The sequence below is a fragment of the Prauserella rugosa genome, from assembly GCF_000719975.1.
GTDB classification, from domain to species: domain Bacteria; phylum Actinomycetota; class Actinomycetes; order Mycobacteriales; family Pseudonocardiaceae; genus Prauserella; species Prauserella rugosa.
The window spans coordinates 226,237-283,907 of the sequence record NZ_JOIJ01000001.1 but is presented as its reverse complement, the minus strand read 5'-3'; the positions used below and the strand labels follow the sequence as shown (position 1 = coordinate 283,907).

Here is a 57,671-nt window from a genome sequence, read left to right as displayed (position 1 = left end):
GGCACACCGACGGCCCGCTCGGCAAGGCCATCGACGTCATGGCGATCTTCGCCACGCTGTTCGGGTCCGCGGCTTCGCTCGGCCTCGGTGCGCTCCAGGTCGGCGGTGGTCTCAGCGCGGTCGGCTGGATCGACGAGCCCGGCTCGGGTCTGCTCGTGGGCCTCATCGCGGTCCTGACCGTGTGCTTCATCGCCTCCGCGGTGTCGGGTGTGGCGAAGGGCATCCAGTGGCTGTCCAACATCAACATGGTGCTGGCCGCCGTGCTCGCGGTGTTCATCCTCGTCGTCGGCCCGACCGTGATGATCCTCAACCTGGTGCCGGGCGCCATCGGCGACTACGTCCGTGAACTGCCCGAGATGGCGGGCCGCACCGGTGCCACCGGCGGCCAGGCCATGCAGGATTGGCTCTCGAGCTGGACGATCTTCTACTGGGCCTGGTGGATTTCCTGGACGCCCTTCGTGGGCATGTTCATCGCGCGTATTTCGCGTGGGCGGACAATTCGGCAGTTCATCATCGGCGTCATCGCCGTGCCCAGTGTGGTGAGCCTCATCTGGTTCGCGATCTTCGGCGGCGCGGCCATGGACATGCAGGCCAAGGACGGCATCGACATCGCGGGAACGGGTTCGAGCGAGGCCGCGACGTTCACGATGCTCGAGAATCTGCCGTGGTTCCTGCCCGCCGCGATCATCGTGATGATCCTGGTCTCGATCTTCTTCGTCTCGGGTGCCGACGCGGCGTCGGTGGTGATGGGAACGCTGTCCCAGCGCGGTTCGGTCGAGCCCAAGAAGGGGATCGTGATCTTCTGGGGCGTCGTCATGGGCGCTGTCGCCGCCGTGATGCTCATCGTCGGTGGTGAGGACGCTTTGTCGGGTTTGCAGAATTTGACGATTCTGATAGCAGTACCATTCGTCTTCGTCATGATCGGTTTGTGCGTCGCGGTGTGGATGGATCTGCGGCGTGACCCGCTCATTCTGAAGGAGGACGAGATGCGTCGATCTCTCGAGGAGATCCACGACGAACGGAGTGAGGAGCGGCGTGCACGCAGGCGAGGGCTGAGGGCGCGGCGCCGGTGAATCTGTTCGACTACGTCGCCGATCGGTGGGATCGGCTCGCGTTGCAGTCGTGGTTGCACGTCAGCGAGGTCGTGCAGGCCACGCTGCTGGCGGCGGTGGTCGGCGTGTTGATCGGCATCGCGGTGTACCGCAGCCCGATCGGCTCCGCCGTCGCCACCGCCCTGGCCAGCACCATCCTCACCATCCCGTCCTTCGCGCTGCTCGGCCTGCTGATCCCGGTGTTCGGCCTCGGCCCGACGCCCGCGGTCATCGCGCTCGTCCTGTACGCGCTGCTGCCGATCACGCGGAACACGATCGTCGGCCTCGCCGGAGTCGATCCGGCCGTGACCGACGCGGCCAAGGGCATCGGGATGAACCGGTTCGCCGTGCTGGCCAGGGTCGAACTGCGCCTGGCCTGGCCGGCGATCCTCGCCGGCATGCGGGTGGCGACGCAGATGTTGATGGGGATCGCCGTCATCGCCGCCTACGCCAAGGGGCCCGGCCTCGGCGGCGAGGTGTTCTCCGGTCTGACCAGGGCGGGCAGCGCCAACGCCACCAACCAGGCGCTCGCGGGGACGCTCGGCGTCGTCATCCTCGCTCTGCTGCTCGAGGGCGTGTACTTCCTGATCGCCCGCTTCACCGTTTCGAGAGGTATCCGTGGCTGACACCAACGATCTGACCGACACCACCGGCAACGACGGCGTCTCCGGCGTCGAGATCCAGCTGGAGGGGGTCACCAAGCGTTACCCGGGGTCGGCCGAACCGGCGGTGAAGGACTTCACCATGACGATCCCCGCGGGGAAGATCGTCATCTTCGTGGGTCCGTCGGGCTGCGGGAAGACCACGACGATGCGGATGATCAACCGGCTGATCGAGCCCTCGTCGGGCCGCATCACCATCGGCGGCGAGGACGCGCTGAAGCTCGACGACGTGCAGCTGCGCCGCAAGATCGGCTACGCCATCCAGCAGGCAGGGCTGTTCCCGCACTTCACGGTCGCGCAGAACATCGGCGTCGTGCCGGGCATGCTCGGCTGGAACAAGAAGCGCATCGCCGACCGGGTCGAGGAACTGATGGACCTCGTCGGGCTCGACCCGACGCAGTTCCGCGACCGCTATCCGCGTCAGCTATCCGGTGGTCAGCAGCAGCGGGTCGGGGTCGCGAGGGCGCTGGCCGCCGACCCGCCCGTCCTGCTGATGGACGAGCCGTTCGGCGCCGTCGACCCGATCACCCGCGGCAACCTGCAGGACGAACTGCTGCGCCTGCAGGCCGACCTCGGCAAGACGATCGTGTTCGTCACGCACGACTTCGACGAGGCCGTGAAGCTCGGTGACCGCATCGCCGTGCTCGGCGACCAGTCGTCGATCCAGCAGTACGACACCCCGGAGGCGATCCTGGCGAACCCGGCCAACGACATGGTCGCCGGCTTCGTCGGCGCGGGCGCCTCGCTCAAGCAGCTCACGCTGCTGCGCGTGCGCGACGTCGACTACCCCGACATCGCGTTGACCACGCAGGTGGGCGAATCGCCCGCCGACCTGCGCACCCGCATGGCCGAGGCGGGCAAGACGTACGCGCTGCTCGTCGACGGTCGCCGGAGGCCGCAGCGCTGGATCCACGTGCGGAGCCTGCCGACCGCGACGTCGCTGGCCGGCCTCGGCAGGCCCGTCGGCGACACCGTGAGCACGCAGTCGACCCTGCAGGACGCGCTCGAGGCGATCCTGGCCGAGGGCGGCCACGCCGTCGTCACCGGAACGCGCGGGCAGTACGTCGGCATGATCGACATCACCACGGTCACCGACGTGCTGGCCCAGCTCCGCGAGGAACACGAGGCCGGGGCGGACGCGTCATGAGCAACGTCGACGTCACCGGGTTCTCCACCGAGTCCGGGTCCCGCAAGGCCGACCGGGTACGGCTGCTCGCGCAGCCGCTGACCGTCGTCGTGGTGGTCGGCGCCGTCCTCGTGTGGGCGTTCACCCGGACCAACGACGAGATCGAATCCCAGTCCATCCAGACCGGTGTGCTGCTGACGAAGACCTGGGAACACCTGCTGATCACGGTCGTCGTGACGGCCATCGTGGTCGGCGTCGCCGTGCCGCTGGGCGCGATGCTCACCCGGCGGTGGGCCAAGCCCGTGGCACCGGTGTTCATCGGCATCGCCAACATCGGCCAGGCCGCGCCCGCACTCGGTGTGCTGGTGCTGTTCTTCCTGTGGACAGGGTGGGAAGGGCTGTGGGCCGCGGCGCTGCCGATCGCCTTCTACTCGCTGCTTCCCGTGCTGCGCAACACGATCGTCGGTATCCAGGCGGTCGACCCGGCCCTCGTGGACGCGGCCAAGGGCATCGGCATGTCGCCGCGTGCGGTGCTGATGCGCATCGAGATGCCGTTGGCGCTGCCGCTGATCCTCGCCGGGATGCGCACGTCGCTCGTGCTCGCCGTCGGCACCGCCACGCTGGCGTTCTTCGTCAACGGTGGCGGGCTCGGCGAACTCGTCGACACCGGATACAAGCTGAACCGTCCTTCCGTGCTCGTGGTGGGCGCGGTGCTGGCCGTCGGGCTCGCGCTGCTCGTCGACTGGCTCGGCGCGCTCGCCGAGGAGTACCTGGGACCGAAGGGGCTGTCGTCATGAGGAGCACGAAGCGCTGCGGCGCGAAGCTTCGGTCGGTGCTCGGGGCGGCGGTGCTGATGGCGACGACGTCGGCGTGCGGGCTGACCGTCAACGCCGCTCTGCCCTACGACGTGCAACCCGGGTCGATCAAGCACGTTCCCGCGTTGGAAGGCGTCGAGGTCACGGTGGGGTCGAAGGACTTCACCGAGCAGATCGTGCTCGGCTACATCGCCCAGATCGCGCTGGAAGCCGCGGGGGCGAACACGGTCGACATGACCAACATCGCCGGGTCGAACAGCTCGCGGTACGCGATGGAGGACGGCCAGCTGCAGATGCAGTGGGAGTACACCGGCACCGCCTGGCTCTCCTACCTCGGCCACGACAAGCCCGTGGCCGGTGAGCAGCAGCAGTACGAGGCCGTGCGCAAGGCCGACCTCGAACAGAACGACATCGTGTGGCTGCCGTACTCGCAGGTGAACAACACGTACGCGTTCGCGACCACCGAGAAGTTCGCCCAGCAGCACAACCTGCGCACCACCACCGACATGACGAACTACCTCAAGGAGAACCCGAAGGAAGCGGTGTTCTGCGTGGAGACGGAGTTCGCCAGCAGGCCCGACGGCATGCCGGGGGTCGCGAAGGAGTACGGCTTCCCCGTCACGACGTCGAAGACGTTCGGCACCGGCGCCGTGTACGCGGCGGTCGCCGGTGGGACGTGCAACTTCGGCGAGGTGTTCACCACCGACGGCCGCATCGCGGGTCTGAACCTTCGCGTGCTCGAGGACGACAAGAAGTTCTTCCCCGAGTACAACGCGTCGGTGACCGTGCGGAAGGACTTCTACGAGGAGCACCCCGAGATCCAGCAGGTCCTCGCGCCCGTCGCGAAGGCCCTGAACAACGACGAGATCATCGAGATGAACAAGCAGGTCGACGTCGACGGGCGCGACCCGTCGAAGGTCGCCTACGACTGGATGCGCGAGAAGGGCTTCGTCAGCTGACCCGCACTCGTCGTTGTCATCGACGTCCGTCGTAGGCGCGATGCGAGACGGTTCGCGCACGCGGCGCGGTGCCCGCCCTTCGGCGGGACCGCGCCGCTTCTCTGTCGGCCGTCCTTCGGCCGTTCTCGACGCTGTTGTCGGTCCGTGGGCCCTGTTTCGTTCCGCACGTCACCAACCATTGCCCCGAGCAGGGGTTTGTTCGGGGGCGGGAAGACCCCATAATCGGGTCATGCCTCCTGTGTGGGACCACTCCGGTGTCGTTGCCCTGCTGCTGCGGCGCGGCCGCCTCGGCTCTCCGCCGTGGTCGGGTCGCTGACCCGGTTCGCTGACACACCGAAATCCCAGCAGCGGAGGAATTTTTCTCGATGACGATCGAATTGTCTCCTGGCACGACCCTGCGCTCGGCCCGTACGCCCGCCGACGGAATCCTCGAAGGTCCGCGCACGCTGCGCCGCCTGCCCGAGGGCGTGGAGTCGAAGCCCTACGAACTGTTCACCGTGCATCCGCTCGGCCGGATCATCGGCGCCGAGATCGAGGGCGTGGATCTGTCCCAGCCCCTCACCCCTGAGCTGCGCGACGAACTCAACCGCGCGCTGCTGGAGTGGAAGGTGATCTTCTTCCGCGACCAGGACATCACCCCCGCCCAGCAGCGTGACTTCGCCCGTAACTGGGGTGAGCTGGAGACGAACCCGTTCATCCCCACCGGCGACTCCGACGAGGTCACGCGGTTCGAGCGCACCGCGGCGATGCCGGCGTTCGAGAACATCTGGCACGTGGACGTGACGTTCCGCCCCAATCCCGCGCTCGGGTCGGTGTTGCGGCTCGTCGAGGTTCCGCCCGTCGGCGGCGACACGATGTGGGCCGACATGGCGGCGGCCTACGACAACCTTCCCGAGGAGGTGAAGGAACGCATCGACGGGCTCACCGCGGTGCACGACTACATCCCCGGGTTCGACCGGTTCTCCGACCACGACTACCTCGCACGCTGGCAGGAGACGTTCCCGCCGGTGGAACACCCCGTGGTGCGTACCCACCCGGAGACCGGTCGCAAGACGCTGTTCGTCAACCAGGCGTTCACGACGCACATCGTCGGCATGGACCGCGACGAGAGCGACCGCCTGCTGCACTACCTGTTCACCCAGGCGCACGTGCCCGAATACCAGGTGCGGTTCCGCTGGACGAGGAACACCGTCGCCTTCTGGGACAACCGTGCGACGCAGCACTACGCGGTGAACGACTACTCGCCGCACCCGCGTGTCGCCGAGCGGGTGGCCATCGCCGGCGACCGGCCGTACTGATCCTTCTCACCTGGCCGGCGCGGCGCTGCTGGTCGTCCGGCCGAGCGGTTGAGTCGTTGAACCGTTCGGCCGGCGCCCCCGGCCCGTCACCGCGTCACTTCTGAGCGGCTGCTGCGCCGCCTCGTCGGGCCTTCCCGAGCGGGTTCTTACCGCGCTCGGGCGCCTACTAGGCTCGCCCCCTACGGGCTGGGTCCTTGCCGGGTTCAGGCCACGCCGAGGCGGCGCAGCAGCTCGGACTCCACTCCGTCCAGTTCCGACGACACCGCCTTGTGCGCCGCCTTCCGCCGAGCTGAGGGCATGTGTTCGGCCGCGCGCACCGAGGCTGTGAGCTGCTCGAGCGTGCCCTGCGCGTGCTGCGTGAACGAGAGGTCGTCGTCGGTGGCCTGAGGTGCATGGCGCAGCTCGGCGAGTCCTTCCGCCGCGCCAGAGATCCGGGCCAGCAGGGCTCCGCCGTGCCCGCTGTACTCGGCGAGCTGGTCGACGGGAATGCCCATCTTGCGAGCCTGGTACCGGTCGTACGCATCGCGGACACCGCTGGCCGCGCGCACGGCGAGCGGGATCAGGGCCGGGCCGACAGCAGGGATGACGATCTTCGCGACCCGCACGGCGTTCTTGGCGCGCTTCGGGGTCAGTCCCGACTCGTGCTCCTCGGTGCCCTTCGTCTTCGAGGATTCGGCCAACGTGTCGTCGTGGCCGTTCTTACGAGATTTGCGGGCCATCGCCGTTCCTCGCCTCCGGGTCGTGCTGGTCGTGATCGCGGCTGAACTGACGCAGAACTTACTGGTCATGACTGCCCGGGAGCACGTCGCCTCCGGGAGTGTCGGCGGCTTCTCATAAAGTGACACTATGGCTGACGAGGTGTTACTCGACGCAAATGTGGTGACCCGGTGTCGCCGACGGGTGCACCTCGACAACGATCCGACGATGGCCGGCGCCCCGCTCGCGCCTCCGGATCCTTCGTCCGAACAGCGCATCGCCGACGCGGAGGCGCACCGCGCCGAGGTTCGTGACCGCCTGCAGGCCGCCACAACCGCCGTCGACGACGACGGCATCGTTCCGGATGCCTCGAGTGCGTCATGGGTCGTGGTCCCCGCCGACCTCCCGCCCGCCGAACGTGCCGGCCTCACCCTGACCGCGCTGGAGGAAGGCGTCGCCTACATCTGGGGCGCATTGCTTCCCCGGGATCGTGAATCCGGCCGCCGCGGTGGTATCCAGCTGCTCGTCCGCACCTCGGACGGCTACGTGCCCGTACTGGTCGTTCGGCACCGCATCACCGACTACGGGGAGGGTGCGCGCACCACCGAAGTAGCGGATCTCGACCCGGCAAACGCCGCGCCGGATCCTGCCAGGAAGGTGCGTTCTCACCCGCGGGACCAGCTGAGGCTCGCGCACACTTACCGACTGCTCCAGGCCGCCGGCTTCGCCGAGCCGGACCGGGCGGTCGGGGGCGTCATCGGCCTGGACGTCGACGTGGTGCTCTGGCACGACCTCGAAGCCGGCACGTGGCCCGGAGGCAAGACCGCGCTCGAGGAGTACGACAACCGGTTCGCCGATCGGCTTGCCGTGGCGCGCGCGGCGGCATCGGGTGCCGAACCGTTGGCCGAGCCGTCGAGGATTCTCGAATGCAAGGGCTGTCCGTGGTGGCCGACGTGCGAGGCCGAGCTGACCCGCATCCGCGATGTGAGCCTCGTCGTGCGCGGCGAGGACGCGATGGAGCTGCGCCGGGCCGGCATTGCGACCGTCGACAAACTCGCCGCACTCGATGTCCACGACGAGCCGCCTATTCAGTGGACCGGTGTGACGTTCCAGGACGCGGTGTCGCTCGCTCGCGCGTGGCTGGCCGATCTCACGATGGTTCGGCGTGTCCGTGAGGTGCAGGTGCCGCGTGGCGACGTCGAGGTCGACATCGACATGGAGAGCTTCGGTGATTCCGGGGCCTACCTCTGGGGCTGCCTGATCAGCGGTGCCGATATCGGTGTGGAGCACGGCTATCACGCTTTCGCCACGTGGGATCCGTTGCCGACCGAGGACGAGGCGCGGTCGTTCGCGGAGTTCTGGGCGTGGTTGTCGGATGTCCGGGCGCGCACCGCCGAACGGGGCTTGTCGTTCCGCGCTTACTGCTACAACGCGTTGGCCGAGAACCGCTGGTTGTTCGCTTCGGCGGAGCGTTTCGCGGGCTTTCCGGGGGTGCCGTCGTCGGCGGACGTGCGTGCGTTCGTCGACTCCGACGAGTGGGTCGATCTGTTCCGCAGTGTGTCGGATCAGTTCCTGTGTTCGCATGGAAAGGGCCTCAAGGTTGTCGCCCCGGTGGCCGGGTTCGCGTGGCGGGACGCGGAAGCGGGCGGAGAGGCGTCGATGCGGTGGTACCGCGATGCGGTGGGCATGGACGGTGCCGAACCCGTGCTGCCGCAGCGCACCCGTCTGTTGACATACAACGAGGACGATGTGCTCGCCACGAAGGCGTTGCGGGAATGGATCAGCGAGCGGGCCATGAGCGAGGTTCCCTTCACTGATGATCTGTAGTGGATGTCGGGCCGTGCGGATCGTGTCCATGACCGTCGTCGCGTTTGCGCGTTGAGCGTTTGCGCTTGCGGCGTCGCTTGGCGGCACGGATTTTCTCGGGCAGTGTTTCGAGGGTGTCGTCGTGTGGGGGTTTTCCGGTGTAGGCGACCCCGCTCGGAGTGCGGATGCGGAGGGTGCCGTCGGGGTCGAGGGTGAACATCCAGCCTTCGGTGTGTTTGACCAGATGGTGCCGCCTGCACAGCCCGATCAGATTCGCCGCGCAGGTCTCGCCGTCGCAGCTGTACGGCTGGACGTGGTCGAGATCGGAGAACTCGGCCGGGCGGTGACAACCGGGGAAGCGGCACTCGGAGTCGCGGACCCGCACGTAGTCGGCGACGGCAGCCGGCGGCCGGTAACGGGTGCTGCTCACTTCCACGGGCGTGCCGTTGGACGCATCGGTGAGTACGCGCCGCCACGTCGATGTCGGGTTGTGGGCGATCTGCCGCGCGATCTCCGCGGGCACGGGGCCGTGGCCGGACAGCCGCGCGGGTCGGTCGCGAAGCGTCGCGAGTGTCTCGAAGTCGATGTGGACGTAGATGTCGGCCTTGGGCGAGGCGTCCACTGCCGTCGAGCTTTCGTCGATCAACCAGTCGGCCAGCACGTCCGCGCGCAGTTGGTCGAGTGTGCGCGTGTCGTTCTTGTCCTGCAACGCGCGAGCGGCGCGATCGATTCGGGCATAGGCCGCGGACGCCTTCTCCGCGGGGAGGTATGCCGACATCGACGCCATGGCGTCGTCGTGATGGGTCAGCGTGACCTTGCGGTCGGCGCGTCGCTGCCGGGCGCGTGTCGCGGCCCCGGCGGGATCCACTCGCTGCACCGCGCGATATGCCGTGCGGCGGATCCCCTCGGCATCCCTGTGGCGCAGTTTGTCGGCGATGACCCGGTCGACCTCCTTGGCCATTTCATCCTGGAGAACGTTTGTCTGGTTGGCGACTTTCGATGCCTTGTGCAGGTCGATGACGCCTTCTGAGAGTGCGTTCATCGTCATCGGTAGTCGCGTGGTCAGTTGCCAAGCCCAGTCGAGTTCTCGTTTCACGGTGTGCTCGGACTCGCTCAATAGCACGGCCAATTCAGCGGTGCTGTGGGCCGATTCCGGGTTCTGCTCGGCGAATGCCGCCAGTGCTCTGAGGTAGTCGGCTTGTGCGTGGCTGATCGCGCGCTTGGCGCGTACGAGATCATCGATCGTCATGATTCCCCCTCGGTTCGCCATTTCAACGTAGCGACGACACAAAGCATCGTCAAACCCATGTTCGAGGAATGACGCGAACTATCCCGTTCGCTGCGTTGTTGCAGTACTGGAACCGACTTGCATGTTCGGAGGATTCTCGACAATTTTCGTCGCCGGAAAGAAGGACGCCCCCGAAACGAAGAGAACGTTTCGGGGGCGGTGACGCTACGGACCGTCAGCGTGGCGCCATGCGAAGTGAGCCATCGAGGCGAATGACATCACCGTTGAGGTAGTCGTGTTCCACGATGTCGACCGCGAGCTGTGCATACTCGTCCGGGCGGCCGAGGCGCTTCGGGAACGGGACACCGGCCGCAAGACCAGCGCGGAACTCCTCGCTGACGGTGGCCAGCATCGGAGTGTCGATGATGCCGGGAGCGATGGTCATCACGCGGATGCCGTGCGAGGCGAGGTCACGCGCGGCGGGAACGGTCATCCCGACGACGCCGCCCTTCGACGCCGAGTACGCGATCTGCCCGATCTGGCCTTCGATCGCGGCCACCGACGCGGTGTTGATCACGACGCCACGCTGGTCGTCCTCGAGCGGTTCGGTCTGGGCCATCGCCTCGGCGGCGAGCGTCATGACGTTGAACGTGCCGGCGAGGTTGATGTTCACGACCTTGTGGAACAGGTCGAGATCGTGCGTGCCCTTCTTGGACAGGATGCGCGAGGACGGCCCGATCCCGGCACAGTTGACGACGATCCGCAGCGGCATGCCACTCGAGGAGGCCTGCTCGACGGCCGGCCGGAGCGCAGCGCCGTCGGTGACGTCCGCTTCCACGTAGGTGACGCCGTCGACCTGTTCGGCCTTCTCGATGGATGCCGCGAGGTCGAACGCGAACACGTGAGCGCCCTTGGCCGCGAGTGCCTTCGCGGTGGCACCGCCCAACCCGGAGGCTCCGCCCGTCACGATGGCCGCGGTGTCGTTGATCTGCATTCTCGTCCCTTCTCGCACGTCTTCGAGCAGAGCGAGCGTACGTGGTCACGCGGTCGATTCGTCGACGAATGTCCGCCTGCTGGTTCCCTTCACGTTCGCTCGCAGGTCACCGACGGCTGTGACCGTGCCACCATGAACGCTGCGCGGATCGTCGTGGTCGGCACCGGATACGTCGGCCTCACCACGGGAGCCTGCCTGGCCAGCCTCGGGCACACGGTGACCTGTGTGGACGTGGACACGGTCAAGGTCGCACGGCTGTCAGCGGGACGGGTCGACATCCTCGAGCCGGGTCTTGCCGAGCTTGTGGCGCGGGGACTCACGGGCGGCACGTTGTCGTTCGTGGTGGGCGCTGCCGAGGCGGTTCGTGACGCGGATGCCGTGTTCCTCTGTGTGCCGACGCCCATGGGCGCCGGCGGGGCGGCCGACCTGCGGGCCGTGGAGGACGTCGTCACCGAGATCGCCGACCATCTGCCGCCGGACTGCGCGGTGGTCACCAAATCGACCGTGCCGGTGGGGACGACCCGCCGGATCAGTGCGCTGCTGGGGCGGTCCGATATCGCCGTGGTGTCGAACCCGGAGTTTCTCCGCGAGGGCACGGCGGTCGACGACTTCCTCGGGCCCGACCGGATCGTCGTCGGCTCGGACACGCCGGGTGCCGCGCAGTGGATCGCGGACCTGTACGCCTCGCTGGGTGCGCCGTCGGTGGTGACCGACGCCGCGAGTGCCGAGCTCGTGAAGTACGCGGCGAACTGCTTCCTCGCCATGAAACTGTCGTACGTCAACTCGATCGCCGAGCTGTGTGAACGATTCGGCGCGGACATCGAATCGGTCACGGAAGGCATGGGGCACGATCGCCGTATCGGGCGCTCGTTCCTCAAGCCGGGGCCCGGATGGGGTGGTTCGTGTCTGCCGAAGGACACCAGTGCTCTGCTGCGGATGTCAGAGTCGACCGGGTTCGGGTTCGAGCTGTTGGACGCCGCGATCGCGGAGAACCTGGCGCAGCGCGAGCGGATCATCGCGAAGATCGCCAGGGCGGTCGGCGGCAACCTCGCCGACGCGCGAATCGGCCTGCTGGGCCTGGCGTTCAAGGCAGGCACGAACGACCTGCGGGACTCGCCGGCCCTCGGTGTCGCGTCCGTGCTGTGTGCGCACGGTGCCGAGGTCACCGCATACGACCCGGCGGTGGCCGAGGAACAGCCCGGCATTCTCGTCGTTGACAGTGCCTACCGGGCCGCGAAGGGCGCCGACGCGGTTGTCGTTCTGACCGAGTGGCCGGAGTTCCGGCGGCTCGACTGGCACTACATGGCCGAGTCGATGCACGGCGACACCGTGCTCGACACCCGTAACCTGCTCGACCCGGACACGGTGCTGGACGCCGGATTGAGCTGGCAGGGCATCGGTCGCCCGCGGGCTGTCGAGCGGGTCACGCCGATCGTTAGTTGAGGTAACGACATAACGGCCCGTAGGGTCATGGTGTGTCTGTAGTGAAGTCCTCCGCGTTCACCACCAGGCCGGAACTGGCCGGCACCCACGGCATGGTCGCCTCGACGCACTGGCTCGCCTCGTCCGCCGGTATGGCGGTGCTGGAAAACGGCGGCAACGCGTTCGACGCTGCGGTTGCGGCGGGTTTCGTGCTGCAGGTTGCCGAGCCGCACCTGAACGGACCTGGCGGGCAGGTTCCCGCGATCTTCGCGCCGGCGGGCGAGAGGCCCCAGGTGTTGTGCGGCCAGGGCGTGGCACCGGCTTCGGCGACCATCGGTCACTTCGACGACCTCGGTCTGGACCTCATCCCGGGCAGTGGTCTGTTGGCGGCGACGGTTCCGGGAGCGTGGGACGCGTGGCTGTTGCTGTTGCGCGACTACGGCACCAAGTCGCTGCGCGATGTCCTCGGGTACGCAATTTCGTACGCGTGGAACGGGATCCCCGTACTGGACCGGATCACCAGCACCATCGACGCGGTATCGGAACTGTTCGCGACTCACTGGCCGTCGTCGGCACAGCTGTGGCTGCCCGGCGGATACGCACCCACGTCCGGTTCGTTGCACTCCAACAGGGTTCTGGCGCGGACGTGGCAGCGTCTGCTCGCGGAGGCTGAATCCGTCACCGGGCGGGAGGAGCAGATCGACGCGGCGCGGCGAGCGTGGTCGCACGGATTCGTCGCCGAGGCTATCGACGCCTTCTGCACGCAGGCTTTTCGCGACGATTCCGGTCGTGACCACGCAGGACTGCTGACCGGCGACGACATCGCCGCGTGGCAGGCGTCCTACGAGGAACCGGTGATCACCGACTTCGGCGAATGGGGCCTGGTCAAGTGCGGGGCCTGGACGCAGGGACCGGTGTTGGCGCAGCAGCTGCGCATCCTCGAGGACGCGGATTTGTCGTATGTGGACGGTGTGCCGACGGCGCGAACCATCCACCTCGCGACGGAGGCAGCCAAACTGGCGTTCGCCGACCGCGAAGCGTGGTACGGCGACACGAGCGACGTGCCCCTCGAATGGTTGTTGTCTCGTGAGTACGCAGCCGAGCGCCGGGCGTTGATCGGCGACGAGGCCAGTGACCTTTTGCGGCCGGGCGGAGCGGACGCTCGAATCCCCGGCATGATCGAACGTACCCGTGGCATGTCCGCCGGTTCCGGAGCGATCGGGGAACCGACCGTGGACCGGCGGGGCGCGACACGGGGCGACACCGTGCACATCGACGTCGTGGACGCCGAGGGCAACATGGTGTCGGCGACGCCGTCCGGAGGGTGGTTGCAGTCCTCACCCACCATCCCGGAGCTCGGCTTCTGCCTCGACTCCCGTGCGCAGATGTTCTGGCTGGAGGACGGGCTGCCCAACTCCCTCGCGCCCGGAAAACGGCCCCGCATCACGTTGTCGCCGTCGATGGCGCTGCGCGACGGCGAGCCGACGGTCGCGTTCGGCACGCCCGGCGGCGACCAGCAGGACCAGTGGCAGCTCTGCTTCTGGCTGGCCCACGTCCGCGCGGGTCTGAATCTCCAGGAATCCATCGATGCGCCGGCATGGCACACGACCGCGTTCCCGAGCTCGTTCTATCCGCGTTCGTGGACCCCGAAGGAACTCGTCGTCGAATCGCGAGTCGGGGAGGACACCCGAGCAGCGTTGGCCGAACGTGGACACGACGTCGTCGATGCCGGGCCATGGGCACTCGGACGGTTGTCGGCCGTGTCACGCGAGTGCGGCAGCGGGATGTTGCATGCCGCTGCCAACGCACGCGGCATGCAGGGCTACGCCGTCGGCCGGTGACTCGCGCGAGCGTGACCGCACTGCCGGTGACCACGTGCGGCCGGTCACCTCGCGTGTCCCGGGGCCGCAACGTCCGTGAGCTTGGCAGTCCGTCTGGTGAGCTTGGGAGTCGGTGTCCGTGAGCCATGGCGCGACGGCAAGAGCGCACCATGCTCACGGGGTCTCGGCGATCACCCAGTACTCGACGAACCGGTCGCCGTCACGACGCAGGATGTCGTGTCCGTGAAAGGACGCCGGCGTGCCTTCGTAGTGACCGCGGCCCAGCCACCGTGCTGTGACGAGGTCTCCTTCCGAGACCGGTCCGATCGCCACCTCGAACGTGAGGTCGTCGAACATCTCGCGGCCCTGGCGGATCACTGCCGCCAACTCGTCGGGCCCCGTGACGAATTTCGGTCGTCCCGGCCAGTGCCCGACGAAATCGTCGGTGACAACCCGTCGGGCGATCGACTCCAAATCGGTCAACGGCCCGTTCCAGAGCTCTCCGAGCCAGCGCCGGTACAGATCCACAGCGATCTCCCTCCTCGGTTTCGCACCTACGTCACAGCTGCGCGAGCCAGAATTCGACGCCTTGGTCGTCCACACAGTCGGCGACGCGGCCGTACGGTTCGTCGGTCACCGACCGCACGGTGCCGCCCGCGGTGCGCACGCGTGTGACAGCCGAGTCCAGGTCGTCGACCGCGTACATCAGCTTCCATCCGGCGTAGTCCTGCTCGCCGGCGAGGCCCGCGTCGGGAAGTCCACTGCCGATCACGCCCCACGTTCGGGGACGTCCGCCGCCGGCGAACTGCCAGCCCAACACGGCACCGTAGAAAGCGGTGGCCGCCTCGTCGTCCGGGACGGTGAACGTGAAGTACGCGGCCTCGCCGTGCCGCGGCCGCGGCCGGCCTGCAGACGACCGGTGCGGTGCCTGCTGCACGAGCCACCGTTGTCCGAACGGGTCGCGGATTCGTCCGGTGCGGCCGTGACCGTCGTCGGCGACCTCGCCGAATGCCTCACCGCCGAGTTCCACGGTCCGCGCCACGGCGGTATCGACGTCGGCGACCTCCACGCGGACGGCAGGCCCACCGGAGCTCACCGCGACGTGGTCGATCTCCGGGAACTCCTCGGCCAGCATGAGCACAGAGTCACCGATGGCGACCTCGGCGTGACCCACGCGGCCGTCGTCCATCACGATCGGTTCGCCGCGTCGGGACGCGCCGAACACCGCAACATAGAACTCGATCGCCCGCCGGGCATCCGACACCACCAGGTACGGAGTCAGCGCGTGCGGTTCGGCCGGGGTAGCGCCGCCGGCCTCGGGTGAGTTGCTCATAGTCCCTCCTCCGGACTCTGTGGTGGTGGAACCCTCGCGGGCGACGACGTGCCACAGCCGCTGCCGCAGCGTCGCGGCGAACTCCGGCGGCGGTGCGAGGGGTTCGTAGTCGGTTCGGAGGGCCTCGAATGCATCGGGTGTATCGGATGCGTCGGTCATCGTCCCTCCTCCCCGGTGTGGAGCTGGTACTGCTTGCGGAACGCGGTGCGTGCCCGAACGAGTAGGGCCTCGGTGGCGTGGACGGTGCGTTCCAGGAGCTGAGCCACCTCGGGAACGCTCAACCCGTCCAGGTACCGCAGCGTCAACGCGGCCCGATGGTGCGTGGCCAGTTCGGCGAGGACGTCGCGGGCGACGAGCTTGTCCAACTCGACATCCCAGGGATCGTCGTGTTCACCGTGTGGATCGTGGACCGCGCGCAGCGTGCGTTCCCGTCGTTGTTGTCCACGCCAGTGGTCGGCCAGCTTGTGGCGGGCGATGCCGATCAGCCACCCGACGCTTACCTCAGGCGCGCCCGACTTGCGGCAGGCCGAGACGGCACCGAGGAACGTCTCGGAGGTCAACTCCTCGGCCAACGCCCGGTCGCCGCAGCGCGACAGCAGGTACCCGTACACCTGCGGGAGCGCGTCGTCGTACAGCCCGAGCAGCGCCAACGCCGGATCAGGCTGGATCCGTGGGCTCGTCACATCCCCATCGTCGTTCCGAGGGCTGGGTCTCCGACGGGTGAAGGCCGATTTTCGTCCCGACGGGGTCAGCGCGAGTGCCGTGGTCCCGTGTTCGGCGGGTCGTTACGGGGCGGACGTGGGCGGGCAGGCGGCGGCACGCTCCCGGGCGCGGGGCCTCGCGCAGCGCCGTCAGGATGCGGTGCCCGGCCGGTGTCGGGACGGGCAGCTGGACTGGATTCGGAACGACGTTCGGGACCCGGGCGACGCTGCGGTCGGTTCTCGGGCCGCCGTTCCGGTCGGTTCTCGGGGTGGCGTTCCGGTCGCGGTTCGGCCGGGGTGCGGCGCGGGGGAGGTGCCGGTTGTGACCGCGGCGGCCGGGGTTCGGACCGGAAGGTCGCCCCGGGTGCGTGCCGGGTGTGCTCGGCGTCGACCGTGGGGATGCGGACCGTCGTCTCGGTTTCGGTCTCCACTCCGCTGCCGTCGGGCAGGGCTGGTTCGCCCGAATGCGGTGGTTCGTCGGGGGTCGCGTTTTCGGCCGCCGGCAAGTTCGCCGCCGACAGGTTCGACGGTGGCCCGCCGGTAGCGGACGGACGTCGACCACCGACACGTCGCGAGAGGTTCCGTGCCCACTCGTGGCTCGGGCGTTCGACGCAGCGGTAGCTGATCTCCACCAACGCGGCCGTCACGAGCAACGAGATCGGCAGCGCGATGGCGAACGGCACGGTCGGGCGGAGCAGGCCGAGGGTGACGAAGATGCCGAGGCCATGCAGCAGGTAGATCGAATAGGACCGCTCCGACAGCGCCGTCCAGAAGCGGAACTGGCGCAGTTTCGGTTCGGCGAAGTAGCCCATGAGGAAGAACATCACGGCGATCGACATCGCGAGGTTGTACGAGGTGTCGATCCGTCCGACGTCGATGATGTCGGCGTAGACGTACAGCATCCATGCGAGAGCGCCGAACACACCGCCCGCCCAGAGGGGGATCTTCTTCGCGGTGGTCGCCCAGACGATCTGACCGATGAGCAGGATCGGCAGGTACGAGACGTTGACCGCGAACAGCGACCACGACTCGTTCAGTTCGCTGCGGCTCACGAGCACGACGAACACGAACGTCAGCTCGATGCCGATCGCGAGCCACACGGCACGTCGCAACACCGGCAACAGTGCCAGGAGGATGAGGTAGAACAGGACCTCGATGATCATCGTCCACGCCACGGGCATGAGGACGACCTGCGGATACAGGACGTAGTTCACCAGGGTCCAGTTGGTGAACATCGTCCAGGGAGTCAGCTCCTGCGACTGTCCCGTGGACTGCGGTTCCAGGCCGGCCCACAGGGCCGCCGACGTCAACAGCAGGACGAACAGCAGCGGTGCGTACACGCGGATGAAGCGGTTCACCGCGAACTTGCGGTGGCCCTGGCGGATGGCGATCGGCGTGACGATGAACCCGCTCACCAGGAAGAAGAACGGAACGGCGACCTGGCCGATGCCCTGTGTCGCCATGTGCATGGGTTCGCTGGTGAACGTTTCCACGAACCCGATGACGGGTGCGTCCTCGCCCTTCTCCTGTACCCACGGATGGGCGACGTGGGAGTAGACCACGAGCAACGCGGCGATGGCCCGGCCCATGTCGACGAACGAGATGCGCGTTTTGTCCGTACCTTCGAGTGGCTGAGAACGCCACGATGCGACCAGCGTTCTCACCCCCTCCAGGCACCTCGGTCACGGTCACGAAATGCGCCGACGCTCTTCAGACGGCCGTCACGGACCGTGCGTGTGTTGGTTCACTCCATCGGAGAACCGGGCAAACGGCAGCGTATCGGCAGTTAGCATGGCCGCGGAATCCCTGTCCGACCCGATGATCTGTGGCGTTGCGCATGACCGAAACGACCGCCGGTGACCTGCCGGCGGCCTATGAACCGCTACGCCGTCGGATGTGGCGCAGTCTGCAGCCCGTCCTGCCCGCGCTCGTCGCGTTCTACGCGATCCAGCTCGTGTCGTTCATCGTCGTCGGTCTGGTCGCTCACAGCGCGGGCACGTCGCTGCCCGAGCTGCTGGGTCAGTACGACGTCAACTGGTACGCGGAAATCGCCGAGTACGGCTACCGGCAGGACGTCGAGGTCGATGCGAACGGCAACCCCGTGCCGGTCAGTCTCGCGTTCTTTCCCCTGCTCCCGGCGTTGGCGTCGATTTTCGTCCTCGTCGGAATTCCGGCCCATGCGGGGCTGCTGCTCGTGTCGCTCATCGCGGGTGGAGCGGCCGCGTGGGGTTTGCACGTGTTCGGCACGCGCCTCGGGGGACCGCGCGTCGGTACCCTGATGGCCGTCCTGTGGGCGGTAGCGCCGGGCGCGATCGTGCTGCGGATGGGCTACTCGGAGTCGGTGTTCGTCGCGCTCGCGGTCTGGACGCTCGTGGCCCTCGAACGACGACAATGGCTCGCCGCGGGCGGATTGACGCTGGTGGCAGGCCTGTCTCGCAGTACGGCCGTGGCGCTGGTCGCCGCGGTCGGAATCGCGGCCCTGATCGCGGTCGTCCGCAGAAGGGACGGATGGCGTCCGTGGGTCGCCGCCGCAATCGCACCGCTCGGACTGGCGGCGTTCCTGCTGTACGTCGGCTGGAAGGGCGGTCGTATCGACACGTGGTTCTGGATTCAGAACCACGCCTGGCACATGGGTTTCGACGGCGGTGAGCTCACCTGGGACACGCTGGTGCGGGCGTTCACCGGCGAGGAACCCATGTGGTCGGTGATCCTCGCGGTCGTCGTCGTGGCGAGCGTCGGACTGCTGGTCGCGTCGTGGTTCATCCGCTCGATCCCGCTGCCTGCGCACGTCTACACGGCCGTGATGATGGCGTCGGCGTTGGGGACCGGCGCATTCTGGAACTGCCGTGCCCGCTTCCTGCTGCCCGCGATCACGATCGCCGTGCCTGTCGCGTTCCTCCTCGCACGGGCACCACGGTGGGTCTCGGCGGTCGTGCTGTCGGCCGCCACCGTCGCGGGCGCGTGGTGGGGTGCCTACCTCATGGCGTTCGCCGAGCTGAACCCCTGACCGCCCGCCGCCGAGACGGGCCGGCTGCGGCTCAGCTGCGGGCCGGCGGGTCAGCTGCGGCGGGTCGGCTGGTCGGCTGCGGGTCAGCTGCGGCGGGTCGGCACGGTCACTGAGGGCGGAGCCAGAGCGTGGTGAAGCCGCGCTGGTCGGTGCGCGCGTGGTGGATCAGCGACTCGTCGGGCTCGTCCTCGGCGAGTGTGCCGTCCGGAGCCAGTTCGACGGGCTGGTAGCCCCACTTGCGGTAGGCGGTCAGCACGGCGTGCGGATCGTCGCCGAACTCCTCGATGGCCTCGGGGGAGAACTCGCACAGCACGTCCGGCCGGTCCCGTTCGAGGGTTTCCTGCAACCCGGCCAGAGCCCGGTGGTCCCTGCCCTGCAGATCGGTCTTGACCAGGCTCACGGGCTGGCGCAGCACGTCCGTGTTTCCGTCCAGGCGCACGGCCGGCACCATCAGCCCGGCCATGCCGTCCGGTTCGCGGACCCGATGGTCCCCGCTGTTGCGTTCGTCCGGATGGGCGAGCACCAGGTTGCCGTCGGTGTCCCATGCTGCGGCTTCCAGCACGCTGACCAGCCCCGACCGGTCCTTCGGCAGGTTCACGGCCAAGTTTCGGCGCAGGAACTCGGCGTTCGTCGGATCGGCCTCGACGGCGACGACGTTGGTGACCGTCGACGAGGAGCGCAACAGGCTCAGCGTGTGGTAGCCGACGTGGGCGCCGACGTCGAGGAACGCACCGGGGCGGCGGGCCGCGAGCTGGGTCATCAGCTGTGCCTCGTCCCGTTCCCACGATCGGTGGTGGCGGATCCACGGCAGCATCACGTCGTCGGACGGCAGCAGCAGCACGCCCGCGTCGCAGACGACGACGTCGCCGGACTCCGGGATGGGGGCGTGGACGAGCCGCGCCGCTTCGAGGACCGCTTCGAGGTCACGGCCGAGCCGCTGGATGGCGTGCTCGTCGTTGTCGAACCGCTGGTCGCGGGCCTGGATGAGGTCGTGGACCGTTTCCTGACCGCGCTCGACGTCGCTCGACAGCTTGGCCACCCGGTCGGCGATCTTCCGGACGTCGGCCTTGTTGCTCCGGAACTCCTCGGCGCTCACCCCGCCCGCGCGGCGGAGCTCGTCGACGGACTTGCGCAACGCCTCGGCACGGGTGTCCTGCCTGCGTGCGACCTGTTCGGCCTGGGCGGCTGCGCGCGCGTTCTCCTCGACGGCCCGTTCCAGCGACTCGATCCGCTCGAGTAGTCGCTGCATGGTCGTCTCGGAACCCTCGTGCAGGGCTCCGAGCACCTTGCGCTGGTGCACGTCGTAGTGGTCGAGCAGCCGCAGGACCGCCTTGCGCAGCGCGGGCGCGATCGGCGTACGCGAAGCCGCACCCGGCTCGGGCCGCCAGCGCAGCGCTTCACGTGCGGTGCGCATCGGGGTCAGCGGGTGTTCCGGCGGCGGACCGGCGTCCTGAGCTGCGCGGCGGCGTTCGAGCCACGTGCGGTGCGCGCGTTCCAGTTCGGTGCGCAGCCACGTCGATGCCGCGTCCATCGACCGGGTCCGCAGGATGTGTTCCCGTGCGGCACGTCCGCGACGCGCCGCCTCGGCGGGGACGTCGGCGATCTGGCGCATCGCGTCGGCCGCGGCGTCGACGTCGGGTTCGGCCCACAGCGCGTCCGGGTGGTAGGGCTCGCAACCCTCACCGACGGGGACGAGCCGGTAGGGGATCGGCCACCCCGTGTTCGCGTCGAGGAACTCGGTGGTGCTCGAGTAGGCCGTGCTGATCACCGGCATGCCGCGCGCCATCGCCTCGGCGACGGTCAGGCCGAATCCCTCGCTGCGATGCAGGGACACGTAGCAGTCCGCCGTCGCATACAGCTCGGCCAGCTCGGCGGCGCTGAGATAGCCCTCGATCAGTTCGATACGCGCGTCGTCGGCGACCATCGTGCGCAGCCGTTCGGCGGCCTGCGGATGCAGGTGGCCGTTGATGGTTTTCAGTACGAGCCGCACGTCGGTCCGGCCGTCGAACGCCAGCCGGAACGCCTCGACCGCGCCCCACGGATTCTTGCGCTGTCCGACGCTGTTGAAGTCGAACGCGAACAGGAAGCGGGTCGGATCGCCGGCCTTGCGGGTGCGCGCGGTGTAGCCGGGGTCGCGAACCGGGACGGGAATCGTCTTCACCGGCACGGGCGAGTGGGCGGCGAACGCGTCGCGGCAGAAGTCGCTGACGGTCCACACCTCGTCGACCATCCCGAACGCCTCGTGCTGCCACTCGGGGAAGTCCTCGAGCTCCCACGCCCACAGGCCGATGCGGTACCGGTCGTGCATCACGTCCGGGTGCGTCGACACGGCCAGGCGGGTCTGGTCGGCGTTGACCGCGATGACGCTCACCGGGAAACGCGGGTCGCCGGCGGTCTCGGGACGTTCGACGCCCGTGCGGTTCGACACCGCCCTTTCCTCGACCACGGACGCCACCTCGATGTCGGCGGCGACCATCGCGTCGTGGATCACGCGGCCCATCTCGCCGAGCCCCAGTTCGGCCGTGAGATAGCCGAGCAAGTTGACGCCGAAGTCCTCGGACGGCTCGCTCGGTTGCGGCCGCTGCTCGGGCAGCGCCCACTCGGGCAGGACCTTCTCCGACACCCCGGACGTGCGGCACCACTCGCGGAAACCGTCCGCGTCGGAGCCGGTCGGGTGCGGAAACGCCAACTGCAGGTCCGTCCGCGTCCGCCACACCGACATCGCCAGGCGGTTCAGCCCGGCTGCCGCCTGCGCGTGGTCGGCAGGAGCCGACAACCATGCCCGCAGCGCCTCGCCGCCGTCCTCGCCGTAGGCGTGCGGGGGCATCGGTTCGGTGCGTCCGGAGCTGTCCGGATTTTCGGCCGCGATCCAGCCGTCGCGGAACAGGCGCCGGCAACCGGAAGGCAGCGGGGTGCCGTCCCCGAAGGTCGCGAATCCGTACGGGACCGCGTCGAGCGTCTCGGCGTAGCCGGACGCCTTGAGTGCCGCGCCGTAGGCGTCGCACAGTTCGCGGAGTTCGGGGTTGTCCGACAGCAGTACGCGCGGATTACGGGCGCAGTGGAACGTCAGCAGCCACGGCTTCTCGGGCCGGTAGCCGGAGAAGTGGAAGAACCGCACGGGACGGCCACCCGCGGTGATCGCGCCGGTCTCGTCCCTGTCGACGGGGCGTTCGTGCAGGTTCCAGTACGCGACGTTGAACCCGGGGTCGGTCAGTACGACGTGCCGGAACAGCGCGGGCACCTGGTCGACCCAGCGCTGGTCGGTGAACAGCTGCTCCTCGGGCGCGACGATCGCGTCCTGCCTGAGCCGGCCTGCCCAGAACTCGAGGAACTCCTCGGAGCCGGGACCGACGCCCACGAAACCGAGGTTGAAGATGCCGGTGCCCATGATCACCGCGTCGTCGGGCTCCTTGCCGTCGCGCGGCAGCGGAGCCGTGAAGTGCGGGGTGAGCACGATGCTGTGTTCGAGGGCCAACTCGGCGACCTCGGGCATCGGCGCGAACACCTGGATGTCCGGGTCGAGGTAGATGACGACCGACGAGCTCGAGCGCAGGCTGCGCAGCAGGTACGGCTTGACCGCCGTGGCCAGTTCGGTGACCGAGTAGGCCGTGGCCATCCGCAGGTACGTCTCCGGGTCGATGCCGAACGCCGAAGGGCCGACGATGCGCATCCCGTCGACGACGGTCTCGGCCTCGGCACCTCCGTCGGAGACGCGGTCGCTGTCGATGACGCCGACGACGAACTGGTGCCCCGGGTGGTGTTTGAGGTACGACGCGGCGAGCACACGTGCCGCGGGCAGATAGTTGCGGGCGACGATCGTGCACGCGGTGACCACGGTCAGGTCACCGCTGGCCTGCGTCGGCTCACTCATCGGCAGGCAGGTTCTCGAGCTGGGTCTTCAGCGCGCCCTCGAACTTGTCGCGGACGTCGTCCAGCTTGCCCTCCTGGGACACGCCCTCGACCCGGACGAGCACGTCGCCGGACAGGTAATGCGCCCGCATGGTCGCAGGCTGGTCCTTCTTCTTCTCGACCTCGGTCACCTGCACCGAACTCGGCACGCCGTTGACGGACGTCGACTTCTGGCCGTTCTTGAGCTGGATGTCGCGCAGCTCGCCGACCGCGCGGGAGGCGGCCTTCTGGTCGGCCACCTTGATCATCAGGACGAGCGTGGTGTTGTCGTCGCCGTGGCCGTACACGCCGTACTTGGCCTCGCCGGGCGCGGCGCCCTGGTAGGCCTTCAGCTCGTCGTCGTTGAGCAGGTTGATGTCGGGGATCTTGTCCCAGGAGTCCAGCTCGGTGCCGCTTTCCTGCGTACCTTCCTGGCCTTCGAGCGGCATGTCCTCCTCGGGTGCCGGCTCGGCGCTCTGCCCGCCGTCACCACCGTTGCCGCCGCCCTGCTGCTGGGTGTTGCCCTTGTCGTCGGCCTGCGGCTGGTCGTCGGACCCGAACAGGAAGAACGCGCCGGTCGCGATCCCGGCCAACAGGACGACCGCGGCCACGATCGCGATGATCTTGCCCTTGCCGCCCTTGGATTCGCTGTCGAAGGCGTCGTCGGGGCCCTGGCCCCATTCGGCCGCGTTGCCCGGCGAGACGGGCGGGAACTCGCCGCCCCACGGCGGGCTCTGGTCGGCTTCGGGGGCGTTCCACGGCTGCTGAGGCTGGGCGAAGCCGGCTGCGGGGGAGGCGTGGGGCTGCTGGAATCCGCCCGCGGGGGAGGCATGTGGCTGCTGGTACGGCGGCTGCGGCGCGACCGGCTGCACCGCCTGCGTGGCTTCCGCGTCGGCGGGCTGCACGGCCTGCGTGCGTTCGGGGTCGTTTGCCTGACCACCCTGCGGCTGCTGCGCCGGCTGGCCGGGCGGCGGGGTCACCGGGGCGATGACCTGCGTGGAGTTGGCGTCGCCGCCCTGGTTCGGCTGCTGCGGTGCGGGCGGTTGCTGCTGGGGCTGCTGGCCGGGCTGCTGCGCGGCGCCCTGCTGGGGCTGTTGCTGGGCCTGCTGGGGCTGTTGCTGGGAGCCGGCGTCGTCGCCGTGTGTGACGGCCGACGACAGCACCTGGTCGCGGCGGACGCGGTAGTCGTCCGCGGAGAGTCTGCCCGCAGCAAGCTCCTCGTCCAGCTTGCGCAACTCTTCCTGCCAGGACACCGTGCGACCCCCTGCTCGATCAGCGCCGCCGAGTGCCGGCGGCCGCTCCTGCGTGTGTTCGAACCCTGCTCATTCTGCACGGTGTGCAGGCTGTGAGGTGGTGTGGGTCATTTTGTGACCTCGCCGATTCTCGCCGGTCATCTAGTTGGCGGGCAGCACGTCGTCGAGCGAGAGCAGGGTCTTCTCGAGGCGTTCCGACAGCTCCGATTCGTTGCCGTTCTTCGGCTGGGACACGCCGATGCCGACGGTCGCATTTCCGGACGAGTACCAGACGATGCTCACGCGGCCTGCTTCTTGTTCGCCGGTGAAGGCGATGAACCGGGGGTCGTCGAGCAGCCGGTCATTGGAGAACCCCTCCTTGACCAGCGACGTGTTGAGTGCCTCGCCGAGGGCTCCCGCCTTCTGGGGGCTGGTGGTGCGGGCGACGACCAGGCTGTAGCCGTCGGTGCCGTCCGCGGATGCGCGGTAGATGAGGTCGGAGACGCCGAACCGGCGCATGGAGTCGGCGTCGTTCGACGTGATGAAACCGAGGTCGAGTCCGCGGCTTACGGACATCGTCGAGTCGTCCGGGCTCGGCGTGCCGGGCAGGGCAGGTAGGCGTTCCTCGAGGGTCGAGTCGTCGGTGTCGGTGCCGCCCAAGCCGCCTTCGGGGCCATTGGTCACTGTTTCGGACGGTGCCGGATCGGCCGACGAGTCACCACCCTGGCCGAGCCACCACGCACCCCCGATGACGGCGCCGAGCGCGACGAGTACGGCGAGAGCCACGGCCAGCCAGGTTCCCTTGCGGCCGCGTTTCGGAGGAGGCGAGAAATCGGGGTAGTCCGCGCTCTGCTGGTCGTTCGGCTGCTCGAAGCCCTGCTGCGGGGCGGAGGGGGCGAACGTCGGGGTCTGCGCGGCGCCGGGACGACCCGCCGACGCGGGCGTCTGGGGGACGAAAAGCGGCGCAGGCTGGCGAGGCGCGGTCGACGGGGCGTAGCTGAGCGGTGTCGCGGCCGGTTTGGTGGACGGCGGGGCAGGCTGCGGCGGGGTGGACTGCGGCGCGGATGGGGACTGGTGTCCGGAAGGCGACACGGACGGGGACGGCGACTGCGACTGCGACTGCGGAGCCGACGAGTCGTTGCCCTCGGACAGTTGGGCGGCGGCGGCCGGGTTCGCGGCCTCCCACCTGGGGCCGTTGTCGGCGGAGACTTCGCCCGTCGGTCTTTTGTCCCCGGAGCCAGCGTCCTTGCTGCTGTCCTTGCTGCTGTCCTTGGTGGTGGAGTAGTCCCTCGAACCGGTGTCCGTGGAGGTGGCCTCCTCACCGGAGCCGTCACCGGAGGCTTCGGCGAGGATCTCGTCACGTCGGCGGGTGTGCTGGTCCCGGGTGATGACACCGGCCGCGAGCTGGGCGTCGAGACGTCTCAACTCTTCCTGCCATGACATGTGCGGACTCCCTGCGAAGCTCGTACGGCCGTGACACGCGGAGGTCACGGTTACGCATGCACAGTACTGGGCCGCCGGGTCGCGCTCTCACCAGTTCGAAGGACATTGTGTCGCCTACCATTGACGTATGTCGCTTTTCGGTCGAGACAAGACGCGCTTCGTGTCCGCCGAGGAGGCCCTGCCGGGCCGCCCCGACCCACTCGTGACGCCTGAACTGCACGCCGTCCACCCGGACCGCCGTATCAAACCGCCGTTTCCCGAGGGCATGCGAACGGCGGTGTTCGGGCTGGGCTGTTTCTGGGGTGCCGAGCGACTGTTCTGGATGACCGACGGCGTGTATTCGACCGCCGTCGGATACGCGGGCGGGCACACGCCCAACCCGACGTACGAAGAGGTGTGCACGGGACTGACCGGCCACACCGAGGCGGTGCTCGTGGTCTACGACCCGGCGCGGGTCAGCTACGAGCAGCTGCTCAAGGTCTTCTGGGAAGGTCACGACCCGACGCAGGGCATGCGCCAGGGCAACGACGTCGGCACGCAGTACCGTTCGGCGATCTACTACGACGGTGAGCAGCAGAAGGCCGAGGCGGAGGCGTCGCGGGAGTCGTTCCAGCAGGCGTTGCGCGCGGCCGGCCACGGCGAGATCACGACGGAACTCGCCCCGCTCGGCACGTTCTACTACGCCGAGGACTACCACCAGCAGTATCTTTCGGACAATAAAAACCCCAATGGCTACTGCGGGCTGGGTGGCACCGGGGTGTCGTGTCCGGTGGGGTTGGGTGTGGAGAAGTAGGCAGGTTTATCCGCTGATGACGGCGTTGATCGCTCCGTATACGAGTGCGTTGACGATGATGTAGACGAGAATGCCGACGCCGATGCCGGCCATGGGCGCGTAGTCGGAGCGGCTGCTGAAGGCGAAGCCGGTGAGTGCGCAGGCGATGGCGAGGACCAGGGCGATCCAGGGCAGCCAGAACGCGAGTTGCTGGCCGGGTGCTTCGCAGATCCAGCCGGTGGTTCCTCCTGTACAGGCGTCGCTGGACATGGTGAAGGCGAAGCTGAGTGCGTACGACACGACGAGGCCGACCACGACCAGCACGCCGAACAGTAGGCATGACCCGAGATGGTGGGCGCCTTTGTCCTGACTGTCGCCGGAGTCCGGCGACGGGTTCGTTTGGGCGCTCTTGTCGGTCATTGTGGTTGCCCCCTGACGGCCATGCTGTGCTCACTGCATGGTGGCTGGTTGGAGTGGAGTCGGCTGATTACTGGCGTGGTTGGCCCATCTCGGGTGGCAGGAATGCGACTTCGGCGGCCAGGTCTCGGAGTCAGTCGAGGTCGTCGAGGTGCGCTGAGGTGCCACCGTGTGTCGGGGCGGAGCGGAGGGGGTGTGGTCGTACCAGAGCTGCAGGCTGATCGCGAGGATCGCGGCTTCGCGGGCTGCGTCATCGCCTGCGTGGGTCACTGCGGCTGGTGGTTCCAGTCGGTATCCGTCGAGGACACGGAGTGCGTCGCGGATCTCCATCAGTCGTCGTTCGAAGCGATCGTTTGCCTCGGCGCGCATCACGGTGACGGTGTGGCGCGCTGCGATGACGGGTAGCAGGAAGTTCCACAGCGGCCGAAGCGCACGGTGATCTCGGCGTTGTCGCAGCCAGCGCGCCGGCCGGTTCCGGCTGCGGTCGGGGTCAGAGCCCATTTCCACAGTCTGCCTGGCCGCCAGCGGGTCGAGCTTCGATGACCTACCATCTGGCACCGGCTGTGAGGCAGGTGAATGTGCCTACGACTACCACCAGCAGTACCTCTACAAGGTGCCGAACGGCTACTGCGGACTGGGCGAGACCGGGGTGTCCTGCCCGATCGGGCTCGGCGTCGGCGAGTAGTCGCGTCGTCGTGACCGGCGGCTGGGGTGATTACGCGCTGGTCGAGGTGGCGGACGCGCGTGCGGTGGCGGCGGGTCCTGGCCCGGTCACGCTCCAGCACGACGGGCGTGAGTATCTGCGGGTTGGCGACACCGGCTGGTACATGACCGTGTGTTGGTGTGCAGGTCCCGGCCATGTGGTGCGGGTGTGGGACGAACCGCAGTGGCACACCGTGCGCACTCGGGTGTGGCGTGGCGACGCGGTCGGCAGTGGGCGGGCGTGGCGTACCGAGGCCGATCAGGATCTGATAGACGACGGCGTGAACGGTTTCCTCGCCGAGGCGGGCCTTCCGCCTCGGCCGCGTGGATATGTCTGGTTCCTTGCTGCGCCCCAGACCGGTTCGTGGACGAGCCTGTGGCGCCTGATCGCGGAGAACGAACGAGCGATTCCGTCTCGTGCCCCTACCGCCGGTGAGGCGGCTGCGGCCATCGACTCGGCCGTACGCCGGCTGTACACCGTGGGCTGAGCTGCGCTCGAGCGGTCACCAACCCTGGGCATGCGGTGGCGCTGCCGATGCCCTCGCCGCCGCCGTCAACGGTCGGGCTGGGCGTCGGCGAGTAGTCGGGTAAGGGCGTTTCCTCTGTTCCGCGGGTTCGGTCACGAGATGCGGTCGATTGCTACCGGCACCCGCCACCGGCGTCGCAGTGTGTGGACGCTTCGTTGTTGTTCCGTCACCTGCTGACGAGATCGTTGATCAGGGCGATCACCGCGACAATGAGACTGAGGCCCGCGAAGGCCATCATCACCCAGTCGTAGCTGGGCCGCTTCGCCGCCGTGTTGCCTGCCGCCTTCTGACCGCGTTCGGGCTGGCGTTCCGGCCTGGCTCTCGCGAAGTCGTCGCGTGGCCACATGAAGGTCGGCAGCCCGAGGAAACCGTCGCCGCGCACCAACGTGGGGAGCCCGCGCTTGTAGCCGACGTGATAGGTGCATGTGCCGAGTACTCCGCGCACGAGCCATTTGCACGGCCGGTGATCCTGAGTCTCCACACGACACCGGTTCAGCCGCACAACGGCCAGGTAGAAGGCGAGCGCTCCGAGACAGAGCACCATCTCCGGCCACAACTTCTGCGTTGCGAGTAGCACCGAGATGAGCGTGAGCGTGAGACCCCACGCGCGGAACGGCGTCGCTTAGAACCTGGCCCGTCGGCGTTGCCGTGTTCTCCCCATGTCGTGACCCCCTCGGCCAAGGATGGAGCCCTGCGCCGACGGGCGGCGACCGCTGGTGGAGGGATCAGGTGTAGTCATTCGTGCGCGGAGAGCTAAGGCGTCGACGCTGGTTGGGACTGCTCGAAACGTCGGGGAAAACGGGGACGGATGTGGGCGACCGGCGATGTCGCTCGCGCCTATGACGTATCGCGTGAGCGCGTAGGCGGCGGATGTCTCGACTCGCCTGCGGGCGGAGGGCATGCTCGGGCGCATGGTGGCGCGTGAGACGGAGTCGGACTCGCGGTTGACGGTGCCCGGGGTGTTGACACTCCTGGACGCGGTCGTCGCAGAGTCCGATGATCCGGATGTTTCGGCTTTCCTGGGTGCGGAGCTGTCTGCCGAGGAGAGGGCCGTACTGGAGGGTCGTGTCCGCGACGTACGTGCTTCGCTGGCCCGGTGGCGCCGCCGGGGTCAGGAGCTGTCGGCCCTGTTCTCGAGTGCTCACGAGCTCGCCGAGCTGCGCGACACCGACGCGCTCCTGGATCGTCTGGTGGAGCGGGCTCACGACCTGTTGGGCACCGACGTCACGTATCTGTCGGAGTTCGACGAGGGCAGGGACGAGTTGCTCGTCCGTTCGACGTCGGGCGCGATCGACCCGTTGTTCCGAGGTCTCCGCGTTCCGCCGGGAATGGGGTTGGCCAGCAGGGTCGTCCACACCCGAAGTCCGCAATGGACGTCGACCTATCTGCAGAACGACGAGATCCCGCACGAGCCGGGGATCGACGCGGCCGTCCGGGCGGAGGGACTCGTCTCGTTGTTGGGCGTGCCGATGATCGCGGGCGACCGAGTTCTCGGCGTGCTGTTCGCGGCGAACCGCAGTGGACACAACTTCGCGCCCGACGAGGTGGCTCTGCTGAGCGCCTTCGCCAATCACGCCGCCGTCGTGCTGCAGACGACGTCCCTGCTGGAACAGGCGAGACTCGCGGCCGACGAGGCGGATCGCGCCAGGGCGGTGCTGGCGGAGAACGTCACCGCGATGGAACGGGCCAGCGCCGTGCACGAGGACCTGACCGCGGTCGTCCTGAAAGGCGGCAGCGCCGAGGGGCTGGCGGACACGCTGAGCGAGGCACTCAACAGGTCGGTGGCCATCCTCGACCGTGATTACCTCCCCGTGGCGCAGGCAGGTTGCGAGGCCGATCCGTTCCGTACGGGCGGAGAGGACCTGTCCGCCCGGGTACGGCAGGCCATCGAGGGGAGCAGGCCGTCGGGTCGGTGCGTGTTCGTCGACGGTGCCGCTGCGGATCCGGAGGTGGTCGTCGCGGTGGTGGCCGGTGACGTCTTCCTGGGTGCCGTGCTCGTCGGGCACGGCGAGTTGGATCTCGGGGCGGTCGAACAGCGGACCATCGAACGCACGGCCCAGATCGCGGCACTCGTTGCGGTGCAGCAGGACGCGGTGGCCGAGGTCGAGGACCGCGTCCGGGGAGAACTCGTGGCCGACATCCTGCGCGGAGACGCTCTGCAGTGGCGCGAGCTCGCCCGGCGCGCGCGAGCACGGGACGTCCGTCTCGACGACCTGCGCTCGGTCGTCGTCGTGGCGGTGCCAGCCGAGTCCCGGCGCGCGGTGGCCGTGGCGGTGCGGAGGGCCTGTGCCGGTGCTCTCGCCGGCGAGCGGGACGGGGTGCTCGCGGTCCTGTCGCCGGGATCGGATCCGCACGACGTCGCACGCGAGGTATGGACCGCGGCCCGCCGAGCGGCGGACGCGCCGGTGCTGGCCGTCGCGGGCCCGGTCGCGGAGTCGCCGACCGAACTGGGTGATGCGTTCGAGACGGCGCGCCGTTGCGCACATCTGTTGCAGAACCAGGACGTTCCGGACGGTGCCGTGGACGCGCAGGCGTACGAGCCGTATCTGGCTGTGTTCGGATCGGGGTCGCGGGATCTGTCGCGGTTCATCGACGCGGTCATCGGCCCTGTCCTGCGGTGGGACAGTGAGCGCGGTACCGACCTGTTCGCCACGCTCTCGGCGTTCGCCGACTCCCATGCCAGCCCGACCCGCACGGCACGCGCGCTCCACGTGCACATCAACACCGTCACCCAGCGACTCGACCGCATCACCGCGCTGTTGGGAGACGACTGGCGTGAACCCGAACCGTTGTTCCGGATATCGCTGGCGACGCGGATGCACGCGCTCCTCGCCCGTGACGCGGCTGGTCGGTCCGTGGGCGTCCGGTGAACGCACGCGGCCGCGAGGCGTGTCCTGCGCGTCGTGACGGGTCGGAGGCGTGGCCGGGCCGGTGTCGTGGTGGGCCGAGCGAGGTGGGCGAAACACACGTCGTCGCCGTAGCGAATATGGGTTCTCTGCCCGTATGGATGCCGCACCTCGCGGCTTAGCCTTCCTGATCAACCGGTACCGGCAGCGCGGCCGACCTCTCCGTCCCGCCTGCCTCCGGGGTGAACCGGTCGTCGTGAGTACGCGGCGACGCAACTGCGGCGTGGGAGGTCCGAGTGTCCGTGAACAGCAGGTTGCCCGGTTTTCGAGACGAGTCGCCGTCCGCGCGGCGGGCTCTGCTCGCCGAACGGTCCGGTCGCACCCTGGACGAGTTCCGTGCACTCGATCCGTTCGAAGGGCTCACCGCCGAACAGGCCGACCACATGATCGAGAACGTCGTGGGGGTACTCGGCGTGCCGCTCGGTGTCGCCACCAACTTCACGGTCAACGGCGACGACGTCCTGGTCCCCATGGCCACCGAGGAACCGTCGGTGGTGGCCGCCGCCAGTAACGCCGCCCGGATCGCGCGGGTCCGCGGCGGGTTCCGCACCTCGAGTTCGCGGCCGGTCATTCAGGCGCAGGTCCAGATCCTCGACGTCGCCGACCCCGAAGGTGCCCGGCTGCGTCTGCTCGACGCGCGGGACGAGCTGATGCGGACGGCCGACGAGCAGGACCCGCAGCTCGTCGAGCTCGGCGGCGGGGTCCGAGACCTTTCCGTCCGAGTGGTCGAGTCCAGGGCCGGCCGATACGTGGTGCTCCACCTGCTGGTGGACGTCCGGGATGCGATGGGTGCGAACGCCGTCAACTCGATGGCCGAAGCCGTCGCCGTGCGGGTCGGGGAGATCGCTCGTGGTCGCGTACTGCTGCGGATCCTCACCAACAAGGCCGACACGCGCCTGGCCCGTGCGAGCGCCGTGTTCGATGCCGAGACGCTCGGAGGGGCGGACGTCGTGCGCGACATCGTGCACGCGGGCGCACTCGCCGAGGCAGATCCGTACCGGGCCGCGACCCACAACAAGGGCATCATGAACGGGATCACGGCCGTCGTACTCGCCACGGGCAACGACACTCGTGCCGTCGAGGCAGGGGCGCATTCACACGCTGTCGGCGCGGACGGTCGCTACACCTCGCTCTCGCGCTTCGAAACCGACACCGACGGCAATCTGGTCGGCACGCTCGAACTGCCGATGCCGGTCGGGCTGGTCGGTGGCGCGACCAAGGTTCACCCCGCCGCTCGGTCGGCGGTCAGCCTCCTCGGCGCCGGCACGGCGCAACAACTGGCCGAGGTGATCACGGCGGTCGGCCTGGCACAGAATCTCGCCGCCTTGCGCGCGTTGGCCACCGAGGGCATCCAGCGCGGGCACATGGCGTTGCACGCGCGCAACGTGGCGGTCGCCGCGGGAGCCACGACGGACGAGCTTCCCCACGTCGTGTCCCGGCTCGTCGCCGACCGGGCCGTCCGTGCCGATCACGCCGACCAGGTCCTCGCCGAACTCAGGTCCGGGCAGTGAACGGTCTCGAGCGGCGGCGCCCGCACAGTCCACCTGCGACACGGGAGTGAGCGATGAGTGGCAACGAAGGCACGGATCCAGGGAAAGCGGCTTCGGAGGCCGGTGAGTGCTCGCCGGACAGCGGTGACGTCGAGCCCCGCCCCTATCTCGTGCTGTGGGGCGATGCGGTCGCACCGCGAGAACTGGGCCGATCGCTGTTGCTGGCGGTTCCGGTGGCGTTGGGTGCGTTTCTCCTGGCGCAGCAGGTCCTGTCCGGTTCGGGGGACGAGCAGGTCGTCGACGGTTACGCACTCCTGGTCGGACTGGCGGCATGCGTGGTGACCGGTGCGGTGTGCGCCAAGCTCTTCGCCCCGAAACGTGTGTTCGTCGACAGTGGATCCGATTCGGCACGCCCCGATCTGCCTCCTGAGTTCTCCTCGCCGGAAGCCGTGGCCGACCTGCCCGAGCAGTACGTCGCGGAGATGCGCGAGATCGGGCTGTACGACCCCGACGGCCCGTCGTCCGACGCCGCAGTACGGCCGGGCGAGCCGGTGCGAAGGGAGACGCAGCGATGATCGTGGATCTGCTGTGGGCGCTCGGAATGGGACTGACCGGCGCTGTCGTGTTCGGCGCCATCGGGTTGGTCTCGGGTACCGACGAGACCGCCACGCTCGGCCCGCTGACCCTGATCGTCGTGCTCGCGGGCGTACCACCGGTCGGCGTGTTCACGTTCTTCATCGCCGCGGCGGTGTCGAAACACATGACCCATGCGATTCCGACCACCCTGCTGGGTATCCCCGGGGACACGATGGCCGTCCCGCTCATGGAGGACGCGGACGGAATGCGGCGTCTCGGTGCGCCGCACATCGCGTTGCGCAAAGCACTCGCAGGTGCCCTGCTGTCGGCCGTCATCGCAGTACCCGTCGCGGTGGGGATCGCGACCGCGTTGGCTCCGTTGTCCGAGGCGGTCGAGGCGGTGGCGCCGTGGCTGTTCGCGGTCGCCGCGATCTTCGTGGGTTACTTCTCGCCGGGTCGCTGGGCGAGCATCGTCGGCATCGTCCCCTTCACCCTCGCGATCGCCGCGCTGCACGGATTCACCGAACGGCACCTGGGCGACTCACTGAGCATCTCCTTCTTCCTCGGCATCGCGATCGGCCCGCTCCTCGCCGACCTGGTGAGGTCGACGTCTCGGCAAGGACGCATGGGCATGGAGCGCAGCGGCACCCGGGAGTTCCGGCTCGCCCCGGATCTCTCGGACGGCAGGGGTTTCTTCCCGAACCCGCTTCGGGTGCTGACGCGTCAGCAGATCGGTTACACCGCGGGGTCGGCGGTCGTCAGTTCGTCCACCTTCATGTTCAGTCCCGTGGCCACGACCGTCATCGTGGGTGAAGCCGTGGGGTCGCGACTGAAGCACCCGTACCAGCGACTGAGTTCGCTCATGGCGGTCAAGAACGGGACGACGGAATCGACCTACCTGGCTGAGACCATCATTCCGCTGGTGGCCTTCGGGCTGCCGTTGAGCCCGGTCGCGGCAGGTCCGGCGGCCGCGTTGTTCAACGCACCGCCCGTCTACTCGGTGGAGTCGGGACAGAACCTGCATTCGATGCTCTCGTCGTGGCAGTTCCTGCTGTGCGGACTGCTCGGCGTGCTCGTGGCAGCCGTGGTCGTGTATCCGGTCGCGATGAAGTACGCGCGAGTGGCCAGCGCCTGGGTGATCACGCGGATCAGCCACGAGGCACTCATCGCCGCGTTCGCCGGGCTCATCGTCGTCGTGTCCTGGTACGAGGGAGGCCTGCTCGGCCTGTTCACGTCGTTGACGGTCGGCTTGCTCGGCGGGCTGTGCACCCGGGCGTTCGGCATGAACGCCGGCGTTCAGTTCATGTGCTACTACACCGCGACGATGTTCGTTCCGCTCCTTCTGGCCTCGTGAACCGGGCCCTGGGGTTGCCGGTGGCGCTGATGTCCTCACCGCCAGCCGTGGTGACGCGGATGTCGATCGGCTATTGCTGCCGTGCGGTACGACCGATGCCCATGATGTGGGCGCTTGCGCCGACCAGCTCGGGGAAGCTCTCCACGCGACGGATTGCCTGCAGGGCAGCTTCGCGCCGTGCCGGGTCGTCGAGTTGGTCGTCGGCGATCCCGAACGCTCCGACGCCTTCGACCGGCAGGATCTGGATGTCGCCGAAGCCTGCAACGTCGAGCTCGTCGTGGAGCTCGTCGGGACGGTGGAAATAGGCGTCGGTGAACCACTCGGGGTGAGATTGCGGCTCTGGGTTGCGGTGGACACCGGTACGCACGTCGTTTTCCACGACGGCGGCGAAGGTGGGGTCGGCGATCGCTCCGCTGCGCAGGCCGTCGAAGGTCGAGGCGAACCGAGAGATTCCCGCGGCGAGTAGGACACCCCCTGGGCGCAGCACGCGATGTGCTTCAGACAGTGCGAGTGCGCGCTGGTCACGTTCGACCAGGTGGTACAGCGGGCCGAGCAGGAGGACGGCGTCAGCGCTGTGATCGTCGAAGGGGAGACCGCGGGCGTCGCCGAGAGTGACGGAGCCCAGTGGCGCCGCGGTTTGAGTTTCCGAAGCCGCGGCTGCCGCGTCGACGTGCGGTTCCCACGGATCGACGAGGTGAACGTCGTATCCGGCACGGGCGAGCGGCAGCGCGTAAGCGCCCCGAGCGCCGCCCACATCGTGGACGACGGCGGGCGGAGACGGCAGGAAGCGGTCGAGCAACTCCTGCGTCCGCAGCCGCTCCAGCTGCGCCCAGGTCTCGAGCCGTCGCGTTCGGGATTATGGCTGTAGTGCGCCGCGATCGACGCACCGAAGTCAGCGGTCATGCACCGACGTTAGCGACCGATCCCACGACGCTGAACTGCATTTTCTGCGCGAGCAGTGTGGTCCCGGATGCGCCCCCGAAGTGGCAGGGGTGAGCTGCCCGGCCGGTCTCGGGGCCGGCGAGTAGCGTCTTGCGGTCTTGCCAGGAGTAGCGCTGCGTCGGGGAGCGCGAATGGCGTTCCCCGAACGTACAGACGCCGTCATGGCATGCGGCCGAGCCGGCGCAGCAGCCGTCAGCCGGCTGCCGCGGTCCGGTTTACGACGTTGAGTGGTTCCTGTCCGTTCACGACGTCGGTGAGAGTGGCGAAGAGCTGCTCGCGCAGCTTGTGATAAGCCTCCCGCGTCACACCCGCCGCGTGGGGATTGAGCAGGACGTCGGAGCGGCCGCGTAGCGGCGATACCTCGGGCAACGGCTCCTCGGTGAACACGTCGAGTGCGGCACCGGCGACCTGTCCGCTGTCCAGTGCTCGCGCCAGTGCTGCCTCGTCGATCACGCCACCACGACCGGCGTTCACGACGTAACCGCCACGCGGGAGTGTGGCAAGCAGCTCCTCGTCGAGGAGCCCGCGCGTCGTGGGGTTGAGCGGCAGATGCAGGGTCAGGATGTCCGAGGTGGCAACGGTTTCCCGCAGCGACAGGTATTCACGTCCTGGTTCGGACGGTGCGGGATCGTGGACGACGACGCGAGCACCGAACCCGTCGATCCTGCGCGCCACCGCACGGCCGATATTGCCGAAGCCGAGAATGCCGACCCTCATGGCCGACAGGTCACGCCCGCGCAGCCCTTCCGGTCCCCAGCCGCCGTCGTTGACCTTGCGATGCCCCGCCGCATAGTGCCGCAATAGGTAGAGCATGGCACCGACCGTCCAGTCAGCTACGGCGTCGGCATTGAACCCGGGCAGGTTCGCGACCGGAATGCCACGTTCGGCGGCCGCCACGTGGTCGACGCCGTCGAAGCCGACCGCGACCGATTGAATCAGCCGGCATCGCGGCATGGCGTCCAGCAGTTCCGTCCCGATCCGCCGTTCCTTTTCCAGTGGCGCCAACACGATCGTCGCCGTGGACAGTTCGTTCAGGTAATCCTGCGGGTCCTCTGTGTCGCCGATCTCCGTGATCCGCAGGTCGGGCAGTTCGGGAAGGTGCTTGCGCAGTTCCGCCTCGGTGATGTCGTTGAGGTGGTAGAAGCTGACGATGTGTTCGGCCATCCGGCCTGGTTCCTCTCCGTGTGTCGTACCCACCGCCGAGCGGTGGAATGAGTGGTCTCGGCGTCAGGACACCGAGTTGGCCCAGATCCGTTGTAGGGCCGAGAGCATGCGCTTCTCGGAACCCTCGAGGTGGCTTGTCAGCAGCGCTGTCGCCTCGGCGTTGTCACCGGCGACGATCGCGTCGCGGAGCTTCTCGTGCGCGGTGACCACCGGCGAGAGGTCCTCGTCCTCGCTGTTGGTCACGGCGAGCATGCTGGCGAACAACGGCTCGATCTGCAGCCACATCGTCAACAACCTGCGATTACCGCTGGCCTCGTAGATGCCGCGGTGAAACAGCAGGTCGTACTCGGCGAACTTTGCGGCATGAGTAGGCGTGGCGGTGTCGGCCATCCCCCGCAACGCCTGCGCCATTCCCGCACCGGACCTGTGCTCGCCCAAGCCGATCGCCGTGGTCACTGCCAGGCCCTCGATGGCCTGACGGATCGCGTACAGCTCGCGGACGTCCGTCGTGCTGAGCCCGACCACGTGCACGCCCCGTCGCTGCGGCTCGACGAGGTTCTCCAGTCGCAACATCCTGAGGGCGTCGCGCACAGGGCCCCTGCTGACGTCGAAGCTCTCCGCCACCGTGTCCTCGACGAGGTGCGTGCCCGGGGTGATCTCCCCGCGGACGATCCGGTCGCGCAGCGTGCGGGCGAGCCGGTCGCCCAGGGAATCGGCGCGGACGAGCGAGTCGGACAATTCACCCTCCATCGTTCACATCGTCAACGGTCAACGATAGCGGTGTCCGCGGGCGGCGAGGGCGTGTCGGCGCTACCGACGACGCAGACTCTGCCCGCCTGGTCAGCCATGTTCGGAGACCACGCGCTCGAGTTGGGCGCGTGTGGCTTCGTCGACGGGGTCGAGCGCCATGCGGCTCGTCCCGGCGTCGACACCCTGCAACGCCAGTCCGGCCTTGATCCGCGCGGGATCGCCGAGCACGGTGTCGACGGCGTCGTCGACGGCCGGCTGCAGTCGTGCGAGCGCATCGTCGTCGCTTCGCTCGACCGAGTCTGCGACAGCGACGAAGGGTGCCGGTAGTACCGACGCGACACCGGAGACCACGCCGTCGATCCCGTGGGCGCGAACGCGTGCGATGTCCCGGTCTCCGCCCGTGAAGAGCTGAAATCCGGCCGGGACGGCAGCGCGGTAGGACGACACCTTTTCGAGGGACTCACCGCTGATCTTGGCCCCCACGATGTGCGGGAGAGTGGCGATTTTCCCCAGTAGATCGGGGGAAACGGCATTTCCGGTGCGGCCTGTGAACAAATAGGCGTACACGTCGAGTCCGCCCGCCTCGGCGGCAATCGAGCGGTAGAAATCGAAGACCGCGTCATCACTCGCGGGTAGGTAGTACGGCGTGAGCACCCCCACCGAGGTTGCACCGAGGTCACGGGCATCTGCCAACAACGCCCGTACCTGGAAGGCGCTGGGAGCACCGACGTGCACGACGACACGCTTGCCCCGCAGGACGTCGAGGCTGAGTTTCGTGAGCTCGTGTCGTTCCTGCTGCGTCAGGCTGGGAAACTCGCCGGTCGTGCCGAGTACGAAGGCGCCGTCGGTGCCGGACGAGGCGATGAATTCGAGGATGCGCCGTGAGGCCCCGAGATCGAGTGAGCCGTCCCTGGAAAAGCCGACGGGCGCTGCGGTGAGGATGATCGGCCGGTTCGGCGCGGTCATGGTGTTCCCTTCGGAGGTTGTGACGGGCTTGTGATCACGGCTCGAGAGGCCGCAATCGCGGAAGGAAGAACGCGTAGTTCAGTGCACCGATGATGGCCACGCAGCCTGCGATGAGCATCGGGACGGCGAACGACGACGTCATTCCGGTGATGACACCGATCAGCACGGGCGACACGATGCCGGCGCAATTGCTCGCCGCGTTCTGGATGCCACCGAGTGATCCCACGTGTGCTGCTGTCGGCGCGACGTCGGCCGGAAGGCACCACACCGATGCGGCAGCGAACGTGCTGGAGAAATACGAGACCGACAACGCAACCAGCGCCGTGGTGACGCTGGGTGAGACAACTGCGAGTGCGATCACGGACGTGCCGAGCAGGCCGCCGACCAGGCAGATCTTGCGGGCCTTCGTCAAATCCGTTCCGCGCCGGACCAGCCAGTCCGAGACGAGTCCACCCGTCCAGCCACCGAGCATCGACGCGATGCCCGGGATCATCCCAATGAACCCGAACTTCAGCAAGGTCAGGTTGTAGGTGTTGACCAGGTAGGTCGGGAACCATGTGATGAAGAAGTAGGCGACGAAGTTGACGCAGAAGAAACCGATCATCATCGCCCACACCGTTCGATGCCGGAACAGTGATCCCCACGGCACGGCGACCGGTTCATCGCCTGCGTTGGCACGCGTTTCTTGGTCGGACTCGATGTGTGCGAGCTCACCGGGGCTGAGTCGTTGGGATTCACGGGGAGACCGGTAGAACAGCCACCATGCTGCTGCGTAGACGACGGCGATCCCGCCTGCCACAAAAAAAGCAGGTCGCCAGCCCAAGCTTGTCACCAGCAGAGCAACGAGCGGAATGCAGAGTGTTGAGCCGATCGGGTTGCCGTTATTGAACGTGCCGGAGGCGAAGCTCCGCTCACGGCGCGGAAACCACTCGGATACCACCTGGGCCGCCGCGGGATATGCGGGCGACTCTCCGAGGCCCAGTAGTAGTCGCAACACGACCAGCGAGACGATGCCCCACGCGAGTCCCGTCAGCATCGTGACGAGTCCGAACACCAGCGCCGACAACGTGACCAGTTTCCGCGGGCCCAACTTGCCTGCGAGGAATCCGGCCGGAAGCTGTCCACCCGCATATGTCCAGAAGAACGCGGCCAGCACCATGCCTGCCACGGCTTCGGAGAAGCCCAGGTCTGCCTGCATATCCGGCAACGCGACGCTGATTGTGGCCCGGTCGAGATAGTTGATCGCGATACCGAGTGTGACCATCGCCAACACGACGTAGCGATACTTTCCGGTCCGTGTTGTGGGCACCAACGTCTGCCCACTGAGCGTCGTCGACTCAGGCTTCATGAACGGCTCTCCTTTGAACCCGGCGGGCGACCCGGTCGTCGTTTCGTTAACGGTAAACCGTTAACGAAACGACGGCAAGGCCCACGAAATCCGCGAAACACTCGGCCGACTGGATACTGAGCACGGGAGCCGCATCGGTCTGCAGCACACGCCGGAAGTCGGTGTCGTCGGCGCGCCCGGCCTGTTCGAGTGCGGTGGTCATCCGCTCGGACGCGGCCGTGACGAGATGCCACCAGTCGTCGAGTGTGTCGGCCATGCCGCCGATCGTGACCCAGCCCTGTCCCTGACGCGCTGCGAGCGTCACCGACCGCACGCCGTTTGCTGCGACGAGAAACGGCAACCGCGGTCGTCGTCGGCAGCCCGGCGCATGACGTGCATCCAGTGCCGTGTAGTACTCGCCGGTGTAGGAGACGCGGTCCTCGGTGAGCAGGCGGTCGAGGAACTCGACGAACTCGCGGAATCGGCGCATTCTGCTGCGCGGCGGCGGCGCATCGGCGGCATCGACGTCGTAGCCGGTGGCCGCTCCCGCGCCGACGCCGAGCGTGAGCCGCCCGTCGCTGAGCTCGTCGAGACCGATCAGCTCGCGGGCGAAGGCCACCGGTCCGCGCACATTCGGATTCCCCACCAGTGGGCCGATCTCGAGCCGGGTGGTCGACAACGCTGCCAGCGACAAGGTCGATACTGCGCCGTACCAGGGCTCATCGAGCAGCCCTTCCCAGCCGATGTGGTCGAACGTCCACCCGTGGTCGAAACCGGCCTCCTCGACCTGTGCCCAGATGTCGCGCGCGGCCGCTTTCGGGTGTTCCGGCAGTATCGTCAGTCCGATTCGCACGGAAGGCGCCTTCGTTCGAGAACCTGGCGGTGTCGGGCCGAACGTACTGTTCTCGGCGCAGGCCCGCGACTCGATTTCCCGGTGACTCGGCGAACGCCGCCGGTCACTCACGACGTCGGTGCGGGGGCCTGCGGGATCTCCTGTCGACACTCCTCACCTCGGCAGCCCTGGAGTTCGTCGAGGTGCCGGTCGAGGAAGCGGCGCGTGGCGGCGTAGCGGGGGTCGTCGTGGCGCGAGGTCAGCTCGTGCGGGTCCGTGCGCAGGTCGTAGAGCTCCCGATCTCCCTTGGCGTAGCGGATGTAGAGGTAGCGGTCGGTGCGGATCGCCTCGTAGGACGCCGAGATGACCTCCCCCTTCTCCTTCGGGTCGGGCTTGACCCTGGACCACGCCGCGCCTTCCTGATCCAGGTTTCCGCCCGCCGCCGCTCGGCCGGACGCGCCGTCGAGCCCACGTTCGTCCTCGGCCTTCAGCGCATCGGGACGCGCACCGGTCGCGGCCTCGTGCAGCATCGGTCGCGTGGTGCGCCGATCCGGGTTCTGGGCGTACGGCAGAAGGGACCGCCCGTCGAGCGCGTGTCCGGGCTCGGCGCCGGCGATCTCGGCGATCGTCGCGGTCAGATCGACGTTGTTGGTCAGCTCCCTGGAGTGCAGGCCGGCAGGCAGACCGGGGCCGCGGATCAGCATCGGCACGTGGGACGACGCCTCGTGCGGCAGGTACTTGCCGGTGTGCACGCGGTGTTGGCCGAAGAAGAACCCGTTGTCCGATGTGAACAGTACGTACGTGTTGTCCAGTTGACCGGTGGATCGGAGCGTGTCGATGAGCTTCTGCACGGCCTCGTCCACGGCCTGCAGCGATGCCAGCCGACCGCGGTAGCTCTCGGTGATCCTCGCCCGGTCGGCCGTGTCGAGTCGTGGTCTGCGTTGCAGGAACGTGGGCTTGTCGCTCAGGTCGCGCTCGTCGAAACCGGGGCCGGTGGGCAGGGATTCGCCTGCGAACGCGCCCTCGTGCCGTGGCGCGGGCCGCGGTGCGGGTCCGACCCCCGTGTTCTCCGAGTGGGGCGCCAGGAACGCCATACTCAGGAAGAACGGCTTACGTGTCTTCGCGTGCCGCCTGATGAAGTCCGCGCCTTTGTCCCGGTACACGTCGGTCTGGTACAGATTCGGGTCCTCGATGTGCGAGGCGCCGTAGCTGTGGAGTCTCCCGTTCTCGTTCAGCCGGTATCCCCACATGCGGTACGTGGTGGGGTCGACCGAGCCGCGCCATTCGTCCCAGCCCGGCGGCACCTCGGTCTCGTCCCGGTAGCCGTAGCCGTTCGGGTACTTGCCGATGTGTGATGTGGTGTAGCCCGCCCGCTGCATCCACACGGGCAGGGTGTCCTGCTCGTCGAGGTTGAGATAGCCGCCCTGCGGCGGATAGTTGTGCCGAACCCCGTTGTTGTGCGCGAACTGTCCACTGAGGAACGTCGACCGGGAAGGGCAGCACAGGGGGAACGAGGCGTAGTGCCGGTCGAACGTCACGCCCGCGTCGCCGATGAGGCGCTGCGTCCGTGGCATGACCCGCATGGACTCGAGCCACTGGTCGTCGGTCATCACGACGACCACGTTGGGCTTGCGCTTCGGATCCGGCTCCTGCGTCTGCGCCGGTGCGCTGCACCCGGTCAGCGCGACCACGCCCAGCAGCACCGTCGCCAGCACCGTCGCTGGCACTGTCGCCGGCCATGCCGTCAGAGCCCGCGTGCGTACCCCACTCCCACCGTCGAACCCCGCAGCCATGCGAACCATGATCGCGACGGGATGTGTGAGCAGCGTCAGGACGAACATTAGTGCCTGTGGCCGCAGCCAGAAATGCTTAGGTCGTCACTATTCGCACGTACCGCCGCTGACCGGGCAACAGAGCGGATCGTAAGGCTGCTCGAGCCTGGTGATCAGGTCCTCGTGGTCGGGCCAGTCGGCCCGCAGCCACCGTGCGACGCAGAGCACGGTCACCGTCGAGGCACCTGCAGCCTTCAGGGTCAGCGCCGCCGACTGTCCCTTGTCTCCCGAAACCCAGGTGTCGTCCACGACCAGGACGTGCCGTCCCGACACGGCACCCTCGAACGTGTCGGAGAGTCGGAATCGGTCCCGTCGCGGTGCGCGGTACGGCGGTTCGTCGTAGCCAGGTCCTGGTTCGAGAAGTACCCGCGTAGGTGTCTTGTCGGGCGGAGTGACCACCTGGCGGGCAAGGTTCACCACCGGGTGCGAGGGCCCGGGGTGGCTCCTGGATGGCACAAAGGTCAGGACATCCCACCATCCGGTCACGCGAGCGATACAGGGGCCGTGCACGGCGGTGGCAGCGGCCATCATGAGCTTGAGGTCCTGCACGCATCTCGGCGCAGGCGGAGACCTTTTGTACATGTACATGTGGTGTTCAGACTGGTGGCGTGGGTTCCTCCTGCCCTGTGCATAGGCCAGTGGGACGACGAGGTCTGCCAGGTGGCCTCTGTGATTCGTGTGCGCGCTGCGGCACTGAGGGCAGAGACCGGAGGTGGCTGGTCCGGTGCACGCCGGGCAGACGCCGGCGGTTCCGCGCAGCGTATTGCTGAAGAATCCGCCGACTTGCGTCCGGACTCGCCGGACAAGCCGTGTCGTAAGTCCGGAATCGGTCACTGTGCGGCTGTGAGCGCGATCAGCTCGTCGATGTCGCGATCCGCCGCTGCGATTTCCTCGGCCTTCGACATCACGTCCGCCGTCCCCCTGGCGACATGTACGCCGGGTCGGTGCACGAGATCGCGGGCCCAGGCATTGGACTCGACGACACGGTCGGTGAGGATCACGGTGCGGCCGTGGGCGACAGCCTGCCGTGCCTGGATGCGGGCGCCGCTGTATTCGCCGGCCTCCACGATGATCGTGGCCCGTCCGTAGCCGGACATGACCGCGTTGCGCATCGGGAAGCTGTGTCTCGTGGGAGCGGCGTCGGGCCAGAACTGCGACAGGACCAGCCCCTGTGCGGCGATCCGCTGCTGGAGCGGTGCGTTGTCGGCGGGGTAACTGCGGCGAAGGCCGGTTCCGATGATCGCGACCGTCCTCCCACCGTCTTCCAGCGCCTGCGTGTGAGCTGCGGTGTCGATGCCGTGCGCCAGTCCCGAGATGACGGTGATGTCTCGTTCCACGAGTCCTTGAGCAATCGTGCGGGCGATGTCCAGACCCCGCTGCGAAGCCTTGCGGGACCCGACCACCGACATGCCGACGTCGTCAGGAACGAGCCTTCCTCGATGGAACAGTACGGGCGGAACCTCGTGGATTTCCCGTAGCTGCGCCGGGAAGTCACAGTCCAGAAACGTCATGAAGCCGAGGCCTTCGGCTCGCCACGCGGCGATATCACGTGCGGCGGCCGACAGCTGCTCGGAAGGTCCCTGGGGCGTGGGGAACAGCTCGGCGGGGCAGCGCTCGTTCCACACTGCCAGTGCACTCGAGCGCGTCGCGACATCCTCGGTCAGACTGCGCCAGTTCTCGCCACCCGGGCGTGTGCGCAGCAGTGCAACCAGCGCTGCACGCTCGGCGTCGTCCCCGGTTTCCTGCACGTGGCCAAGCCTACGACTCAGGCCGTGTGCTGCGCCGGGACCGCCCCACGACTCGCCGTATCCGAACATACGTTCAAGTGTGCCACAGTGGGCTCGAGTCGTCGCGTCCCTGTGAGGTGAGCCTGCCGCCTTCCGCAGGCAGCGTGCCCTGTGGGTATCTCGGACGGGTCGGCCGATGAGGCCAGACGAGGAGGCACTCGGACCAAGCCGGGACCGTGCATGCCGGTGGTGCCTGTGGCCACCACCCGGTGACGCGACCGAGTGCATGTCGGGTGACAGCTGCTCACCGCGCGACTGCTCACAGGGTGACGGTTTCGCGGGCCAGCAGCACGGCGCCGTCGAGTTCGGCGTCGGTCAGCGAGCTCGCCACCACGCTGCAGGAGGACTGCGACAGCGAGGAGTGCCGAACGGCCTGTTCCAGCGGGCGCCACAGCACGTCGCCTGCGCCGGCGACCGCGCCGCCGAGGACGACGAGGTCGGGATTGAGCACGTTGAGGAGGTAGCCGATCGCGCGGCCCATCCCGGTTCCCGCACGCTCCACCGCAGCCACCGCCGCGGCGTCGCCGAGCGCTGCGGCCGTCAGCACGTCGTCGATGTCGCAGCTGGATGCGAGGTCGGTGGCCGCTTCTTCGGCGGCCTCGCGGGCCGACTGCAGGATCGCGGGCTGGGAGGCGACGCTCTCGAGACATCCGATGTTGCCGCAGGCGCACGGCCTGCCGTCGTCCTCGACCCGGCAGTGGCCGATCTCTCCGCCGATTCCGGCCGCTCCGGAGAACAGCCGGGAGTCGAGCACGACGCCGGCACCGATGCCCGCGCTGACCATGATCCGTACGAAGTTGGCAACCCCGTTGCCGCAGCCGAAGCGCTGTTCCGCCAGCGCACCGGCATGGGCTTCGTTGTAGATCACGGCGGGGACGCCGAACAGTTCCTCGACCCACTCCCTCAGCGGGACGTCGTGCCAGTCCAGGTTCGGCGCGAGCAGGCAGTGCCCGGTGCGGTGGTCGACGAGGCCGGCGACCGAGACCCCCACCGAGGCGATGCGCTCGACGGGCACACCCGCCTGCTCGGCCGTCTCGCGGACCAGCGGCCCCAGCTGACGCACGCCGGCCGCGGGGTCGCCGACCGCGCTGGGCACGGTCGCCTGGGCCAGGGTTCGGCCGAGCGCGTCGGCCACCGCGACCGAGCTGCGGTGCACGCCCAGGTGCACGCCGACGTAGGCGCGCGCGTCCGGATTGAAGACCACGAGGTTCGGCCTACGGCCCCCGACGACGCCTGCTTCGCCCACGCCGGCTGGGACCAGCAGCTTCTCCTCCAACAGGCCGTCGACGATCGATGCCACCGAGGGTTTGGTCAGGCCGGTGGCGCGGGCGACCGCCGCACGCGAGCGCGGGCGCCCGTCGCTGAACAGTTCGAGCAGGTGCTGCCGGTTCATCTGCCGGACTGTCCGGGGATCGGCCATGCTGCGAAACCTCCTCGTGCGGCCTGCGCGGCTGCGACCGGCCGCGAGCACCACGGTTCATGGTGATCTCCGCCCATCGGCTCGGTAACAGGCGGTTCCCATCTTGACAGTGGTTGGTAAGGATACGATCCTTACCAACCACTTCGGAGTGACCTATCACCACTGCAATGGAGCATTGATGTCCGTCCCTTCCACCGCTGAACCCTCGGGGTCCGGCCGCGGCGCACACTCGTTACGCACAGCGCACTTCGCCGTGGTGGCCGCGCTCGGCGGTTTCCTCTTCGGTTACGACACCGCCGTGATCAACGGGGCCGTCACCGCCATTCAGAACGAGTTCCAGATCGGCGCCGTGGTCACCGGACTGGCCGTGGCGACGGCCCTGATCGGTTCGGCGCTCGGTGCCTGGAGTGCCGGAACGCTCGCCGATCGGTACGGCCGCCTGATCACGATGCGCACCGCGGCCGTGCTGTTCCTGCTCAGTGCGATCGGTTCCGCCCTGCCGTTCACGGTCTGGGACTTCACGTTCTGGCGATTCGTCGGTGGTGTCGCGGTCGGCATGGCATCGGTGATCGCACCCGCCTACATCGCCGAGATCTCACCCGCCGCCAACCGGGGACGTCTCGGCTCGCTGCAGCAGCTGGCCATCGTGCTGGGAATCGCGATCTCCCAGGTGGTCAACTGGGTCATCGCCGACTACGCGGGTGGTGCCGGCGAATCGGTGCTGGGACTCGACGCGTGGCAGTGGATGCTGGCGGTCGAGGCCTTCCCGGCGGTCCTCTACGGCCTGCTCGCCTTCACGATCCCCGAATCGCCGCGCTATCTGGTCGCCCGCGGACGCGTCGACAGTGCTCGCGAGGTCCTCAGCACCACCGAAGGTGGCGACGTCGATGGACGGCTCGCCGAGATCCAGCACTCCGTGGCCAACGACCACCGGCCGCGCGTGCGCGACCTGCGCACCAGGCGCACCGGCCTGCTCCCGATCGTCTGGGTCGGCATCGTCCTGTCGGCGCTGCAGCAGTTCGTCGGGATCAACGTCATCTTCTACTACTCGTCGGCGCTGTGGCAGTCGGTCGGGATCGACGAGTCCGACTCGCTGTTGCTGAGCCTGTCCACGCAGATCTTCAACATCGTCGGGACCGTCCTCGCGCTGATCCTGCTGGATCGGGTCGGACGTCGGCCCCTGCTGATGATCGGCTCGGCCGGCATGGCGGTCATGCTGGCCGTCGCCACCTACGCCTTCAGCCATGCGGGCACGGTGAACGGCGAGCCGAACCTGGCCGATCCGTACGGGCCGATGGCACTGATCGCCGCGCACGTGTTCGTGTTCTTCTTCGCCATCTCGTGGGGCCCGGTCGTCTGGGTGCTGCTGGGCGAGATGTTCCCGAACCGGTTCCGTGCTCCGGCGTTGGCGGTGGCCGCCGCCGCCCAGTGGCTGGGCAACTTCGCCATCACCGCGTCGTTCCCGCCGCTTTCCGAGATCAACCTGTCGATGACCTACCTCGGCTACACCGCATTCGCGGCCGTGTCGGTGTGGTTCGTCTTCAAGTGGGTGCCCGAGACCAAGGGCCGCACGCTCGAGGACATGGACCGCACCACGCTGACGCGGGCGAGCTGAGTATCCGACCGTGTTCCCCTTCCCAACCCGAGACGAGGAGACATCATGGATCTGACCCCCACGCCCCAGGACCGCTTCGCCTTCGGCCTGTGGACGATCGGCTGGCGGGCCGACGACCCGTTCGGCGCCCCGACCCGCGAACGCCTCGACCCCGTGGAGGCGGTGAACGGACTGGCCGAGATCGGCGCGTACGGGATCACGTTCCACGACGACGACCTGATCCCGTTCGGCACGCCGGCTGCCGAACGCACCGCGATCATCGAGCGGTTCCGCAAAGCGCTCGACGAGACGGGGCTGGTCGTGCCGACCGCGACGACCAACCTGTTCGGGCACCCGGTGTTCAAGGACGGCGCGCTGACCGCCAAGGACCGGGACGTGCGGCGCTTCGCCCTGCGCAAGGTGGCGCGCAACATCGACCTGGCCGCCGAACTGGGCGCGCAGACCTACGTGTTCTGGGGCGGCCGCGAGGGCTCGGAGGCCGAAGCCGCCTACGATCCGACCGCGGCGCTGGAGCGCTACCGCGAGGGCCTCAACGCGCTGACGCACTACGTCAAGGAGCAGGGCTACCAGCTGCGGTTCGCCGTGGAACCCAAGCCGAACGAGCCGCGCGGCGACATCCTGCTGCCGACCATCGGGCACGCACTGGCCTTCATTCAGACGCTGGACCACCCCGAAATGGTCGGGGTCAATCCCGAGGTCGGCCACGAGCAGATGGCCGGGCTCAACGCCGTGCACGGCTACGCCCAGGCGCTGTGGCAGGGCAAGCTGTTCCACATCGACCTCAACGGCCAGCACGGTCCGCGCTACGACCAGGACCTCGTGTTCGGGCACGGCGACCTGATCAACGCGTTCTTCCTCGTCGACCTGCTGGAGAACGGCGGTTATGACGGTCCCCGCCACTTCGACTACAAGCCGCTGCGCACCGAGGACAAGGCGGGCGTGTGGGAGAGCGCGCGTGCCAACATGCGCACCTACCTGATCCTGCGCGAGCGGGCGCGGCAGTTCCGTGCCGACCCTGAGGTGGCCGAGGCGCGCAAGGCCGCCCGCCTTGACCAGCTGTCGGTGCCCACTTTGGACGAGGGGGAGACGGTCAGCGGCGTCCTGTCCGAGGAACTCGACGTGGAGGAGGCGGCCCAGCGCGGAGCAGCCAACGCCCGCCTGCAGCAGCTCGCCGTGGAGCACCTCATGGGAGCGCGCTGACCATGCCCCTCGTCGCGGGTGTCGATTCGTCGACGCAATCCTGCAAGGTGCTCGTGCGGGACGCCGAGACCGGTGCGCCGGTGCGTGCGGGGCACGCCGAGCATCCCGCGGGAACCCAGGTGGACCCCCGGCACTGGTGGACGGCGTTTCGCACCGCCGTCGACCGGGCCGGGGGCCTCGACGACGTCGCCGCCGTGTCGGTGGCAGGCCAGCAACACGGGCTGGTCTGCCTCGACGAGGACGGCGAGGTCGTGCGCCCGGCCTCGCTGTGGAACGACCTCGCTCCCGCCTCGGCGGCCGAGGAGCTCGTCACCGAGCTCGGTCCGCAGCAGTGGGCCGAGGCGGTCGGGAGCGTGCCGCGAGCCTCGTTCACCGTGGCCAAACTGCGGTGGCTGGCCGAGTCGGAGCCCGATTCGGCCGCCCGCACCGCGGCGGTGTGCCTGCCGCACGACTACCTGACGTGGCGGTTGGCCGGCAGCGGCGATCCCGCCCGGGTCACCACCGACCGGGGCGATGCGTCCGGAACCGGGTACTGGTCACCCCGCTCGAGCCGTTACCGCGAGGACCTGGTCGAGCGCGCGTTCGGGTCGGTGCCGCTGCTGCCCCGTGTGTGCGGACCGGCCGAACCGGTGGCCACCACGGCAGGTGGTCTCGTGTTGGGGCCGGGTACCGGCGACAACATGGGCGCGGCCCTGGGGCTGGGTATCGGACCGGGCGACGTGGCGGTCTCGCTCGGCACCTCCGGCACGGTTTTCGCCGTCGGACAACAACCCGTGGCCGACCCGACCGGGGACATCGCCGGCTTCTGCGATGCCACCGACCGGTTCCTGCCGTTGGTGTGCACGCTCAACGCAGCACGCGTACTCAGCAGCACCGCGGAGATGCTCGGTACCGATCTCGACGGGCTCAACCGGCTCGCCGAACAGGCCGAGCCCGGTGCAGGTGGGCTGACGCTGCTGCCGTACCTCGAGGGCGAGCGCACCCCGAACCTCCCGGACGCCGCGGGGACGATCACCGGGCTGCGCATCACCAACATGACGCAGGCCAACCTGGCTCGGGCCGCGGTCGAGGGCATGCTCTGCGGGCTGGCCGACGGTCTGGACCGGCTGCGCGAACACGGCGTGACGATCAACCGTGTCCTGCTGACCGGAGGTGCTGCCCGCTCGTCCGCGGTGCAGCACGCGGCCCCGGCGCTGTTCGATGCCGACGTGGAAGTCCCGGTGTCGGACGAATACGTCGCCATCGGCGCCGCACGCCAAGCAGCCTGGACCCTGTCCGGCACGCAGGAGCCTCCGCCCTGGGAGGTCGATCGCACCCGGCTGCCAGCAGGCGATCCGGCGACGGCGCGACCGGCGCGCGAGGCCTACCGCGAGGCACGCGAACGGATGCACTCGGTCTGACCCGGCGGTGCTCGGACCGGCGGTGGGCGGTTGGCGGCTGCACACCGCTGGTGGGCGGTGGACCGCGCGTTCGGTTCACCGAGTCCTGCGGCGGCCTCGCCACGTGGTCGGCGACGTGCTCAGGGCGGGGTCCAGTCCAGGGTGGCGTCGAACGCGCGCAGGACCATCGCGCCGGGCACGACGCTGACCAGCGCGTTCCGGGCCGCGGTCGTCGCGCGGCCGCGCAGACTCGCCGCGAGTCCCGCGCTGCGCGAGCGGCGTGCCAGCCCGTGCACGCGGCGAAGCCGCCGGCGCTCGTAGAACCGCAACCCCTCGGCGAGGTCGTGATCGGCTCCGCCGTGGAGGGCAGCTCCGGGATCGGGGGAGCCTGCGGGATCGCGGGCAGCGGAGGAATCGGGGGCTGCGGCGGGATCGACGGCAGCGGTGGCATCGAGGGCGGCTGCGAGTTCGACGGCGTCCTCGAGGGCCTGGCACGCGCCCTGGCCGAGGTTGGGCGTCATGGCGTGGGCCGCGTCGCCGACCAGCGCGACCCTTCCGCGGACCAGGGTGCTCAGCGGCGCGAGGTCGAAGAGCTCGTGGACCAGCAGTTGCGCCGGTTCGATGTCGGCGAGCAGTTCGGGCAGCGGCGCATGCCACGAGGCGAACCGGTGGCGGAACCACGTCAGCGCCTCACCGCGGTCCGCCGGCACGTCTGCGGAGACGGGGACGGCCAGGTACGCGTAGAACCGCCCGTCGGGCAACGGTGCGATGCCGGCGTAGTCACCGCGTCCCCAGGACTCGCCGCCCTGCACGCCGCCGGGGTCGGAAACGCGGCCGATCAGCCGCGCGGCGACCGTGCCCGTCGAGCGGACCCTGGCCCGGGGCCAGAGCGACCCCCGCACGGTGCTCCACAGTCCGTCGGCACCGATCACCACATCGCCCCGGATCGACTCGCCCCGGATCGACTCGCCCAGAATTGACCCGCCCTGGTGCGGCTCGCCGCCGAGCCGCACCACCGCTTCCGAGTTCGCGTCGACACTGCCGGGTTCGACGGTACGAATTTCGGCCGAGGTGCGAATCCGCAGGTCACGGCAGGCCTCCAGCAGTGCGGCGAGCAGTTGGCCGCGTTCGAGGATCACCATGCCGTCGCCGAACCGGGCGGCCAGTGCGTCCGAATCGGTGCGGGCCAGCCAACGGCCCCGACTGTCCCGAATTCCGCCCGAACCCTGTACGAGGCCGAGGCGGCGGACGCGGTCGCCGAGATCGAGGGCGTCGAGCGCCCGCAGCGCATTGGGCCACAGCGTGATGCCCGCCCCGATCTCGGAGATCGACGGCTTCCGCTCCAGCACGGTGACCTGCCACGACCGGCGCTGCAGGGCGACCGCCGTCGCAAGCCCGGCGATCCCGCCGCCCACCACGACCGCGTGTTTCGGCATGGGCGCCATGATGCCCGCGTCCGCATCCGGGCGACACTCCGCTCACCGCCGCCGCCCGGCCACGCGCCGCCGCACCGCCACTGTCCGGCCACGGTACGAACGGACGCGCTCCGCGCGGCTGCCTAGGGCCCTCCCGTCTCCCGCCGCCGCCCAAACGGACGCGCTTCGCGCGGCTGCCTACGCCCGCCCGTCTCCCACCGCCGCCCAAACGGACGCGCTTCGCGCGGCTGCCTAGGATTCAGGCATGCCGGATACGCAGTATGAGAACTTGCTTCAGCACGTGCTGGACACCGGTACCCGCAAGGCGGACCGCACCGGCACGGGCACGCGGTCGATTTTCGGACACCAGCTGCGCTACCGGCTGTCCGACGGATTTCCGCTGGTCACGACGAAGAAGGTGCACTTCCGGTCGATCGCCTACGAACTGCTGTGGTTCCTGCGCGGCGACGCCAACGTGAACTGGCTGCGCGAGAACGGCGTCACGATCTGGGACGAGTGGGCGGCGCCGGACGGCGACCTCGGCCCGATCTACGGCGTGCAGTGGCGGTCGTGGCCCACGCCCGACGGCGGGCACATCGACCAGATCAGCGAGGTGCTGCGCACCCTGCGCGAGAACCCCGACTCCCGGCGGATCATCGTGTCCGCGTGGAACGTCGCCGACATTTCGCAGATGGCGCTGCCGCCGTGCCACGCGTTCTTCCAGTTCTACGTCGCCGACGGGCAGCTGTCCTGTCAGCTGTACCAGCGCAGCGCGGACCTGTTCCTGGGCGTGCCGTTCAACATCGCGAGCTACGCCCTGCTGACCCACATGATCGCCGACCAGGTCGGACTGGAGGTCGGCGACTTCGTCTGGACCGGCGGCGACTGCCACATCTACGACAACCACCTCGAGCAGGTGCGCACACAGCTGTCCCGTGAGGCGCGTCCGTTCCCGACGTTGACCCTGAAGCCGGCCGACAGCCTGTTCGACTACACCTACGAGCACTTCGAGATCAACGGCTACGACCCGCATCCCGGCATCAAGGCTCCGGTGGCCGTGTGATCGGCCTCGTCTGGGCGCAGTCGGCGAACGGCGTCATCGGCCGCGACGGCACCATGCCGTGGCACCTGCCCGAGGACCTCAAGCACTTCCGAACGCTGACCGCGGGCGCAACGGTGCTCATGGGAAGGCGCACGTGGGAGTCGCTGCCTCCGCGGTTCCGGCCGCTGCCGGGACGGCGAAACCTCGTGCTCTCGCGCACCCCGCAGGACGGGGCCGAGACGTTCGCCGACCTGGAGCAGGCGCTCGACGCGGCGTCGGGCGACGTGTGGGTCATGGGCGGTGCGGCCGTCTACCGGGCGGCGTTGCCGATCGCCGACCGCATCGTGGTCACCGAGATCCGCGAGCACTTCGACGGCGACACGACCGCGCCCGACGCCGGCAGGCCGCCGGACACCACCGGCCCGTGGCAGGAGTCGTCCACGGGTCTGCACTACCGGATCCTCGAATGGGCACGTCGAGACCGGCCGGGTGGTCGGGGCGACGTCCCGGCAGAGTGAGGACCGAACGACGGATCGCCTGCGACGCAGGGCGGCCGAAGGGCACCGGACAAGGACCGCGCAGTCGTTCAGCGTTCGTGGCCGTGGTCGGGGTTGTCGACCGCGAGGGCGATCAACATGGCGAGGCGGGTGCGGGGTTCGTCGAGTCGTAGGTCGGTGACCTCGGACATCTTGCGCAGGCGGTTGCGGACCGTGTTCGGGTGGACTTCGAGTCGTTCGGCTGCGGTGTTGAGGTCCCCTTGTGCTTCGAGCCAGGCCCGCAGCGTGGGCACCAGCACGGTGCCGTGCGTGTCGTCGTGGTGGGCGAGATGGTTGATCGGACCTCGGGACGGCACGCGGCCCGCCGCGGCCGCGGTACGGAGCCGTTGCAGCAGGATCTCGTCCCAGGCCTCGTCGTAACAGACCGGTTCGGTGCCGGGACGCCTCGCGTGCAGGGCCAGGCTCTCGTCGGCCTCCTGCTTGCTCGCCGGGATCTCCCCGGGCTCGGCGGGTGCGCCGACGCCCGCCGCCACGCGGGCGTGCCCTGGCAGGCCGCGCGACAGTTCGCGTAGCCAGCCGAGCGTGGGCGCGGGGTCGTCGTCGCACGGCAACAGCGTGTAGACGGTGTTGCCGAACAACGTCGTGCGCCCGGGACGCGACCAGCCGAATCCCGTTGTCGCCCGTTCGAACGCCAGCAGGATCGCCGCGTTGCGTTCGGCAGCCGTGTGCGCCTGCAGCGCGATGACCCGGTGCCGCCGTGGGGGAAGGCCGAGTTTGCCCAGCACGGCAGCTGCGTCCGGCGTGCCCTCCAGCAGCTGGATCACCAGTTCCGATTCGACCTGCCGCTCCAGGTCGGCGCTCACCCGGGACCGCAGCAGGTGCAGGGCCACCGTGTGGGCGCCGTCGGCCAGCGCTCGGCTGCGCGCCGTGTCGAGTGGTCCGTCGCAGGTGATCCACAGCGACCCCAGCAGCTCGCGTCCTGCGCGCACGGCGACAACGGTGCGGTCCTGGAGTCCGTGTTCCGGGGCGCCGACGACGTACAGCGGCTCGTCGGAGACGGCCAGGTGGGTGAACACGCCGCGCTCGTCGAACAGCTGCCGCACCCCTTCGGGCACCCGCCTGCCCAGGATCGTGTCGAGCCGCGCCGGGTCGGTGTCGCCCTGCACGCTCGAGTAGGCCATGACCCGCGAGAGCTGGTCCTCGATGGTCACCGGTTCGCCGACGGTCGTGGCGATGCTGTCGGCGAGGGTGAACAGGTCGCTCGGTCCTCGTCCGGACTCGGTCTCCCTGCCTTCCAGCACCAGCCCGTAGACGACGCCGGCGACCTGGCTCCACGAGATCTCCGCCGGCACCAGCAGTACGCAGGACTCGGCGGCGCGCGCGGCGGCGAGTGCGTCGGGGTCGGGTTCCGCACCGGTCCTGACCAGCACGGCACCGGCCTGCGCGGCGCGCGCCAACTCCAGTGCGCCCGCGATGTCCGGGACGCCGACCGCCAGCAGCGCGTCCCCGGTCACGGGACTGCCGGCCGTCGGATCGTGCATCGCGACGCTGTGCAGTTCCGCATCGCGTCCGCGGGGCTGTCCCACCACCCGTACGCCGTAACCGCCGAGCACGTTGATGAGGCGATCGAGCTTGACCATGCACGCCCTGCCCTGCGCGATCCGCCGGGTCGGCGCCCGGATCCGCCGATCGTACGCTGGCCGATCACGACAATGGTGCTACCGAGGATTGTCGCTTTTCGACAACCCGATCGTGTCCACAGTCCTCCATGCTCGGCGGAGACGGATCGACACGGGGAAGGTGCGCATGCTCAACGTTGCCGGAGGCTCCGACCAGCCACGCACGGCTGTCGTCGTCGGCGCGGGGGTCGTCGGACTGTCCACCGCGTGGTTCCTGCAGGAGCGTGGTGTCGACGTCACCGTGGTCGACAGGGCCGGGGTGGCGGCAGGGGCGTCGTGGGGCAACGCGGGCTGGGTCTCGCCGGGGCTGGCGTTGCCGCTCAACGACCCCGGTGTGCTGCGGTACGGGCTGCGGTCGTTTTTCGACCCCGCCGCTCCACTGCACGTGCCGGCGCGGATCGACCCGGCGCTGTGGCGGTTCCTGCTGCGCTTCGCCGCGCGCTGCACCGAACAGGGGTGGGACCGCGTGGCACGCGCCAACGCCACCCTGAACGTCGAGAGCCTCGCCGCCTACGACGACCTCGCCGCCGGAGGCGTGGCCACGCACGCGATGCAGGCCCCGGTGACCGCCGTGTTCGAGACCCACCGGCAGGCCGACGCCCTGGTCGACGAATTCGACCGATTGGCAGCCGCAGGTCAGGACGTCTCGTTCCACCACCTGCCTGCCGACGAGCTGCGTGACTGGTTGCCGCAGGCATCGGACCGGCTCGGGGAGGGTGTCCGCATCGACGGCCAGCGTCACGTCGACCCCGGTGCGTTCGTCGGCGCCCTCGCCGAGGCGGTACGCGCCCGCGGAGGGGAGATCCGCAGCGGGTTCGACGTGGTCGACGTGCGGTCGCACGGCCGTGCCGTGACCGTGCGCTCCGCGACCTCGACCACGGTGTCCGCCCACGCGGTCGTCCTCGCCCACGGAGCGTGGTTCACGCGGCTCGGTCGCCGGTTCGGTGTGCGCGTCCCGGTGCGGGCCGGCCGCGGCTACTCGTTCACGGTCCCCACCGACGAACCGGTTCCCGGACCCGTCTACCTGCCGGGGATCCGCGTGGCGTGCACTCCGTACCAGGGCGCGCTGCGCGTCGCGGGGACGATGGAGTTCCGCCGGCCCGACGAGGAACTCGACCCGGCGCGCATCCGGGCCATCGTGGACTCCGCGCGTCCGCTGCTCACCGGGGTGCGGTGGGAGGACCGGCGTGACGAGTGGGTCGGTGCGCGCCCCGTCACCCACGACGGCAAACCGCTGATCGGTGCGACCAACGCACCCGGCGTGTACGTCGCGGCGGGGCACGGCATGTGGGGCCTGACGCAGGGGCCGCTCACCGGACGCCTGCTGGCCGAGCACATCGTCACCGGCAAACGGCCGGATGCGCTCGCCGACTTCGACCCGCTGCGCTGACCGGACGGGCGGACAGCCATGGCCGACGAGACCGGCCCGCATCCGCGGCGGCGGCCGGACGACGCCCGGCACGTCCCGATCACCGCGGACGAACGTGCCGAACTGGAGTGGTTGCGCGTCGAGAACCACCTCTTGCGGACCCAGCGTGACGTGCTCGAACGCATCGCCGCCGGCTTCGCCGACGACCTGGACGACGAACTCGCGCGGCGCCGCGGAACGGCCGGATCCACGACGGGGTCGTTTTCCGTACCCCCGCCACAGACACCCCACAGCCCGAGCTCACGAGCCACGACACCGCCGGCTTCGACACGGCCGGCCACGACACCGCCGGCCACGACACCGCCGGCCACGACACCGCCGGCCACGACACCGCCGGCTTCGATACCGAGCGACTCACGAGGGACGACCATGACCGACAGCGACACCGTATGGCTCACCGCCGAGGCCTTCGACCGGCTCCGGCACGAACTCGCCGAGCTGCGCAGGCAGGGCGACTGCGGATCCGGCGCGGAGGCGTTCGACGGGGACGACCGTGCGCTCCACACGAGCCGGGTGCGGTCCCGCGTCCGGGAGCTCGAGGCGTTGCTGCACCGTGCGGTCGTGGGTGAGGCGCCGCCTGACGACGGGGTCGCCGAGCCGGGCATGGTGCTGACCGTGCGGTTCGACGACGACGAAGCGACCGAGACCTTCCTGCTGGGCGTACGGGACGGTGCCGGCGGCGACGGCTTGGAGACGTACTCGCCGGACTCGCCCCTCGGCAGGGCGCTGACCGGTGCGGTCCAGGGCGAGGAGCGGACCTACACCGTGCCCAGCGGACGTACGGTGCGCGTGCGCCTCGTACGCGCCGTGCCCTACGCAGGCAGGTGACGGCCGAGGGGTGTCCGATCGTCAGCGGGGCGGTTCGCGCAGGTCCGGCCCGGTGTAGTCGGCGAGGACCGGCCGCGGCACCGGGCCCTTGATGCGGGTTCCGCTCTGTCGTTCCTCCCAGGCGTGGGCCAGGATGCCGACCGAGCGGGACAGCACGAACAGTCCACGTGCCAGTTCCGGCGTGAACCCGAGTTCGCCGTAGATCACCGCCGTGGCGCCGTCGATGTTCATGGGGATCGGCTTGCTCGACTTCCGCGCCAGCTGCCGTTCGATCTCCACGGCCGCGGCCAGGTGATCGCCGGCCACGACGCCGTCGTCTCGCGCCTGTTCCACCAGTCCGAGCAGCGGATCGCGGCGCGGATCGCGCGGATGGAAGCGGTGGCCGAACCCGGGGACGTAGCGGTGCTCGGCGAGCACCTCGCCGACCGCGGTCGCCAGGTCCTCGCCCGCGCGCACGCGCGCGAGGACGTCGTCGAGCACCTCCATGCACTGCTGGCCCGCGCCGCCGTGCACGTCGCCGAGCAGGTTGACGCCCGTGGCCATCGCGTTGTTCAGCCCGACGCCGCACGTGGCGGCCATGCGCGCCGCGGCGATCGACGGCGCCTGCGGTCCGTGATCGACCGCCGCCGTCAACGCCGCCTCCAGCAGCCGCGACTCGGGCACGGTCGGCAGTTCGCCCCGCACCATGAGCCACGCGATGTCGACGAACGAGAACCGCCCGATCAGCTCCTCGATGGGGTAACCGCGCAACGCGATCTCACCCGGCTTGATCCGCACGAGCCCGGTCGCCCAGTACGCCGCAGCGGCACTCTGCTCGTCTCGGCCGGTCGTCTCGCTCATACCACTCCCGCGTCGCGTAGTTCGGTGATCTCGTCGACGCCGTAGCCGAGGTCGGCGAGCAGTTCGTCGGTGTGCTCGCCGAGCAGCGGCGGCGGACTGGTCGGCGCGGCGGCCTTCCCGTTCACCTGCACGCCGCTGCCGAGGACGCGCACGGTGCCGGAATCGGCGCCGGGGAAGGGCAGTTCGTGGACGAGTTCGCGTTCCCGCACCTGGTCCAGTTCCAGCACCTCGGGCACGTCGAGTACGCGCGCGGCCGGGACACCGGCGGCCGACAGCACGCGTTCCCAGTGCTCGGCGGTCCGGGTCCGCAGTCCGACCTCGAGCTCCTCGCGGAGCTGTTCGCGATACGTCTTGCGGTCCTCGCGCGCGGCGAACCGCGGATCGGTGCGCAGTTCGGGGCGGCCGATCTCGACGCACAGTGTCTCGAACTGCTGCTGCTTGTTGGCCGCGATGTTGAGGTGT

The 57,671-nt window shown here is 68.9% G+C and carries 50 protein-coding genes and 1 pseudogene (2 of these 51 only partly in view); 24 read left to right on the top strand and 27 right to left on the bottom strand.

The genetic code is table 11. The features are described from left to right. From IF64_RS0101395 to IF64_RS0101370, 6 genes are all read left to right on the top strand, one after another. On the top strand, positions 1-1,073 hold the 3' portion of the coding sequence (locus IF64_RS0101395) for a BCCT family transporter (protein WP_051757408.1). 574 nt of this gene lie to the left of the window's left edge; the window shows 1,073 of its 1,647 coding nt (coding positions 575-1,647); the start codon falls outside the window, past its left edge; the stop codon is at positions 1,071-1,073. Beyond that, positions 1,070-1,717: an ABC transporter permease gene (locus tag IF64_RS0101390; RefSeq protein ID WP_030530124.1), complete on the top strand. Its 648-nt coding sequence runs from the start codon at positions 1,070-1,072 to the stop codon at positions 1,715-1,717. Before IF64_RS0101395 ends, IF64_RS0101390 begins: the two co-directional genes overlap by 4 nt. After that, complete coding sequence (locus IF64_RS0101385; RefSeq protein ID WP_246134816.1) at positions 1,710-2,900, top strand: ABC transporter ATP-binding protein; 1,191 nt, start codon at positions 1,710-1,712, stop codon at positions 2,898-2,900. The genes IF64_RS0101390 and IF64_RS0101385 overlap by 8 nt, the downstream gene beginning before the upstream one ends. Further along, the gene (locus IF64_RS0101380; protein ID WP_030530122.1) at positions 2,897-3,676 is read left to right on the top strand and encodes an ABC transporter permease; all 780 of its coding nucleotides are present in this window, start codon (positions 2,897-2,899) and stop codon (positions 3,674-3,676) included. The genes IF64_RS0101385 and IF64_RS0101380 overlap by 4 nt, the downstream gene beginning before the upstream one ends. Next, positions 3,673-4,653, top strand: coding sequence for a glycine betaine ABC transporter substrate-binding protein (locus tag IF64_RS0101375; protein ID WP_030530121.1), 981 nt, complete (start codon positions 3,673-3,675; stop codon positions 4,651-4,653). The genes IF64_RS0101380 and IF64_RS0101375 overlap by 4 nt, the downstream gene beginning before the upstream one ends. Positions 4,654-5,018: 365 nt before the next feature. Beyond that, the gene (locus IF64_RS0101370; RefSeq protein ID WP_030530120.1) at positions 5,019-5,951 is read left to right on the top strand and encodes a TauD/TfdA dioxygenase family protein; all 933 of its coding nucleotides are present in this window, start codon (positions 5,019-5,021) and stop codon (positions 5,949-5,951) included. A gap of 203 nt (positions 5,952-6,154) precedes the next feature. Here IF64_RS0101370 and IF64_RS0101365 read toward each other — a convergent pair whose 3' ends face one another. After that, positions 6,155-6,739, bottom strand: a complete 585-nt coding sequence (locus IF64_RS0101365; RefSeq protein ID WP_281292264.1) for a DUF6474 family protein — start codon at positions 6,737-6,739, stop codon at positions 6,155-6,157. A 58-nt stretch (positions 6,740-6,797) separates the two neighbouring features. On the opposite strand from IF64_RS0101365, the gene IF64_RS0101355 reads away from it, so the two are divergent. Beyond that, positions 6,798-8,474: a TM0106 family RecB-like putative nuclease gene (locus IF64_RS0101355; RefSeq protein ID WP_030530118.1), complete on the top strand. Its 1,677-nt coding sequence runs from the start codon at positions 6,798-6,800 to the stop codon at positions 8,472-8,474. Here IF64_RS0101355 and IF64_RS0101350 read toward each other — a convergent pair. Continuing rightward, positions 8,458-9,702 carry an HNH endonuclease signature motif containing protein gene (locus IF64_RS0101350; protein WP_051757368.1) on the bottom strand — a complete coding sequence of 415 codons (1,245 nt, stop codon included), beginning with the start codon at positions 9,700-9,702 and terminating at the stop codon, positions 8,458-8,460. The two genes, IF64_RS0101355 and IF64_RS0101350, sit on opposite strands and share 17 nt — an antisense overlap. A 214-nt stretch (positions 9,703-9,916) precedes the next feature. Continuing rightward, on the bottom strand, positions 9,917-10,675 hold the full coding sequence (locus tag IF64_RS0101345; RefSeq protein ID WP_030530116.1) for an SDR family NAD(P)-dependent oxidoreductase: 759 nt from the start codon (positions 10,673-10,675) through the stop codon (positions 9,917-9,919). Between the two features lie 132 nt (positions 10,676-10,807). Here IF64_RS0101345 and IF64_RS0101340 point away from each other — a divergent pair, with 132 nt between their 5' ends. Both IF64_RS0101340 and IF64_RS0101335 read left to right on the top strand, forming a co-directional pair. Next, complete coding sequence (locus IF64_RS0101340; RefSeq protein ID WP_051757367.1) at positions 10,808-12,118, top strand: UDP-glucose dehydrogenase family protein; 1,311 nt, start codon at positions 10,808-10,810, stop codon at positions 12,116-12,118. Between the two features lie 92 nt (positions 12,119-12,210). Continuing rightward, positions 12,211-13,938, top strand: coding sequence for a gamma-glutamyltransferase family protein (locus IF64_RS0101335; protein ID WP_051757407.1), 1,728 nt, complete (start codon positions 12,211-12,213; stop codon positions 13,936-13,938). Between the two features lie 153 nt (positions 13,939-14,091). Here the strand turns inward: IF64_RS0101335 and IF64_RS0101330 are convergent, their stop codons facing one another. The 4 genes from IF64_RS0101330 to IF64_RS0101315 form a co-directional block, all read right to left on the bottom strand. Continuing rightward, positions 14,092-14,445 carry an ester cyclase gene (locus IF64_RS0101330; RefSeq protein WP_030530113.1) on the bottom strand — a complete coding sequence of 118 codons (354 nt, stop codon included), beginning with the start codon at positions 14,443-14,445 and terminating at the stop codon, positions 14,092-14,094. A 31-nt stretch (positions 14,446-14,476) separates the two neighbouring features. Further along, a complete protein-coding gene (locus tag IF64_RS0101325; RefSeq protein WP_030530112.1) occupies positions 14,477-15,409 on the bottom strand; it encodes a VOC family protein in 933 nt (310 codons plus the stop codon). Further along, positions 15,406-15,933, bottom strand: coding sequence for an RNA polymerase sigma factor (locus IF64_RS0101320; RefSeq protein ID WP_030530111.1), 528 nt, complete (start codon positions 15,931-15,933; stop codon positions 15,406-15,408). The genes IF64_RS0101325 and IF64_RS0101320 overlap by 4 nt, the downstream gene beginning before the upstream one ends. Before the next feature lie 65 nt (positions 15,934-15,998). Further along, positions 15,999-17,615, bottom strand: coding sequence for an acyltransferase family protein (locus IF64_RS0101315; RefSeq protein ID WP_051757366.1), 1,617 nt, complete (start codon positions 17,613-17,615; stop codon positions 15,999-16,001). 173 nt (positions 17,616-17,788) lie between these two features. On the opposite strand from IF64_RS0101315, the gene IF64_RS0101310 reads away from it, so the two are divergent. Further along, positions 17,789-18,958: a glycosyltransferase family protein gene (locus tag IF64_RS0101310; protein ID WP_145600552.1), complete on the top strand. Its 1,170-nt coding sequence runs from the start codon at positions 17,789-17,791 to the stop codon at positions 18,956-18,958. A gap of 106 nt (positions 18,959-19,064) precedes the next feature. On the opposite strand, the gene IF64_RS0101305 is transcribed toward IF64_RS0101310, so the two are convergent. From IF64_RS0101305 to IF64_RS0101295, 3 genes are all read right to left on the bottom strand, one after another. Continuing rightward, positions 19,065-22,829: an FkbM family methyltransferase gene (locus IF64_RS0101305; RefSeq protein WP_030530108.1), complete on the bottom strand. Its 3,765-nt coding sequence runs from the start codon at positions 22,827-22,829 to the stop codon at positions 19,065-19,067. After that, positions 22,822-24,099, bottom strand: coding sequence for a flagellar basal body-associated FliL family protein (locus tag IF64_RS0101300; protein WP_036875515.1), 1,278 nt, complete (start codon positions 24,097-24,099; stop codon positions 22,822-22,824). Before IF64_RS0101300 ends, IF64_RS0101305 begins: the two co-directional genes overlap by 8 nt. A 141-nt stretch (positions 24,100-24,240) precedes the next feature. Continuing rightward, positions 24,241-25,521 (bottom strand): SHOCT domain-containing protein, encoded by a 1,281-nt coding sequence (locus tag IF64_RS0101295; protein ID WP_145600554.1) that lies wholly within the window; start codon positions 25,519-25,521, stop codon positions 24,241-24,243. Positions 25,522-25,648: 127 nt separating this feature from the next. Between IF64_RS0101295 and msrA the strand changes: the two genes are divergently transcribed. Then, complete coding sequence (gene msrA / locus IF64_RS0101290; protein WP_030530105.1) at positions 25,649-26,314, top strand: peptide-methionine (S)-S-oxide reductase MsrA; 666 nt, start codon at positions 25,649-25,651, stop codon at positions 26,312-26,314. A 6-nt stretch (positions 26,315-26,320) separates the two neighbouring features. Here the strand turns inward: msrA and IF64_RS25085 are convergent, their stop codons facing one another. Then, positions 26,321-26,713, bottom strand: coding sequence for a hypothetical protein (locus IF64_RS25085; RefSeq protein ID WP_036875512.1), 393 nt, complete (start codon positions 26,711-26,713; stop codon positions 26,321-26,323). Between the two features lie 30 nt (positions 26,714-26,743). After that, positions 26,744-27,211, bottom strand: coding sequence for a DUF6545 domain-containing protein (locus IF64_RS28175; RefSeq protein WP_425468455.1), 468 nt, complete (start codon positions 27,209-27,211; stop codon positions 26,744-26,746). A gap of 79 nt (positions 27,212-27,290) precedes the next feature. Here IF64_RS28175 and IF64_RS27830 point away from each other — a divergent pair. Then, positions 27,291-27,395: pseudogene (locus tag IF64_RS27830) on the top strand (peptide-methionine (S)-S-oxide reductase MsrA); the annotation flags it as partial. Positions 27,396-27,405: 10 nt separating this feature from the next. Further along, entirely contained in the window at positions 27,406-27,900 is a 495-nt protein-coding gene (locus IF64_RS0101275) for a DUF5956 family protein (RefSeq protein ID WP_030530103.1), read from the top strand. 205 nt (positions 27,901-28,105) lie between these two features. Here the strand turns inward: IF64_RS0101275 and IF64_RS0101270 are convergent, their stop codons facing one another. Then, on the bottom strand, positions 28,106-28,516 hold the full coding sequence (locus tag IF64_RS0101270) for a hypothetical protein (protein WP_145600556.1): 411 nt from the start codon (positions 28,514-28,516) through the stop codon (positions 28,106-28,108). 334 nt (positions 28,517-28,850) lie between these two features. On the opposite strand from IF64_RS0101270, the gene IF64_RS0101265 reads away from it, so the two are divergent. The 4 genes from IF64_RS0101265 to IF64_RS0101250 all read left to right on the top strand — a co-directional run bounded on the left by IF64_RS0101265 (position 28,851) and on the right by IF64_RS0101250 (position 34,265). Continuing rightward, the gene (locus tag IF64_RS0101265) at positions 28,851-30,809 is read left to right on the top strand and encodes a helix-turn-helix domain-containing protein (RefSeq protein ID WP_030530101.1); all 1,959 of its coding nucleotides are present in this window, start codon (positions 28,851-28,853) and stop codon (positions 30,807-30,809) included. 272 nt (positions 30,810-31,081) lie between these two features. Then, entirely contained in the window at positions 31,082-32,356 is a 1,275-nt protein-coding gene (locus tag IF64_RS0101260) for a hydroxymethylglutaryl-CoA reductase, degradative (protein WP_030530100.1), read from the top strand. A gap of 53 nt (positions 32,357-32,409) precedes the next feature. Next, positions 32,410-32,910, top strand: a complete 501-nt coding sequence (locus IF64_RS0101255; RefSeq protein WP_051757364.1) for a hypothetical protein — start codon at positions 32,410-32,412, stop codon at positions 32,908-32,910. Then, positions 32,907-34,265 carry a tripartite tricarboxylate transporter permease gene (locus IF64_RS0101250; RefSeq protein ID WP_030530098.1) on the top strand — a complete coding sequence of 453 codons (1,359 nt, stop codon included), beginning with the start codon at positions 32,907-32,909 and terminating at the stop codon, positions 34,263-34,265. Before IF64_RS0101255 ends, IF64_RS0101250 begins: the two co-directional genes overlap by 4 nt. A gap of 70 nt (positions 34,266-34,335) precedes the next feature. Here IF64_RS0101250 and IF64_RS25080 read toward each other — a convergent pair whose 3' ends face one another. From IF64_RS25080 to IF64_RS0101200, 10 genes are all read right to left on the bottom strand, one after another. Then, positions 34,336-35,064, bottom strand: coding sequence for a class I SAM-dependent methyltransferase (locus IF64_RS25080; protein WP_051757363.1), 729 nt, complete (start codon positions 35,062-35,064; stop codon positions 34,336-34,338). A 335-nt stretch (positions 35,065-35,399) separates the two neighbouring features. After that, on the bottom strand, positions 35,400-36,371 hold the full coding sequence (locus tag IF64_RS0101240; protein ID WP_036875510.1) for a 2-hydroxyacid dehydrogenase: 972 nt from the start codon (positions 36,369-36,371) through the stop codon (positions 35,400-35,402). Between the two features lie 63 nt (positions 36,372-36,434). Then, the gene (locus tag IF64_RS0101235; RefSeq protein WP_030530096.1) at positions 36,435-37,121 is read right to left on the bottom strand and encodes a GntR family transcriptional regulator; all 687 of its coding nucleotides are present in this window, start codon (positions 37,119-37,121) and stop codon (positions 36,435-36,437) included. A 90-nt stretch (positions 37,122-37,211) separates the two neighbouring features. Continuing rightward, positions 37,212-38,087, bottom strand: a complete 876-nt coding sequence (locus IF64_RS0101230; RefSeq protein ID WP_036875507.1) for a dihydrodipicolinate synthase family protein — start codon at positions 38,085-38,087, stop codon at positions 37,212-37,214. A 34-nt stretch (positions 38,088-38,121) separates the two neighbouring features. Next, entirely contained in the window at positions 38,122-39,435 is a 1,314-nt protein-coding gene (locus IF64_RS0101225) for an MFS transporter (RefSeq protein WP_030530094.1), read from the bottom strand. Positions 39,436-39,481: 46 nt separating this feature from the next. Further along, positions 39,482-40,267: an LLM class flavin-dependent oxidoreductase gene (locus IF64_RS0101220; RefSeq protein WP_051757362.1), complete on the bottom strand. Its 786-nt coding sequence runs from the start codon at positions 40,265-40,267 to the stop codon at positions 39,482-39,484. 107 nt (positions 40,268-40,374) lie between these two features. Next, positions 40,375-41,973: a sulfatase family protein gene (locus IF64_RS0101215; RefSeq protein ID WP_145600558.1), complete on the bottom strand. Its 1,599-nt coding sequence runs from the start codon at positions 41,971-41,973 to the stop codon at positions 40,375-40,377. Positions 41,974-42,126: 153 nt separating this feature from the next. Further along, positions 42,127-42,498 carry a hypothetical protein gene (locus IF64_RS27420; RefSeq protein WP_051757361.1) on the bottom strand — a complete coding sequence of 124 codons (372 nt, stop codon included), beginning with the start codon at positions 42,496-42,498 and terminating at the stop codon, positions 42,127-42,129. A 410-nt stretch (positions 42,499-42,908) separates the two neighbouring features. Continuing rightward, positions 42,909-43,826 carry a DNA-processing protein DprA gene (locus tag IF64_RS0101205; RefSeq protein ID WP_030530090.1) on the bottom strand — a complete coding sequence of 306 codons (918 nt, stop codon included), beginning with the start codon at positions 43,824-43,826 and terminating at the stop codon, positions 42,909-42,911. 298 nt (positions 43,827-44,124) lie between these two features. Then, a complete protein-coding gene (locus tag IF64_RS0101200; RefSeq protein WP_051757360.1) occupies positions 44,125-45,258 on the bottom strand; it encodes an ROK family protein in 1,134 nt (377 codons plus the stop codon). A 205-nt stretch (positions 45,259-45,463) separates the two neighbouring features. Here IF64_RS0101200 and IF64_RS0101195 point away from each other — a divergent pair, with 205 nt between their 5' ends. From IF64_RS0101195 to xylB, 3 genes are read left to right on the top strand one after another with little or no spacing between them, the layout of a single operon-like run. Beyond that, complete coding sequence (locus IF64_RS0101195) at positions 45,464-46,900, top strand: sugar porter family MFS transporter (protein ID WP_036875505.1); 1,437 nt, start codon at positions 45,464-45,466, stop codon at positions 46,898-46,900. Between the two features lie 45 nt (positions 46,901-46,945). Next, positions 46,946-48,100: a xylose isomerase gene (gene xylA / locus IF64_RS0101190; protein WP_030530087.1), complete on the top strand. Its 1,155-nt coding sequence runs from the start codon at positions 46,946-46,948 to the stop codon at positions 48,098-48,100. 2 nt (positions 48,101-48,102) lie between these two features. Next, positions 48,103-49,500 carry a xylulokinase gene (xylB, locus tag IF64_RS0101185; RefSeq protein WP_030530086.1) on the top strand — a complete coding sequence of 466 codons (1,398 nt, stop codon included), beginning with the start codon at positions 48,103-48,105 and terminating at the stop codon, positions 49,498-49,500. Between the two features lie 119 nt (positions 49,501-49,619). Here the strand turns inward: xylB and IF64_RS25075 are convergent, their stop codons facing one another. Further along, on the bottom strand, positions 49,620-50,915 hold the full coding sequence (locus IF64_RS25075) for an FAD-dependent oxidoreductase (RefSeq protein ID WP_036875501.1): 1,296 nt from the start codon (positions 50,913-50,915) through the stop codon (positions 49,620-49,622). Positions 50,916-51,159: 244 nt separating this feature from the next. Between IF64_RS25075 and IF64_RS0101175 the strand changes: the two genes are divergently transcribed. Continuing rightward, complete coding sequence (locus tag IF64_RS0101175; protein ID WP_030530084.1) at positions 51,160-51,957, top strand: thymidylate synthase; 798 nt, start codon at positions 51,160-51,162, stop codon at positions 51,955-51,957. Further along, positions 51,954-52,454 carry a dihydrofolate reductase gene (locus IF64_RS0101170; RefSeq protein ID WP_030530083.1) on the top strand — a complete coding sequence of 167 codons (501 nt, stop codon included), beginning with the start codon at positions 51,954-51,956 and terminating at the stop codon, positions 52,452-52,454. The genes IF64_RS0101175 and IF64_RS0101170 overlap by 4 nt, the downstream gene beginning before the upstream one ends. A 68-nt stretch (positions 52,455-52,522) precedes the next feature. On the opposite strand, the gene IF64_RS0101165 is transcribed toward IF64_RS0101170, so the two are convergent. Continuing rightward, positions 52,523-54,073 (bottom strand): PucR family transcriptional regulator, encoded by a 1,551-nt coding sequence (locus tag IF64_RS0101165; RefSeq protein WP_030530082.1) that lies wholly within the window; start codon positions 54,071-54,073, stop codon positions 52,523-52,525. Positions 54,074-54,239: 166 nt separating this feature from the next. Between IF64_RS0101165 and IF64_RS0101160 the strand changes: the two genes are divergently transcribed. Together IF64_RS0101160 and IF64_RS0101155 are read left to right on the top strand one after the other, a co-directional pair. Next, on the top strand, positions 54,240-55,502 hold the full coding sequence (locus IF64_RS0101160; protein ID WP_030530081.1) for an NAD(P)/FAD-dependent oxidoreductase: 1,263 nt from the start codon (positions 54,240-54,242) through the stop codon (positions 55,500-55,502). A gap of 408 nt (positions 55,503-55,910) precedes the next feature. Then, on the top strand, positions 55,911-56,369 hold the full coding sequence (locus IF64_RS0101155; protein WP_030530080.1) for a GreA/GreB family elongation factor: 459 nt from the start codon (positions 55,911-55,913) through the stop codon (positions 56,367-56,369). Between the two features lie 21 nt (positions 56,370-56,390). On the opposite strand, the gene IF64_RS0101150 is transcribed toward IF64_RS0101155, so the two are convergent. Together IF64_RS0101150 and IF64_RS0101145 are read right to left on the bottom strand one after the other, a co-directional pair. Next, positions 56,391-57,209, bottom strand: coding sequence for a citryl-CoA lyase (locus IF64_RS0101150; RefSeq protein ID WP_030530079.1), 819 nt, complete (start codon positions 57,207-57,209; stop codon positions 56,391-56,393). Continuing rightward, positions 57,206-57,671, bottom strand: partial view of a CaiB/BaiF CoA transferase family protein gene (locus tag IF64_RS0101145; RefSeq protein ID WP_030530078.1) — the 3' portion only. 740 nt of this gene lie beyond the right edge of the window; the window shows 466 of its 1,206 coding nt (coding positions 741-1,206); the start codon falls outside the window, past its right edge; the stop codon is at positions 57,206-57,208. The genes IF64_RS0101150 and IF64_RS0101145 overlap by 4 nt, the downstream gene beginning before the upstream one ends.

Coding starts and splice junctions, on each gene's coding strand:
- IF64_RS0101380 (WP_030530122.1), top strand. CDS start 2,897: ATGAGCAACGTCGACGTCACCGGGTTCTCCACCGAGTCCGGGTCCCGC.
- IF64_RS0101375 (WP_030530121.1), top strand. CDS start 3,673: ATGAGGAGCACGAAGCGCTGCGGCGCGAAGCTTCGGTCGGTGCTCGGG.
- IF64_RS0101370 (WP_030530120.1), top strand. CDS start 5,019: ATGACGATCGAATTGTCTCCTGGCACGACCCTGCGCTCGGCCCGTACG.
- IF64_RS0101365 (WP_281292264.1), bottom strand. CDS start 6,739: ATGACCAGTAAGTTCTGCGTCAGTTCAGCCGCGATCACGACCAGCACG.
- IF64_RS0101355 (WP_030530118.1), top strand. CDS start 6,798: ATGGCTGACGAGGTGTTACTCGACGCAAATGTGGTGACCCGGTGTCGC.
- IF64_RS0101350 (WP_051757368.1), bottom strand. CDS start 9,702: ATGACGATCGATGATCTCGTACGCGCCAAGCGCGCGATCAGCCACGCA.
- IF64_RS0101345 (WP_030530116.1), bottom strand. CDS start 10,675: ATGCAGATCAACGACACCGCGGCCATCGTGACGGGCGGAGCCTCCGGG.
- IF64_RS0101340 (WP_051757367.1), top strand. CDS start 10,808: ATGAACGCTGCGCGGATCGTCGTGGTCGGCACCGGATACGTCGGCCTC.
- IF64_RS0101335 (WP_051757407.1), top strand. CDS start 12,211: ATGGTCGCCTCGACGCACTGGCTCGCCTCGTCCGCCGGTATGGCGGTG.
- IF64_RS0101325 (WP_030530112.1), bottom strand. CDS start 15,409: ATGACCGACGCATCCGATACACCCGATGCATTCGAGGCCCTCCGAACC.
- IF64_RS0101310 (WP_145600552.1), top strand. CDS start 17,789: ATGACCGAAACGACCGCCGGTGACCTGCCGGCGGCCTATGAACCGCTA.
- IF64_RS0101305 (WP_030530108.1), bottom strand. CDS start 22,829: ATGAGTGAGCCGACGCAGGCCAGCGGTGACCTGACCGTGGTCACCGCG.
- IF64_RS0101295 (WP_145600554.1), bottom strand. CDS start 25,521: ATGTCATGGCAGGAAGAGTTGAGACGTCTCGACGCCCAGCTCGCGGCC.
- msrA (WP_030530105.1), top strand. CDS start 25,649: ATGTCGCTTTTCGGTCGAGACAAGACGCGCTTCGTGTCCGCCGAGGAG.
- IF64_RS25085 (WP_036875512.1), bottom strand. CDS start 26,713: ATGACCGACAAGAGCGCCCAAACGAACCCGTCGCCGGACTCCGGCGAC.
- IF64_RS28175 (WP_425468455.1), bottom strand. CDS start 27,211: ATGGGCTCTGACCCCGACCGCAGCCGGAACCGGCCGGCGCGCTGGCTG.
- IF64_RS0101265 (WP_030530101.1), top strand. CDS start 28,851: ATGGTGGCGCGTGAGACGGAGTCGGACTCGCGGTTGACGGTGCCCGGG.
- IF64_RS0101255 (WP_051757364.1), top strand. CDS start 32,410: ATGAGTGGCAACGAAGGCACGGATCCAGGGAAAGCGGCTTCGGAGGCC.
- IF64_RS0101250 (WP_030530098.1), top strand. CDS start 32,907: ATGATCGTGGATCTGCTGTGGGCGCTCGGAATGGGACTGACCGGCGCT.
- IF64_RS0101240 (WP_036875510.1), bottom strand. CDS start 36,371: ATGGCCGAACACATCGTCAGCTTCTACCACCTCAACGACATCACCGAG.
- IF64_RS0101235 (WP_030530096.1), bottom strand. CDS start 37,121: ATGGAGGGTGAATTGTCCGACTCGCTCGTCCGCGCCGATTCCCTGGGC.
- IF64_RS0101230 (WP_036875507.1), bottom strand. CDS start 38,087: ATGACCGCGCCGAACCGGCCGATCATCCTCACCGCAGCGCCCGTCGGC.
- IF64_RS0101225 (WP_030530094.1), bottom strand. CDS start 39,435: ATGAAGCCTGAGTCGACGACGCTCAGTGGGCAGACGTTGGTGCCCACA.
- IF64_RS0101200 (WP_051757360.1), bottom strand. CDS start 45,258: ATGAACCGGCAGCACCTGCTCGAACTGTTCAGCGACGGGCGCCCGCGC.
- IF64_RS0101195 (WP_036875505.1), top strand. CDS start 45,464: ATGTCCGTCCCTTCCACCGCTGAACCCTCGGGGTCCGGCCGCGGCGCA.
- xylA (WP_030530087.1), top strand. CDS start 46,946: ATGGATCTGACCCCCACGCCCCAGGACCGCTTCGCCTTCGGCCTGTGG.
- xylB (WP_030530086.1), top strand. CDS start 48,103: ATGCCCCTCGTCGCGGGTGTCGATTCGTCGACGCAATCCTGCAAGGTG.
- IF64_RS25075 (WP_036875501.1), bottom strand. CDS start 50,915: ATGCCGAAACACGCGGTCGTGGTGGGCGGCGGGATCGCCGGGCTTGCG.
- IF64_RS0101175 (WP_030530084.1), top strand. CDS start 51,160: ATGCCGGATACGCAGTATGAGAACTTGCTTCAGCACGTGCTGGACACC.
- IF64_RS0101165 (WP_030530082.1), bottom strand. CDS start 54,073: ATGGTCAAGCTCGATCGCCTCATCAACGTGCTCGGCGGTTACGGCGTA.
- IF64_RS0101160 (WP_030530081.1), top strand. CDS start 54,240: ATGCTCAACGTTGCCGGAGGCTCCGACCAGCCACGCACGGCTGTCGTC.
- IF64_RS0101155 (WP_030530080.1), top strand. CDS start 55,911: ATGACCGACAGCGACACCGTATGGCTCACCGCCGAGGCCTTCGACCGG.
- IF64_RS0101150 (WP_030530079.1), bottom strand. CDS start 57,209: ATGAGCGAGACGACCGGCCGAGACGAGCAGAGTGCCGCTGCGGCGTAC.